At 39.9% G+C, this 57,671-nt stretch carries 49 protein-coding genes and 1 pseudogene (2 of these 50 cut by a window edge); 24 read left to right on the top strand and 26 right to left on the bottom strand.

Annotation, left to right across the window (positions count from 1 at the left end; all coding sequences use genetic code 11):
• The 3 genes from I6E85_RS12230 to I6E85_RS12220 all read right to left on the bottom strand — a co-directional run.
• Positions 1–2,147, bottom strand: the 5' portion of a protein-coding gene (locus I6E85_RS12230) for a TonB-dependent receptor (RefSeq protein ID WP_197236973.1). It extends 781 nt beyond the left edge of the window; only the first 2,147 of its 2,928 coding nucleotides appear in the window; the start codon lies at positions 2,145–2,147; the stop codon falls past the left edge of the window.
• Positions 2,148–2,560: 413 nt separating this feature from the next.
• Positions 2,561–3,259: a metallophosphoesterase gene (locus I6E85_RS12225; protein WP_024591187.1), complete on the bottom strand. Its 699-nt coding sequence runs from the start codon at positions 3,257–3,259 to the stop codon at positions 2,561–2,563.
• Between the two features lie 214 nt (positions 3,260–3,473).
• Positions 3,474–3,722: a YfhL family 4Fe-4S dicluster ferredoxin gene (locus I6E85_RS12220; protein ID WP_024591186.1), complete on the bottom strand. Its 249-nt coding sequence runs from the start codon at positions 3,720–3,722 to the stop codon at positions 3,474–3,476.
• A 217-nt stretch (positions 3,723–3,939) separates the two neighbouring features.
• Here I6E85_RS12220 and I6E85_RS12215 point away from each other — a divergent pair, with 217 nt between their 5' ends.
• On the top strand, positions 3,940–4,833 hold the full coding sequence (locus I6E85_RS12215) for a LysR family transcriptional regulator (protein ID WP_024591185.1): 894 nt from the start codon (positions 3,940–3,942) through the stop codon (positions 4,831–4,833).
• A gap of 44 nt (positions 4,834–4,877) precedes the next feature.
• Here I6E85_RS12215 and I6E85_RS12210 read toward each other — a convergent pair whose 3' ends face one another.
• The gene (locus I6E85_RS12210) at positions 4,878–5,750 is read right to left on the bottom strand and encodes a DMT family transporter (protein WP_024591184.1); all 873 of its coding nucleotides are present in this window, start codon (positions 5,748–5,750) and stop codon (positions 4,878–4,880) included.
• Between the two features lie 625 nt (positions 5,751–6,375).
• On the opposite strand from I6E85_RS12210, the gene I6E85_RS12205 reads away from it, so the two are divergent.
• Positions 6,376–6,756, top strand: coding sequence for a GreA/GreB family elongation factor (locus tag I6E85_RS12205; RefSeq protein WP_101163344.1), 381 nt, complete (start codon positions 6,376–6,378; stop codon positions 6,754–6,756).
• A gap of 231 nt (positions 6,757–6,987) precedes the next feature.
• Here the strand turns inward: I6E85_RS12205 and yegQ are convergent, their stop codons facing one another.
• Positions 6,988–8,373 (bottom strand): tRNA 5-hydroxyuridine modification protein YegQ, encoded by a 1,386-nt coding sequence (yegQ, locus tag I6E85_RS12200; RefSeq protein WP_024591182.1) that lies wholly within the window; start codon positions 8,371–8,373, stop codon positions 6,988–6,990.
• A 279-nt stretch (positions 8,374–8,652) separates the two neighbouring features.
• On the opposite strand from yegQ, the gene ndk reads away from it, so the two are divergent.
• From ndk to der, 9 genes are all read left to right on the top strand, one after another.
• Complete coding sequence (ndk, locus tag I6E85_RS12195; protein ID WP_007377442.1) at positions 8,653–9,084, top strand: nucleoside-diphosphate kinase; 432 nt, start codon at positions 8,653–8,655, stop codon at positions 9,082–9,084.
• Positions 9,085–9,251: 167 nt separating this feature from the next.
• Positions 9,252–10,382 (top strand): bifunctional tRNA (adenosine(37)-C2)-methyltransferase TrmG/ribosomal RNA large subunit methyltransferase RlmN, encoded by a 1,131-nt coding sequence (locus tag I6E85_RS12190; protein ID WP_007583420.1) that lies wholly within the window; start codon positions 9,252–9,254, stop codon positions 10,380–10,382.
• Between the two features lie 126 nt (positions 10,383–10,508).
• Complete coding sequence (gene pilW / locus I6E85_RS12185) at positions 10,509–12,347, top strand: type IV pilus biogenesis/stability protein PilW (RefSeq protein WP_024591181.1); 1,839 nt, start codon at positions 10,509–10,511, stop codon at positions 12,345–12,347.
• Entirely contained in the window at positions 12,344–13,213 is an 870-nt protein-coding gene (locus tag I6E85_RS12180) for a RodZ domain-containing protein (protein ID WP_024591180.1), read from the top strand. The genes pilW and I6E85_RS12180 overlap by 4 nt, the downstream gene beginning before the upstream one ends.
• Before the next feature lie 5 nt (positions 13,214–13,218).
• On the top strand, positions 13,219–14,337 hold the full coding sequence (gene ispG, locus I6E85_RS12175; protein ID WP_010554970.1) for a flavodoxin-dependent (E)-4-hydroxy-3-methylbut-2-enyl-diphosphate synthase: 1,119 nt from the start codon (positions 13,219–13,221) through the stop codon (positions 14,335–14,337).
• 398 nt (positions 14,338–14,735) lie between these two features.
• Positions 14,736–16,016: a histidine--tRNA ligase gene (gene hisS / locus I6E85_RS12170; protein WP_024591179.1), complete on the top strand. Its 1,281-nt coding sequence runs from the start codon at positions 14,736–14,738 to the stop codon at positions 16,014–16,016.
• A gap of 19 nt (positions 16,017–16,035) precedes the next feature.
• The gene (locus I6E85_RS12165; RefSeq protein WP_007583431.1) at positions 16,036–16,656 is read left to right on the top strand and encodes a tetratricopeptide repeat protein; all 621 of its coding nucleotides are present in this window, start codon (positions 16,036–16,038) and stop codon (positions 16,654–16,656) included.
• A 10-nt stretch (positions 16,657–16,666) separates the two neighbouring features.
• Positions 16,667–17,845, top strand: coding sequence for an outer membrane protein assembly factor BamB (bamB, locus tag I6E85_RS12160; protein ID WP_007583433.1), 1,179 nt, complete (start codon positions 16,667–16,669; stop codon positions 17,843–17,845).
• 74 nt (positions 17,846–17,919) lie between these two features.
• Complete coding sequence (gene der / locus I6E85_RS12155) at positions 17,920–19,386, top strand: ribosome biogenesis GTPase Der (RefSeq protein WP_024591178.1); 1,467 nt, start codon at positions 17,920–17,922, stop codon at positions 19,384–19,386.
• A gap of 80 nt (positions 19,387–19,466) precedes the next feature.
• Here der and I6E85_RS12150 read toward each other — a convergent pair whose 3' ends face one another.
• Together I6E85_RS12150 and I6E85_RS12145 are read right to left on the bottom strand one after the other, a co-directional pair.
• On the bottom strand, positions 19,467–19,985 hold the full coding sequence (locus I6E85_RS12150) for a zf-TFIIB domain-containing protein (RefSeq protein ID WP_024591177.1): 519 nt from the start codon (positions 19,983–19,985) through the stop codon (positions 19,467–19,469).
• Positions 19,986–20,026: 41 nt separating this feature from the next.
• Positions 20,027–20,614 carry a DUF4202 domain-containing protein gene (locus tag I6E85_RS12145; protein ID WP_024591176.1) on the bottom strand — a complete coding sequence of 196 codons (588 nt, stop codon included), beginning with the start codon at positions 20,612–20,614 and terminating at the stop codon, positions 20,027–20,029.
• A gap of 228 nt (positions 20,615–20,842) precedes the next feature.
• Here I6E85_RS12145 and I6E85_RS12140 point away from each other — a divergent pair, with 228 nt between their 5' ends.
• Positions 20,843–22,570 (top strand): DUF885 family protein, encoded by a 1,728-nt coding sequence (locus tag I6E85_RS12140; RefSeq protein ID WP_024591175.1) that lies wholly within the window; start codon positions 20,843–20,845, stop codon positions 22,568–22,570.
• A 119-nt stretch (positions 22,571–22,689) separates the two neighbouring features.
• Complete coding sequence (locus I6E85_RS12135) at positions 22,690–23,997, top strand: DASH family cryptochrome (protein WP_024591174.1); 1,308 nt, start codon at positions 22,690–22,692, stop codon at positions 23,995–23,997.
• A 29-nt stretch (positions 23,998–24,026) separates the two neighbouring features.
• On the opposite strand, the gene I6E85_RS12130 is transcribed toward I6E85_RS12135, so the two are convergent.
• A complete protein-coding gene (locus I6E85_RS12130) occupies positions 24,027–25,109 on the bottom strand; it encodes a YeiH family protein (protein ID WP_024592107.1) in 1,083 nt (360 codons plus the stop codon).
• 121 nt (positions 25,110–25,230) lie between these two features.
• Here I6E85_RS12130 and I6E85_RS12125 point away from each other — a divergent pair, with 121 nt between their 5' ends.
• On the top strand, positions 25,231–26,109 hold the full coding sequence (locus I6E85_RS12125; protein ID WP_024591173.1) for a LysR family transcriptional regulator: 879 nt from the start codon (positions 25,231–25,233) through the stop codon (positions 26,107–26,109).
• A gap of 65 nt (positions 26,110–26,174) precedes the next feature.
• On the opposite strand, the gene I6E85_RS12120 is transcribed toward I6E85_RS12125, so the two are convergent.
• The 4 genes from I6E85_RS12120 to I6E85_RS12105 form a co-directional block, all read right to left on the bottom strand.
• A complete protein-coding gene (locus tag I6E85_RS12120) occupies positions 26,175–26,561 on the bottom strand; it encodes a hypothetical protein (protein WP_024591172.1) in 387 nt (128 codons plus the stop codon).
• A 215-nt stretch (positions 26,562–26,776) separates the two neighbouring features.
• Entirely contained in the window at positions 26,777–27,235 is a 459-nt protein-coding gene (locus I6E85_RS12115; RefSeq protein ID WP_024591171.1) for a thioredoxin family protein, read from the bottom strand.
• Between the two features lie 95 nt (positions 27,236–27,330).
• Positions 27,331–29,298 (bottom strand): hypothetical protein, encoded by a 1,968-nt coding sequence (locus I6E85_RS12110; protein WP_024591170.1) that lies wholly within the window; start codon positions 29,296–29,298, stop codon positions 27,331–27,333.
• A gap of 213 nt (positions 29,299–29,511) precedes the next feature.
• Positions 29,512–30,423 (bottom strand): LysR family transcriptional regulator, encoded by a 912-nt coding sequence (locus I6E85_RS12105; RefSeq protein ID WP_024591169.1) that lies wholly within the window; start codon positions 30,421–30,423, stop codon positions 29,512–29,514.
• 173 nt (positions 30,424–30,596) lie between these two features.
• On the opposite strand from I6E85_RS12105, the gene I6E85_RS12100 reads away from it, so the two are divergent.
• Together I6E85_RS12100 and I6E85_RS12095 are read left to right on the top strand one after the other, a co-directional pair.
• Positions 30,597–31,274 carry a glutathione S-transferase family protein gene (locus tag I6E85_RS12100; RefSeq protein WP_024591168.1) on the top strand — a complete coding sequence of 226 codons (678 nt, stop codon included), beginning with the start codon at positions 30,597–30,599 and terminating at the stop codon, positions 31,272–31,274.
• 105 nt (positions 31,275–31,379) lie between these two features.
• Positions 31,380–32,507 carry a zinc-binding dehydrogenase gene (locus tag I6E85_RS12095; RefSeq protein WP_024591167.1) on the top strand — a complete coding sequence of 376 codons (1,128 nt, stop codon included), beginning with the start codon at positions 31,380–31,382 and terminating at the stop codon, positions 32,505–32,507.
• A 209-nt stretch (positions 32,508–32,716) separates the two neighbouring features.
• On the opposite strand, the gene I6E85_RS12090 is transcribed toward I6E85_RS12095, so the two are convergent.
• The 3 genes from I6E85_RS12090 to I6E85_RS12080 are packed head-to-tail and all read right to left on the bottom strand — an operon-like array spanning position 32,717 to position 34,900.
• Positions 32,717–33,583, bottom strand: a complete 867-nt coding sequence (locus I6E85_RS12090; protein WP_024591166.1) for a hypothetical protein — start codon at positions 33,581–33,583, stop codon at positions 32,717–32,719.
• Positions 33,576–34,271 (bottom strand): hypothetical protein, encoded by a 696-nt coding sequence (locus I6E85_RS12085; protein WP_024591165.1) that lies wholly within the window; start codon positions 34,269–34,271, stop codon positions 33,576–33,578. The genes I6E85_RS12090 and I6E85_RS12085 overlap by 8 nt, the downstream gene beginning before the upstream one ends.
• Entirely contained in the window at positions 34,268–34,900 is a 633-nt protein-coding gene (locus tag I6E85_RS12080; RefSeq protein WP_024591164.1) for a hypothetical protein, read from the bottom strand. Before I6E85_RS12080 ends, I6E85_RS12085 begins: the two co-directional genes overlap by 4 nt.
• A 510-nt stretch (positions 34,901–35,410) precedes the next feature.
• Between I6E85_RS12080 and I6E85_RS12075 the strand changes: the two genes are divergently transcribed.
• A complete protein-coding gene (locus I6E85_RS12075; RefSeq protein ID WP_010554987.1) occupies positions 35,411–35,896 on the top strand; it encodes a hypothetical protein in 486 nt (161 codons plus the stop codon).
• 37 nt (positions 35,897–35,933) lie between these two features.
• On the opposite strand, the gene I6E85_RS12070 is transcribed toward I6E85_RS12075, so the two are convergent.
• Positions 35,934–37,139: an anhydro-N-acetylmuramic acid kinase gene (locus I6E85_RS12070; protein ID WP_024591163.1), complete on the bottom strand. Its 1,206-nt coding sequence runs from the start codon at positions 37,137–37,139 to the stop codon at positions 35,934–35,936.
• 149 nt (positions 37,140–37,288) lie between these two features.
• Here I6E85_RS12070 and I6E85_RS12065 point away from each other — a divergent pair, with 149 nt between their 5' ends.
• From I6E85_RS12065 to I6E85_RS12050, 4 genes are all read left to right on the top strand, one after another.
• A complete protein-coding gene (locus tag I6E85_RS12065; RefSeq protein WP_024591162.1) occupies positions 37,289–37,795 on the top strand; it encodes a GNAT family N-acetyltransferase in 507 nt (168 codons plus the stop codon).
• A 179-nt stretch (positions 37,796–37,974) separates the two neighbouring features.
• Entirely contained in the window at positions 37,975–39,003 is a 1,029-nt protein-coding gene (locus tag I6E85_RS12060) for an NADP-dependent oxidoreductase (RefSeq protein WP_010554990.1), read from the top strand.
• Between the two features lie 50 nt (positions 39,004–39,053).
• Positions 39,054–39,671, top strand: a complete 618-nt coding sequence (locus I6E85_RS12055) for a glutathione S-transferase family protein (RefSeq protein ID WP_010554991.1) — start codon at positions 39,054–39,056, stop codon at positions 39,669–39,671.
• A 226-nt stretch (positions 39,672–39,897) separates the two neighbouring features.
• On the top strand, positions 39,898–41,517 hold the full coding sequence (locus I6E85_RS12050; protein ID WP_024591161.1) for a methyl-accepting chemotaxis protein: 1,620 nt from the start codon (positions 39,898–39,900) through the stop codon (positions 41,515–41,517).
• Positions 41,518–41,588: 71 nt separating this feature from the next.
• Here I6E85_RS12050 and I6E85_RS12045 read toward each other — a convergent pair whose 3' ends face one another.
• Positions 41,589–41,897, bottom strand: a complete 309-nt coding sequence (locus I6E85_RS12045; protein ID WP_032827102.1) for a YkgJ family cysteine cluster protein — start codon at positions 41,895–41,897, stop codon at positions 41,589–41,591.
• Positions 41,898–41,942: 45 nt separating this feature from the next.
• Positions 41,943–43,871 (bottom strand): ATP-dependent DNA helicase RecQ, encoded by a 1,929-nt coding sequence (locus tag I6E85_RS12040; protein ID WP_024591159.1) that lies wholly within the window; start codon positions 43,869–43,871, stop codon positions 41,943–41,945.
• Positions 43,872–44,385: 514 nt separating this feature from the next.
• Between I6E85_RS12040 and I6E85_RS12035 the strand changes: the two genes are divergently transcribed.
• The gene (locus I6E85_RS12035; RefSeq protein WP_007583476.1) at positions 44,386–45,690 is read left to right on the top strand and encodes an NAD(P)/FAD-dependent oxidoreductase; all 1,305 of its coding nucleotides are present in this window, start codon (positions 44,386–44,388) and stop codon (positions 45,688–45,690) included.
• 98 nt (positions 45,691–45,788) lie between these two features.
• Positions 45,789–47,288: a DUF2235 domain-containing protein gene (locus I6E85_RS12030; protein ID WP_024591158.1), complete on the top strand. Its 1,500-nt coding sequence runs from the start codon at positions 45,789–45,791 to the stop codon at positions 47,286–47,288.
• Positions 47,289–47,662: 374 nt separating this feature from the next.
• Here the strand turns inward: I6E85_RS12030 and I6E85_RS12025 are convergent, their stop codons facing one another.
• The 7 genes and pseudogenes from I6E85_RS12025 to I6E85_RS11995 all read right to left on the bottom strand — a co-directional run bounded on the left by I6E85_RS12025 (position 47,663) and on the right by I6E85_RS11995 (position 53,300).
• The gene (locus tag I6E85_RS12025) at positions 47,663–48,760 is read right to left on the bottom strand and encodes a Fic family protein (protein WP_197236972.1); all 1,098 of its coding nucleotides are present in this window, start codon (positions 48,758–48,760) and stop codon (positions 47,663–47,665) included.
• A 452-nt stretch (positions 48,761–49,212) separates the two neighbouring features.
• Positions 49,213–50,193 (bottom strand): annotated as a pseudogene (locus tag I6E85_RS12020) (HipA domain-containing protein); the annotation flags it as partial.
• Positions 50,194–50,446: 253 nt separating this feature from the next.
• On the bottom strand, positions 50,447–50,830 hold the full coding sequence (locus I6E85_RS12015; protein ID WP_231621052.1) for a HipA N-terminal domain-containing protein: 384 nt from the start codon (positions 50,828–50,830) through the stop codon (positions 50,447–50,449).
• Positions 50,814–51,140: a helix-turn-helix domain-containing protein gene (locus I6E85_RS12010; protein WP_029753647.1), complete on the bottom strand. Its 327-nt coding sequence runs from the start codon at positions 51,138–51,140 to the stop codon at positions 50,814–50,816. The genes I6E85_RS12015 and I6E85_RS12010 overlap by 17 nt, the downstream gene beginning before the upstream one ends.
• A gap of 272 nt (positions 51,141–51,412) precedes the next feature.
• On the bottom strand, positions 51,413–51,682 hold the full coding sequence (locus I6E85_RS12005; RefSeq protein WP_029769920.1) for a hypothetical protein: 270 nt from the start codon (positions 51,680–51,682) through the stop codon (positions 51,413–51,415).
• Between the two features lie 311 nt (positions 51,683–51,993).
• A complete protein-coding gene (locus I6E85_RS12000) occupies positions 51,994–52,812 on the bottom strand; it encodes a hypothetical protein (protein ID WP_231388447.1) in 819 nt (272 codons plus the stop codon).
• A 2-nt stretch (positions 52,813–52,814) separates the two neighbouring features.
• Positions 52,815–53,300, bottom strand: a complete 486-nt coding sequence (locus I6E85_RS11995; protein WP_024591155.1) for a hypothetical protein — start codon at positions 53,298–53,300, stop codon at positions 52,815–52,817.
• A gap of 677 nt (positions 53,301–53,977) precedes the next feature.
• Between I6E85_RS11995 and I6E85_RS11990 the strand changes: the two genes are divergently transcribed.
• Positions 53,978–57,130, top strand: coding sequence for a DUF3427 domain-containing protein (locus tag I6E85_RS11990; protein WP_024591154.1), 3,153 nt, complete (start codon positions 53,978–53,980; stop codon positions 57,128–57,130).
• A 46-nt stretch (positions 57,131–57,176) separates the two neighbouring features.
• On the opposite strand, the gene I6E85_RS11985 is transcribed toward I6E85_RS11990, so the two are convergent.
• Positions 57,177–57,671, bottom strand: partial view of a hypothetical protein gene (locus I6E85_RS11985; protein WP_024591153.1) — the 3' portion only. 333 nt of this gene lie beyond the right edge of the window; the window shows 495 of its 828 coding nt (coding positions 334–828); the start codon falls outside the window, past its right edge; its stop codon occupies positions 57,177–57,179.

Here is a 57,671-nt window from a genome sequence, read left to right as displayed (position 1 = left end):
CTGTAATCAGGACGAGACATTACTTTTGCTATTGCCGCCCGAATAACTAAATCGTCAGTTGCATCCCACGCTATATTAAAGCTTGGTAGTATTTGAGTGTCTTCGTTTTCTTGAGTGACTAATTGATAGTCTTCTACAAAGCGTGCGTCACCAGTTACTGGCTCGCCTGTTTCGTCATTTGTGTGATCTAATTGGTAGGTATATAAGTCAGTAGATGAAGTAAGTGTTTTTGTTTGCACAACACGCACGCCCAAATTACCTCTTACTTCACTAAACTCAAAATCACCTTGAATATAAAAAGCAGATATTTTCTCTTCAATGTCGTAAACAAAGTTATCTTCAATACGTGTATAAGGTACATAGCTAGCAGTGACCATATCGCGATATTTATCCCAGTCGATACTTGGCATTTGGTTTATACCAAAACCACCAACAATATTACTCTCACTAGTAAATACATTTTGAGCTAATGGCATTCCACCATTCCATTGGTAGCTGTCGAAACGCGTAATACCTTGCTCGCTTGCTTCGCCCGCAGTAATATCAAAATTAGGATCTAAAAAGAAGGTATTGCCAGTTTCACGATGAAGCGTGGAGTTACGATATTTGACACCGGTTCTAATTGTTTTTAAAAAGCCCCAATCAACATAAAAATCCACATCAGCTTGGTAATAATCTTCTTCTAACTCACTGCGTACAAAACTTGAGTTTGAAGAGCCCGCATCACGACCGCCTCCAATTCCACTTTGCAAGTTAGCTAGTGTATTAGGGTCAATATTAAGTGATACATTATTTTGGTTGAGTGACCAGCCTGCCATTTGAGCAGCATTTTGAATAGCAGTGGCGTTTTCGCCCGCGTTTGAACTTTTATATGCAGCTTCCCAGCTTTCTTCCGGCCCCCCTTCTGATTTTGTATTACCCACAACAAAACGCGCTTTAAAATTATCGCCTTCATAAGTTAAATTAAAATCAAAGGTATCGGAGGTGGATTCTTCACGTACATAACTGCCGCGCATCCACGGAAACTGCATATCACTTTCAATACCGCTTGCCATCGCATCGTATTGCATACCTGTAACAATACTTCCCGACTCATCAAGATTTACATCAGTTAAAAAATCAGAATTTAAAGACCACTCAGGTATATCAATCACAGATTCAGTTCTGTCTTGGCCGAGTGTAAAGCCAAAGTAATTAAATCCAAGCTCTAAACGATTTGTTGGTCGCCACTGTGTACTAACTTGAATTCCTTCGCGCTCACGTTTTTCGTTAAGAACTGAACCTCGCACAACTTGTGGAAACCAAACTCCATCGTAACTGTTGCCGTTTGCATCATTAATAGTATCCCAACCATTATTGTTATTAACTGCGTTACCGTTTATATCTGTAGGTTGTCCACCGCCAGTGTAGCGCCATACATTTGCATCAGTTCCGCCCGAAAGTGTCCTGTTTATTCGTTCCTGATACGTATAGCCAACTAATACACCAAAGTTTTCGTTGTCGTTTTTCCATGAATATAAACCCGTAAACTGTGGTTCATACTCTTTTGTAACATCAGCGTAAGTACTCTCTACATTAAATACACCCGAGTTTACATCCATACTCAAAGGTTTTCGGCTATGCATTAATACAGTACCACCAACCCCTCCTTCATCTAAGCGTGCCTCTGGCGATTTATAAACCTCTACACTTTCAATCATCGAAGACGGTAACAAAGCATAATCAAACGAACGGGAAGGTTCACCCGGAGAAGACGCAATAAAATTACCATTAAGCTGTGTAAAAGTTAGCGCCGACGACAAACCACGAATACTGACTGATGAACCTTCTCCGCCGTCACGCTCAATTACCACACCAGGTACACGCTGAAGAGAGTCGGCAACGTTTTTATCAGGGAATTTTCCAATATCTTCAGCGGTAATTGCATCAACCACAGAGCCTGACATACGTTTTACATCTAAGTTTTCGGCCATGCTTGAACGGATACCACGTACTTCTATTACTTCCATATCTTTTGTGTGCTGCGAGTTTTTGTTTTCTTGCGCTGCAAAAGCATACGTAGAACCCAAAGCAGAAAAAATTGATACATAAAGTGACGACTTACAAAACGTTGAAAAAGGGAAAGGGTATATGCTTGCTAATATCATGTGAGAGGCTGTTCCATTTAAATCTGCTCATAAAACTAAAGCGAGAAGTTAGTCCTTTTACGCAAATTATTCACGTAATGGCAAAAATTGCTCCCAATTCTACACAGCCAAACTTAACCGTTTGTTAACCAACAATATTAAATTAAATAAACGTCTCTTTTAACTGTATTTATACCTATTAAATGAAAGTTAAAACCCAGCCCACACATCAAATCCGCTCTCAATTAACAAACTAAGAGCGGCTTTGTGGTATTTAATAGCTTAATGAAATAATTACAGTGCAAAAATCATCATAAAGTGTATACAAAAAAACGAAGGGGATAATTAGATGAGGTAGTCAGCAGTTTATACTTTAAAAAGCAAAACTGCCGGATGATATTTGAAAGAAGCAACAATTGCTAAATAGCGCTTGGTTAATCAAGCGTAGTAATAACCTCTGAAAGCTCGAGTAATGTCGGCTTTCCACCATAATAATTGGTATCTATGTGATAGCTATTACCCACCCAGAAAGGTGCTTTAGTTGAGTTATGTCCATGTATTGAAAAGTCGACTCCATGACTTTTAACTACCTTATTTTGTTTAACCACTTCGCGATCCCACAATAAAGATTGCACAATCACCGATTTATCATCAGGGTAATTTTCCCAATCCCACGATTGTGCAAATGTATGAGACAACCCAACTTTATAACCGCGATATTCAAGTACTATTGAAAGAGGTTTAGTTAGTAACTCATCGCACATAACATTGAGCTTTTCACTCGATACCGACTTGTGCCAATTGCCACCATTGTCAGTCCATAATTTAAAAGCCGCTTTATCATTACTTAATAATGATTCCAACATTAAATGCTCATGATTACCTAATATCATACATGCCCTAATGGCTTGTAAGTGTGTAAATAAGTCATATGTTTTATCCCCGCGATCAACAAAGTCGCCTAGGCAAAACAAAGTATCTCTTTCAGGGTTAAAATTTACGTTATTAAGTGCGTTTTTTAAGGCAGGTAAATCACCATCAAGATCGCCAATTACAAATACTCGGCACTCATCATTAATAAATATTGCTTGTTTTGAAGATACAGCCTGAATAGCGTTAATACCTATATGCAAAATAGACTCCTATAGAATGCAATCTAAAACTTAGATTAATACTTGAGTTTATAAAGCCTTAAGGTAACACAATATAATTGATAATTAATGAAGGTAATAAAATTTGATTGAAACTAAAAATGCATGACGGCGGACTTTAGCTACAAGCTAAATAAGTAATGTAGATAGTTTTTAGCCGATAGTAAAAAGCGGCTTAGCAAAATACCTGAACAAGTTATAAGTTCGTTAGCAGCACAAACTTATCAGCCAGCTCACCTAAACTTTCACGCTTATTAGGATCGGGCTTTATACAGTCAATAGGGCAAACACTTACACAAGTAGGTTTATCATAATGCCCTACACACTCAGTACATTTACTAGCATCTATTTGGTATATTTTAGCGCCCATATAAATAGCCTCATTAGGGCACTCTGGGTCACACATATCGCAGTTAATGCATTTACTATTTATGAGTAGAGCCACTTTTTAGCCTTTCCAATTAAAGTCCTATAAAACAAAAAATGAAAAAATAGAGCATTTACTGCTTTATTTTAAATTATATGATTAACAGCGTTAAATTATGCATTTTATTGACTTTTTCTTTGTTGATCTTTATCAATAAAAACTTCTGGCTTCTCTAATGAAATTTTAAAGCGTCGCTGTTAATATTGTCTACATCCTAAACAATAAAGTAGTTCTGATGGCAGCTAATTATTCTCTCGATGATTTACGTTACTTTTGCACCATAGTAAAACTAGGTAGCTTTAAAAAAGCATCAATAAGCCTTGATATGTCACTATCAACTTTGAGCCGTAGAATACGTTTATTAGAGCAAGCTCTGCAATTAACGTTACTAAATCGAGATGCCCATCGAGTTACACTTACGCATACTGGCGAGTTATATTACGATCGCTATCGTAAACTGTTCGATGAAGTAGAGTGTATAGAGCAAGCACTTTGTGATGAGAAAGACCAACCTAAAGGGAAAATTAGGATCTGTGCACCCATTTACATGGGTAAACATTTTTTAAGTGCTATTTTTTGTGATTTTTTACTGCAGTATCCCGATATTCAACTAGATTTACGCTTTTCAAATAACCTTATTGATATTGAAAAAGAAGGGATTGATATAGCGTTTAGAGTAAGAAATCCTGCCATTGATAATTGGGTTATTAGGGAGCTTAAGCTTACTCATAATGTATTGTGTGCTCATCCTGACTATGATTATCAATCCATCACTCATCCTGAGCAATTAGAAGAGCAACCAAAAATTACGTGCGTTGGGTTGGTACCGTGGCAATTAAAAAATCAGCACACGAACGAGGAATATAGCTTCAACCCAAACACACATGTTCGATTAGAAGTTGATGAAATTCAAATGATGAAACAAGCAGTTGAGTCTGGTGTGGGTATTAGCTACATCCCTGATTATATAGCATTACCACTTATTAAAGCCGGAAAGCTTAAACACATTCTTCCTGATTGGCAAAGCAAAGGGCAGCCATTTTCTATGCTTTATCGCGACAGAAAACAAATCCCTTATCGAGTGCGATTACTTATAGAGCATACACTGCAACACTTCACTAAAATGTAGCAGTGTAGGCTTTTCACAGCAAAGTAATTAAGCTAATTCATCTTTTAAAAACTAAGCCTTAGTACGATTACACCTAAAAATGCCGTTGTTAATCCTATAACTTCTTGGCGTGTAAAAGACTCTTTTAGAATGATGCGTGAATACAACAAAATAATTAAAATATTCATACCTGAAATCGCTGAAACTAGCCCTGTATTACCAATAGCAAAAGCCGATATTATTGCAACCATGCCAGCTACATTTGTTAAACCAATAAGTAACCCGCACGAAAATGTTTTACCGGCAGACCAATACGCTTGAGAAGAGCCTTGCTCTGCTAGCATTTTTTTACGCTTTACTAACCAACTAACGGCAAAAAGAAAGCTACCAAAACCAAACATAGACGTTAAAGTTGCAAACGTATCAGCCTCAAGAAGCGTTGATTGCTTCCCCATTAAATCATTAAATGCAAAAGACAGTGCCGCGAGTAATCCCCATTGCGCGCCTTGTAAATTACTTAATGAGATATCGCTGGAGTAGCGAATAATATAAAGGCCGCCAAAAATAATAAAAAAGCCGATTAATTGAATAACAGTTAAGGTTTCTTGCCATAATAAAAAGGCAAATAAAAGTACAAATAAAGGCGTTAACCCCGACAGGATGCTAATTAAAGACGCTTTCCCAACCGAAAACCCTTTGTGCAAAAACCCATTAGCCGCAAAAGATCCAAAACCTAAAGCGAGCCCAACCGTAATATCAGCCCAGCCGTACCATGTGTGCTCAAACACCACAGTACCTAGCGCACTAATTATAAATCCCACAAAAAAAACACCGAATAATAATAGATTACGATTAATCTTTTTTTGTGACGTCCATTGGTACATTATTCCTCGCGCACCAAAAAAAACAGTGGCGAGTAATGCAAAAATTATCCACATATAAGTGAGACCCTTTATAATTTACTTTGATAAACCCGAATAAAAAGTGGTTATTTAACATTGTTGAATGCAATGACTATTACATAAAGGTTCAACAGTAAAGCACCTAGCCACTACAAGAGCGTTACCCGATACCTAGCTTCTACTCTATAAAATAAGCAGCTTAGGCTTCACATAATAAAATACTAGCCACACAATTACACTTTAATAAACAACAACACCAGTATATTTAATCTATAAATATTATAAACAGGCATAAGTGGCACTATAGATCCCATAAATAGCATTTAACTATTTAGTCGCTTAGCTTCAATCACATAGTGAGCAACTAACACACAGAGATAACAACAATTTAGTGAAAAAAACGAATTTATAAAAACATAAAAAACAGTTTTAAACTGTCATTTTATCGACAATATATTTTTAACCTAAAACTCAATTGACTTTATTTTTAAACTCAATATGATTGATTTAAACAAAGAGGATAATATGTTTACTTTAATCACATACCTGCTAAAAACAAATACCACCTTCGGAATTTAAGCCGAGTGTAACCCTTACACTCGGCAGTTACACTGTACCTTTATATATTTAAATTCGATTTAGTTTTTGTGGGGATTAGTCCGTGCTTTCTTTTCTGTTCGAGCGTAAAAAATCTTTCCTGTCTAAAAATAACTTCACAGACGCAGCGGTACTATTACAACCGCTGAAGCTTGCGTATTTACTACAAGAAGTCGAGTATTCACAGCGGCCTTGGTCAAAATTCAATCCGCATGTACAAATTAATAGCACGGTGGTTATTAAAAATATAACCACCGGTTTTAAGCGCCGCATAACTTTAGTGCCTCCAAGCCAACGAAGGCACTTTATTAGTGACGTATCATTTCACTCTCCTCTTGGGGTCGCTCTTTTAGGGCATAAAATAAATCATATTATTGAATATAAAGAAGCTGGGGAATCCCACCTTTGGGAAATAATAGCCATTAATATTAAGGAGGAAATATAGAGTAAATTATTTCAATTTTTATTTATTAATTTTATATATTTAATTGGAGTTATTTGTAATGAGTAAAGAAAAACCTAAAAAACATGCAAGCAAAACATTAAAACAAAAACGTAAAGAGCGAAGAGATAAGCTAAAGCAACTTGAAAAATAATTAATATTATTTTAAATAAAGTCGCAAACTCGGGGTTTTTATAACCCCGAGTTTTTTGAAAAAACTATATTCAGCTGTAGCTAAACAGCTTGTTTAAATGGATTACGAGTATCTTGTTGTTCCTCAAGATTACGCATTAAAATAGCGTGCGCTAAGTTGATGCCTTCATTTAGCGGTATTTTTACAATGTGACCAGAGCCTTTAGCATCGCTAATAGTTTCCCCCTTTTTGTTTTCCATATATTCAAGCTTAAAAGTAATGTTACCTTGTGGTGTCATAAGCTCTAAGGAGTGACCTGTACAAAATTTATTTTTAACGTCTATTTCAACTAATCCATTTTCGCAGCGCTCAAGTACTTCTCCCACAAATTGCTGCTTAGTTGATACCGAATGACCGTATTCATAATTTTGATAATCTTGATGGGCATGGCGTTTTAAAAAGCCTTCGGTATAACCACGATGTGCTAGATTTTCGAGTGTTTTAAATAAGTTAGTATCAAATGGTTTACCCGAAGCTGCGTCGTCTATTGCTTTGCGATAAACTTGTGCTGTGCGCGCTACATAATAAAATGACTTAGTACGCCCTTCTATTTTTAAACTATGTACACCCATTTTTGTTAACTGCTCTACGTATTGCACAGCGCGTAAATCTTTTGAGTTCATAATATAGGTGCCGTGCTCATCCTCGAATGCAGGCATGTACTCACCAGGGCGGCCTTGTTCCTCTAGCATAAATACATCGTTACTTGGCGCGCCTTCACCCAGTGTAGGAATCACCTGTTTGGGGTCAATTTTATGCACCATTTCGCCGGTTTCGTTCTCAACACCAGGTTTTACATCGTAATCCCAACGACATGCATTAGTACACGTGCCTTGATTTGGATCGCGCTTATTTATGTAACCAGAGAGCAAACAACGCCCCGAATACGCCATACACAGTGCGCCATGTACAAATACTTCAAGTTCGGTGTCTGGGCAGAGTGTGCGTATTTCGGTTATTTCTTCGAGCGACAGCTCCCGCGATAAAATAACGCGTTCAATTCCCTGCTTTGCCCAAAATTGCACGCTTGCGTAGTTAACTGCATTTGCCTGCACTGATAGATGAACCGGCATAGTCGGCCACTTTTCACGAACCAGCATAATTAAACCAGGGTCTGACATAATTAGCGCATCGGGTTTCATCGCAATAACCGGTTCTATATCACGTAAATACGATTTAACTTTGGCATTATGCGGCGCAATATTAGACACCACATAAAACTTTTTATTTTGCGCATGCGCCTCACTAATGCCTACTTTCAGAGTGTCTAGGTCAAACTCATTATTACGCACACGCAAACTATAACGAGGCTGCCCCGCATAAACCGCATCTGCGCCATAAGCAAACGCGTAGCGCATGTTTTTTAAACTGCCTGCGGGGCATAATAATTCAGGAATAAAAGGCATTGAAGAAATAACGGGTGACATGTGCGCTCCATACATCAAACTGGGTTTAAGCCAGTTGCATAAGTAGTTAACCTAAACTCTGAAAAATAAATCTATCCCAAGCAGAATTCAGATTAGTCATTAACAAATAAGTAAACAGAAGCGCGGCAGTATAAATGCGGTCAATAATTTGCGTTTGATCGAGATCACAAAACGGCAACCAAACTGGTTTTTAATAAAATTAGGATTTTTCACTTAAAACGCGTATAATTCGCGCCCGTTAATATTCACACTTTTACTTAAAATTATTGGAGCATAAAGATGGCTTTAGAACGTACTTTTTCAATCGTAAAACCTGATGCAGTTGCTAAAAACCACATTGGCGCTATCTACAACCGTTTCGAATCTGCTGGCCTTAAAATCGTTGCAGCTAAAATGGTTCACCTTTCACAAGAGAAAGCTGAAGGTTTCTACGCTGAACATAGCGAACGTCCTTTCTTCGGTGCTTTAGTATCTTTCATGACATCTGGTCCAGTAATGGTTACAGTTCTTGAAGGCGAAAACGCTGTTCTTAAAAACCGTGAAATCATGGGTGCTACTAACCCTGCTGAAGCACTAGCTGGTACTTTACGTGCAGACTACGCTGATAGCATCGACGAAAATGCTGTTCACGGTTCTGACGCTGTTGAATCTGCTGCTCGCGAAATCGCGTACTTCTTCGCTGACGAAGAGCTTTGTTCACGTACTCGTTAATTCGAATTCGTTAACATATTGAAAAGGGCTTTCGGGCCCTTTTTTAGTCATTACGTAAAGTATTAATCAGAAACTCATGATGTTTTACTTAATGATTAAAGTGAGTGAATTGTGTACAATTCGTCCTCGTAAATTTTATCTCCACCGTCACCGATTGAGGTTGTTTCATGACCGAGCAAAAAAAGATTAACTTATTAGATTTAAACCGAGAAGCAATGCGCGAGCTATTTGCATCGTTCGGTGAAAAGCCGTTTCGTAGTGACCAGGTGATGAAATGGATTTATCATTTTGGCGTAGATAACTTCGACGATATGAGCAACGTAAACAAAAAGCTTAAAGAAAAACTTAAAGCTGAGTGCGAAATTGTAGCGCCAGAAATCACTGTGCGCCAACAAGCAAGCGACGGTACTATTAAGTACGCACTTATTCTGGAAGGCGGCCAAGAAGTAGAAGCCGTTTGGATCCCTGAAAAAGAGCGCGCTACGTTATGTGTATCATCACAAGTGGGTTGTGCTCTTGAGTGTACTTTTTGTTCTACCGCTCAACAAGGCTTTAACCGTAACTTAAAAGTATCTGAAATTATTGGTCAAGTTTGGCGTGTAGCTAAAGATATAGGCCTTGATGGTCATAGCGAAAAGCGCCCAGTAACTAACGTTGTAATGATGGGTATGGGCGAGCCTTTACTTAATCTTAAAAACGTAGTGCCAGCAATGGAACTAATGATGGACGATTGGGGCTTTGGTTTATCTAAGCGCCGCGTAACATTAAGTACTTCAGGCGTTGTACCTGCACTTGATTTACTAAAAGAGAAAATTGACGTAGCACTGGCTATTTCACTTCACGCACCCGATAACGCACTGCGTGACATTTTAGTGCCAGTTAATAAAAAGTACCCTATTGAAGAATTTTTAGCCTCGTGTCGTCGTTATATCGATGGCTCAAAAGCAAATAAAGATGTAACGGTTGAATACGTGATGCTTAACGGTATTAACGACAGCACCGATCAGGCGCATGCATTAGTGCAAACGTTAAAAGGCACACCTTGTAAGGTCAACCTTATTCCGTTTAACCCGTTCCCGGGTAATGAATACACGCGCTCAAGCAATAGCCGTATTGACCGTTTTTCAAAAGTATTACAAGCAGCAGGCGTTACCTGTATTGTGCGTCGTACTCGCGGTGACGATATTGACGCTGCTTGCGGACAGTTAGTAGGTGATGTAGTTGACCGTACTAAACGTTTAGCTAAAAAGAAAATGCGTGACGATAACGCAATTAGCGTTAATATCCACCAAGCATAATCTGTAACCACCCTATGTGAATTAGTCATGTAGGGTGGTTAAGTTGTTTATTTTTAAATAAATGATGCAACAACAAAGGTTTTAGGTAAGATAGGCGCCATGGACTAAAAATAAAGAGATAAGGTAATGCGATCTATACTTGCTATAACACTATCAACACTTGCCTTAAGTGGCTGTGTTAGCGAAAGTAGTTATAACGGCAGTAATAAGCCCGTCGTCGAAAATAAAATTAATAATACTGGCGCAGCACGAACACGAATTGCTTTAGCCTTACAGTATTTAAAAACGGGTAATAACTCTCAAGCCAAATACAATTTAGAACGTGCAGCTGCATTTGCTCCTGACCTGCCTGAAGTACATTACTCTCTTGCTTATTACTATCAACAAGTAGGCGAGAACCCGCTAGCTGATAAAGCATACCAAAAAGCACTCGAAATAAAGCCTGACGACCCTAATACGCTTAATAACTACGGCGTGTTTTTATGTGGCATTGATGAATACGATCGTGCAACTGATCAATTTTTAAAAGCCATTGAAGTACCAAGTTATATTCGCGTTGCCGAAAGTTACGAAAATTTAGCCTTGTGTGCTATTGAATTTGATGATTTCGAAAATGCAGAAAGTTATTTTCAACAGGCACTTAATCACAGCTCTCAGCGTACATCTACGTTAATTAGTTTAGCAGCGCTGTATTACGCAAAAAGTGACTTATACAAAGCCAGTGAACTTTTAAAACGCTACGAAAGCACAGGTCGAGTATCTTCTCGCGCATTAATGCTTAGCTACCTTGTAAAAAACAGAATGGGCAGAATAGAAGAGGCTGAAAAAATTTCCAGCACTATTTTACAAACTTACTCTAGCAGTAACGAAGCCTATGCATTAAAAGAGAAAAGAACACGTTTTAATGAGTTTGAAATACTGCGAGAAAAATACCGCAAAGCGCAGTTAAAAGAACTAAAAAACGACGAAAGCGGCGCGCACGTTAGTTCAAAACCAAAAATAAAAGTAATCAGAAAGAAACGTTCACCACAAGACGGTTTAACAAGCTTGGTAACAAACGACGAGCAAAAAACAGATAAAAAGATCGCAATAGCAAATAACCAAGATGTAAATCCAGTTATAGTAAGAGAAAAGCAAGCTAAGGCGGTACAAAACACGGTCAGTAAGCAAGCCGACGAAGCAACCGTAATAGCAAAACAAGTAACAACCCAAAAAGAAGAAGCTCCTAAAGTCGTCGCACCAAGCAACCCTACCGATACATCGGCTGTTATGCTTGCACTTACTACTGAGCACGACTCTGCAGATTCCGTAGTAGCTGCACCTAAAAAAGCTAAGTCCGTTTACGAACCTCAAAAAGAAGTTATAGCAACAAAACAACCAGCTAAAGCCGATGACGAGGTAACAATAATTTCGTTTGGCGCACCTAAAACAGGCCAGTTTAATTCGCAGCAAACTAGTAACTATAGTAATTCAGTTCCTGCAGTTACCGCTCAAAAAAATAGTAGTGACGTGGTATTCTACGAAGCGACTAAAAATACAACTGTATTTGAAAATAGCAGCTATCAAAATGATGCCGATATTGAATTTAAAAGTTACGAAGCAGTACAAAAAACAGAGATCCCAATGCTTAACCCTAAAGTATCGCCTTTACGCGTGCCATTTCACGTAATTGCTGTTGGCGAAAACCTATTTAGCATTTCGGTGCGATACAATGTTAAACTACAAAAGCTCCTGCAATGGAATGGTCTAAAAGAGTCGGATCGGGTAATGAATGGAAGTAAAATATACCTAAACGATCCAAATATTTATTACGAAATTAAAGCTGGTGATTCCCTTTACGATATAGCTACCCAGCGGCATGTATTAATTGATGAATTAATGCGATGGAATAAATTAAGTCCTGATATAGCACTAAAACCAGGGCACAAACTTTTACTAGTGGATCCAGACTCATACACATTATGAATGAAGAAAATACGCAAACACAGAGCGAACAGCCAACTGTAGGCCAGATATTAAAAAATCACAGAGAACAAGCGAACGTTAGCATAGCGACTATTGCTGCACCGTTAAAGCTGTCTGAACTTCAAATTAAGCGCCTTGAAAATGATGAATTTACATTACTCGGCCCTATTACTTTTGTTAAAGGCTATATAAAAAACTATTGCCGTGAATTAAAAGTAGATAGCGCACCTATATTAGCAATGATGCCAGCCCCACCGGAGCCGGCTAAACCCGCTAATATGCAGAGTTTTTCACGCCGTACAGAAAAAGAAGCAAACGACAGCCGTTTAATGTTTTTTAGCTATTTAATTTTAGCGATTGTTATTGGCTCATCTGCTTTATGGTTTTGGCAAAACGCGACACCTATTGAAGAGCAAACGAGTAACATAAACGTTGCCAACTCAAAAATGAGCGAGCGCCAAGCCGCTCAACCCAGTATTTCAGAGCAACAGCAACAAGCCGAAATTGACGATGAATCATTATTAGAATCACAAAGCACGTCTAGTGAAACATCAACAAGCCCAGAAATAGTTAAAGAAACGGCTCCTATTGCTTCTAACAATGCAAGCCAAGAAGATGCTAGCAGCACAATTGTCATGAACTTTAATGGCGAAAGTTGGGTTGAAATTTACGACGGCGAAGGCGAAAAAATAGCATTCGGCGTTAAAAAAGCAGGCTATATTATGACCGTAAGCGGTACGCCTCCTTTTTCAGTTGTGCTTGGTAAGCATGACGCTGTAGACATTACTTTAAACGGTGAACCTGTAGATGTTTCTGCATTTCCTCAAAACCGTTTAGCCAAATTTACATTACCACTAGCAGAGTAGTCGCTATGTTTTCAGAATCTCCAATTAAACGCAGAAAATCCACCCGAATCAATGTAGGTAACGTCCCTATTGGTGATGGTGCCCCTATTGCAGTGCAATCAATGACCAACACCGACACCATGGATGTTGATGCAACTGTTGCACAAATACAGGCAATACAAGATGCAGGTGCCGACATAGTCCGTGTATCAGTACCAACAATGGATGCAGCCGAAGCGTTTAAAAGTATAAAAGAGCAAGTAACGATTCCGCTAGTTGCAGATATTCACTTTGATTACCGTATAGCCTTAAAAGTAGCAAAATACGGTGTAGATTGCCTGCGTATAAACCCGGGGAATATAGGTAGTGAAGAGCGTATAAGAGCTGTGGTCGATTCTGCACGCGAGCACAACATTCCTATTCGTATTGGTGTAAATGGCGGTTCACTAGAGCGCGACTTACAAGAAAAATACGGCGAACCAACACCAGAAGCCTTATTAGAATCAGCAATGCGCCATGTAGATATCTTGCGCCGCCTTGATTTTGACCAATTTAAAATATCAGTAAAAGCGTCTGACGTATTTTTAGCTGTAGGTGCATATCGCTTACTCGCTAAAGAAATAGACCAACCACTGCATTTAGGTATTACCGAAGCGGGCGGCATGCGCTCAGGCTCTGTTAAATCTGCAGTAGGTTTAGGTATGCTTCTTGCCGAAGGTATTGGCGATACCCTGCGTGTATCACTTGCTGCCGACCCGGTACAAGAAATTAAAGTAGGCTTTGATATCTTAAATTCATTGCGCATTCGTTCGCGTGGAATTAACTTTATTGCCTGCCCTAGCTGCTCACGCCAAGAGTTTGATGTAGTAAGCACCATGAACCAACTTGAAGAGCGCTTAGAGGATATTATCGAACCTATGTCAGTTTCGGTAATTGGTTGCGTTGTAAATGGACCAGGTGAAGCGCTTGTGAGTGATATAGGGCTTGCCGGTGCAAATCGTCGTTCTGGTTTGTATATAAATGGCGAACGCCAAAAAGCGCGCATTGATAACAACAACATTGTTGACCAGCTTGAAGGTTATGTACGCGACTTTATAGAAAAAAAGCAGAACCAAACACCGATTGACATAAAAATAGTCGAATAAATACCGCATAAAGCGCCAAACAGCGGTGTTTGGCGTTTACCTTTATAGCTAGTGGATACCCAAACGACCCCAAGATACAGAATTCAGCGTTTCACAGGCTCTTAATATCAAGGCGTTACTTTGCAAGAATGGCAATCCCTTTTAAAAAGTAACAACGATGAGAGTAAGTGTCTGTGAAACACCCAACGGGTTGGTTTAAAAGCGATTTATACTGCGTTATTGATTTTAACAATAGAACCACTATTACTTTCAATCAATGCCTTGCCTAAATCGCTTTTAATTCCAACTGAAACTCGCATCATGGGGTCATTTGGGTATATAATGACGGGTCAATTTTTAGCATTCTTGTTGTGTAAGCATTTTTCATTACACAAAAAAACAGCATTTAGGATTTATCAGTGGCAAAACAAATTCAGGCAGTTCGCGGTATGAACGATTGTCTGCCGGGCGATACACAAGTTTGGCAGAAAGTAGAAAACATTTTACGCGAGACAGTAGCATCGTTCGGTTATCAAGAAATTCGTTTTCCTATTGTAGAATCAACCGACTTATTTAAACGCTCTATTGGTGAAGTTACCGATATAGTAGAAAAAGAAATGTACACCTTTGCCGATCGCAATGGCGACTTATTAACACTTCGCCCAGAAGGCACCGCAGTATGCGTACGTGCTGGCAACCAAAATGGCTTACTATACAACCAAGAACAACGCCTTTGGTACATGGGTCCAATGTTTCGTCACGAGCGTCCGCAAAAAGGTCGTTACCGTCAGTTTCACCAATTTGGTTTAGAAACATTTGGTATTGCTACAGCAGATATAGACGCAGAAGTTATTTTATTAACAGCGCAACTATGGGAAGCCTTTGGTATTACTGACCACGTTCGTTTAGAGCTAAATTCTTTAGGATCTAACGAAGCGCGTGCAGATTACCGTGATGCTTTAGTAGCCTACCTTGAGCAACACATTGATGTGCTTGATGAAGACTCAAAACGTCGTATGTATTCAAACCCATTACGCGTACTTGATAGCAAAAACCCAGACGTACAAGCAATTTTAACTGATGCACCTAAATTGTCTGAAAATTTAGATGCTGAATCAAAAGAACATTTTGAAAATTTATGTGAACGTTTAGACGCTGCTGGCGTCTCATATACGGTTAATGAAAAGTTAGTACGTGGTTTAGACTACTACAACCGCACTGTATTTGAATGGGTAACCGACAGTTTAGGTGCACAAGGCACTGTATGTGCTGGCGGACGTTACGATGGCTTAGTTGAACAACTTGGCGGCAAAGCAACGCCAGCAGTTGGTTTTGCAATGGGTCTAGAGCGCTTAGTATTATTACTACAAGCACTTGAGTGTGTAGGTGACATTCGTCGTAATGCTGATGTATATTTAGCAGCAATGGGCGACAAAGCAAGCATTCAAGCTCCTGCAATTGCAGCGCAACTACGTAAAGACGTACCGGGTTTACGCGTTATGGTACATGCGGGCGGCGGAAACTTTAAAAAACAATTAAAACGTGCTGATAAAAGCGATGCACTTGTTGCAGTAATTATTGGTGAAGATGAATTAGAAAAAGGCGTTGTGACCATCAAGTATTTGCGCGAGCGTAAAGAACAAGTCACATTAGAATTAGAACAAGCTAAAGCGCTATTAGCTGAGCTTATTAACGGCTAAGCGAACATTAGAGGTAAGAATGGATATTTATTCAACAGAAGAACAACAAGCAGAAGCCATTAAACGCTTTTTCCGTGAAAACGGCATTTCACTTGCGCTAGGTATACTTGTTGGCCTAGGTGGCTTATATGGCTGGAAAGCATATAACCAAAACCAAATTACTACCGCTGAAAAAGCATCAGATTCATATACAGCGCTTGTTGAAAGCGACGATGTATTATCTTCAGCTGATGCGTTTATTAGCGAAAATAAAGACACAAACTACGCAACACTTGCTGCATTCGTTGCTGCAAAAGACGCAGTAGAAGCGAAAAAACTAGACGTAGCAAGCGAAAAGCTAAGCTGGGTTGTGTCTAATACGCCAAATACAGAATTAAAAGCAATTGCGATTACACGTTTAGCACGTGTTCAAATTGCGCAAACTAAATATGACGATGCATTAACGACATTAAATGCACCATTACCTGAAGCGTTCAATGCAAACGTGGCCGAGCTTAAAGGCGACATTTACACTGAGCAAGGTAATAAAGATCAAGCACGTACTGCATACCAAGCAGCAATAGATGCGGGTGGATTAACAAGTAACCCACTATTACAAATTAAGTTAGATGACCTAGCAGTAACTAGCCCAGCGGCATAAGGTTTTAGGCATGAAAAAATTTACAACAGCAGCCCTTGCCCTATGTATGGCAACATTGATGGGTTGTTCATCAAGTGATGATGAAGATGAACTAGTACTTCCTGAAATTGTAAACCAATTTGAAACTGACGTTGTTTGGCAAGAATCTGTAGGTGATGGCGTAGAGCATTATTTTTCTCGTTTAACACCCGCAGTTTACAAAGATACTGTGTATGTTGCTAGCCGCGAAGGCCAAGTAGAAGCGCTTTCACTTGATAATGGCGATACAAAATGGGAAACCGATGTACGCCAAGATTTATCGTTTTGGCCTTGGGCTGACAACGGTAATGCAAAATTATCAGGTGGTATTTTGCAAGCCTATGGTAAAATTTATATTGGTTCTGAACACGGCTTTATTATTGCTCTTGATCGCGAAACTGGTGAAGAAGTTTGGCGTAAAAACGTACCAGGCGAATCTCTGTCTAAACCAACAGCAGGTGATGGCTTAATATTTGTAAATTTAGGCTCTGGTAAATTGTTAGCCCTTCACCCAGATACAGGCGAAGAGCGTTGGAGCTTTGAACAAGAAGTTCCACCACTAACATTACGCGGACAAAGCTCGCCAACCGTTGCTAACGGTGGTGTATTAGTAGGCCTTGAAACAGGCAAGCTAAGCGTATTAATTTCAGACAGTGGTTACTCAGCATGGAGCGCAGAAATTGCGGTTGCTAAAGGCGCATCAGAATTTGAACGCCTAGTTGACGTAGACACTCAACCACTTATTAGCGGTCCATACGCTTACGCTATAGCTTACAACGGAAACTTAGCCGCTGTAGATATTCGCTCTGGCAATGTTGTATGGAAACGCGAGTACAGCAGCTACCGCGAAATTGCGATGGATGCACAAACAATTTATTTAGTAGATAGCGATGGTGTTATTTACGCATTAGATAAAAATTCAGGTATTGAACGTTGGAGCCAACCCGCTCTACGCGGTTGGTACCTAACAGGCCCTGCAGTTGCAGGTAGCCACTTAGCTTTAGGCGACCAAGAAGGTAACCTACATTGGCTAAATAAAGAAACTGGCGAGCTAGTATCTCGTGAAGACTTTGACAGCTCGGGCTTTTTTGTTGAGCCAGTTGTTGCCGACGATAAGCTAATTTTATACACCCGTGATGGTGAAGTTAGTATGGTAAAAATACCAAACTAAGTTACTAATAGTCATATGGTTTTTTTAAGGCTTCGCACTGCGAAGCCTTTTGTTGTTTTTTAAAGAGGTAGTTTATGCTTCCCGTGATCGCTCTAGTTGGGCGACCCAATGTGGGCAAATCCACATTATTTAACCGTTTAACACGTACTCGTGATGCACTCGTAGCCGATTTTCCAGGTTTAACACGAGATAGAAAATATGGCCAAGCTAGTTACGATGGCTATGAATTTATCGTGGTAGACACGGGCGGTATTGATGGCTCAGAAGAAGGCATCGAAATCGAAATGGCAGATCAATCTCTGCTAGCTATTGAAGAAGCTGACATTGTTCTGTTTTTAGTAGATGCTCGTGTAGGTATGACCGTAGCTGACCAAGCAATTGCTAATCACTTGCGTAAACAAGATAAAAAGTGTTTTGTTGTTGCCAATAAAACCGATGGTATTGATGCAGATTCAAACTGTGCTGAATTTTACCAATTATCATTAGGTGAAATTCATCATATTGCTGCATCGCATGGCCGTGGTATTACGTTATTACTTGAGCAAACACTTCAGCCGCTTATTGCTGAATTAGCTGCACAAGACGAAGACGTAACAGGCGATGACGAAGAGCTTATTAATCTTTACGAAGAAGATGAAGACAGCGATACCGATCACCAGGCATTTGCAGACAAACCTGTAAAGCTTGCAATTATTGGTCGCCCTAACGTTGGTAAGTCAACGCTTACAAACCGTATACTGGGTGAAGATCGCGTAATTGTATACGACATGCCAGGTACAACACGTGACTCTATCTACATTCCGATGACTCGAAATGAAAAAGAGTATGTGTTAATTGACACCGCAGGTGTTCGTAAGCGTAAAAAAGTAAGCGACGTAGTTGAAAAGTTCTCTGTAATTAAAACGCTTCAAGCAATCGAAGATTGTAACGTTGTGTTATTGATTGTTGATGCTCGCGATGGTATTTCAGATCAAGATTTAAGCTTATTAGGCTTTGCTCTTAACTCAGGTCGTTCATTGGTAATTGCAGTGAACAAATGGGATGGCTTAGACGATTACGTTAAAGATCGTATTAAATCAGAGCTCGATCGCCGTTTAGGCTTTATTGACTTTGCACGCCTACACTTTATATCTGCACTACACGGTACAGGTGTTGGTCATTTGTTTGAGTCTGTTGACGAAGCGTATGAATCAGCGACTAAACGTATAAGTACTGCAATGCTGCGTCGAATTATGGACATGGCTCAAGCCGATCATCAGCCACCACTTGTTCGTGGTCGTCGTGTTAAGCTTAAATATGCACATGCCGGTGGTTATAACCCACCACGTATTGTTATTCACGGTAACCAAGTTAAAGATTTACCAGATAGCTACAAACGCTACCTAATGAACTACTACCGTAAAGCACTTAAAATTATGGGCACCCCAATCAAAATTGAATTTAGAGAAGGTGATAATCCATTTGCAGGGCGTACTAATAAAGTAACGCTTTCGCAAAAACGTAAAATACGTGCGTTTGCAAAAGAAAACCGTAATAAATAAACTTTTCAAGAGTTAGTTTATTACAATAAAAACGGCGTACTTTTTAGTACGCCGTTTTTGTTTTAATATGTTATTAAGAGTTACAAACCAAGCAAAGCTAAGCGCACTAAGTTCTCCACCGTGGCTTCATGTGCATTTTTATTTTTATTAGTTGGCGTAAACCTAGAAGTAGGTGATTTAATAGTTATAAAGCCATGATTGGTTGCCATTTCATGAGCTAATAGCTTTCGCTCTTTAGGTGTTAAATGGTTTTCGTGTATTTTTGCCAGCTCGCCGCTATCAAGCCATATTCCTGCACAGCCTGGGCATTCATCTATTTCGACGGCCTTTACTGGCGAAAAATACCTGCGCATCATTACAATTTTTTTGCACTTTGGGCAATTAATTCGTAGCGATACATCGTATTCACTCTCGCTATGTTCACTCTCGCTATGTTCACTCAAATGCTTTAGCAACACCTGACCATGCTTTAGCTCTGGCGAGCTAAATTTAAAAATTTGGCTGTTATCAAAAAATACGCCGCCTTGCACTGAAGTGTAAACAGTAATACCGCCAATTAATAACGGCTCAAGAGAGGCATTTGTACGTGGGCAAAACATTCTAAAAATCCTTTTTATTTTAATACCTAGCTTACACTACTTTACTCAAGCGCTTTATGAATAAGCCCAACAAGCGGCGTTGGTAATGTAATATTACCTGTAAGTACAAACTCATGGGCTTCATCTGACATTTTTTGCCATGTGCGGCGAATAATACCAATCCATTTTTCTTCATTGTAATCTGGTTTTGCACTGGCAAACCCAAGCATGTAGTGTTCAATAAACACCAAACTTGCTACATCTTCAACTAATTGGCTATCTGGATTGCGCTTAATATCTTTTTTAGCAACAGCGTTATAAACACGGTTTTGGTCAGTATCGTTAAACCCAGCTTGTTTCATTAATTCAACGGCTAGTGACGCATGAAAAATATAAAGTGCGCTACGCCATTGATGATAACCCTGCTTGTTCATTTCAAAGTCGCTACGTGGCGATTTCCAACGCTGAATATGCTGTGCACGCACTGCAATTTGCATGAGTGCATCGGCATCAGGTTTAAAGCGAGTTAGCATTTCGCTCATACGCTGTGAGTATAAATACTCTTTTGGAAAACTTTCTCCATTGTGCTGCTCAGTATTAGGGTCTTGGTTATTAGCTTCATCAATCAGCGTTATTACTTTATTAAACATGACGGTCTTTTATTGTAATTAGTTTTAATCATTCTAAACGCTGATAAAACAATAAACTAGTGGCCCACTCACTTCAGCGGTGAAATTTGTTCAATCAAAAAGTAAAAGCAAGAGGTACTGGTTGTGAAATTAAGCGCATTAATAAGGTTAACTTGTTATTATCTTAGAAACAAAAATGACACATGTGCGTAAACTAATAAAAATTAACGCGCTAAAAATGAGAATAATATGTTTAAAAAAACAATTTTAGCTATTTGCTTAGCTGTAGCATCACTGCCGAGCGCAGCCGATAGCAATGCAGATTTAAAAACCATTATTGATAACCATTGGCAAAACGCAAAAGCTGAAAAAATATTTTTTCGTACCGACCCAGACGGCTGGAAGCCAAACGGTACTTTGCCAAATTGGAGCGAGCAAGCCATTGCAAAGCGCCAAGCTTATAACAACAACGTACTAAAAAACTTAGCCAGCATTGACCCAAAAACGCTCAACAACGAGCAGCTAATGAACTACCGCTTATTTAAATATGAGCGAGAAACCGAGCAGCAAAGTTACCTTTTTCAAGATAAGTATTTTCCGGTTAATTTTTTAAGTGGCTGGCATACTTATTTTGCCGAAGCCCCCGCTAACATGGCATTTTTAACACCCGATGACTACAACGCATTTTTAGTAAGCCTTGCCGACTACCCTCGCTTTAATCAGCAAAATATTGATTTAATGAAAGAAGGTATAAAAACAGGCTTTACTCATTACTGCAAAACCTTTGAAAATTACAGCCAAAGCATTAGCGCGCATATTGTTAAGCAACCTGAAAACAGTGCCCTTTACGAGCCCTTTACACGTATACCAAAAACGTTTACAGCAGAGCAAAAAGCCACATACCAAAATAAAGCAAAGGCCTTAATCAGCTCAAAAGTAGTCCCTGCTTATCAGCACTTTTACGACTTTTTTGAAAACGATTACATGCCTAACTGTAGAGCCCAGCCGGGTATTGCAAGCGTTAAAGGCGGGCTTGAGTATTACAAATATGCAGTTAATTACTACACCACAACCAATGCCACACCAAAGAAAATTCATGAGCTTGGCTTAAAAGAAGTCGCGCGTATTAAAGCGCAGATGCAAAGCATTATTGATAAAGTAGGTTTTGATGGCACTTATGCTGAGTTTTTAGAATTTTTAGCAACCGATGAGCAATTTTACGCAACAGACGCACAAGACTTACTTGAAAAAACAGCCTTTATTACGCAAAAAATGTATGGCAAATTACCAACCTACTTTAATCATTTACCGCGTAACACCTTTACAATAAAAGGCTCAGCGAGTCGTGGCGCGTTTTATATGCCACCGGCTGATAATCGCTCACCGGGTACTTACTTTTTAGCCTCAACACCTAAGCTACAGCCTTTGTATAATTTAGAAGCACTAAGCCTACACGAAGCAATACCAGGGCACCATTTACAAAACGCTATTGCAATGGAGTTAGATGTACCTCAGTTTAGACGCACACTTAGCCACTCAGCATTTGGCGAAGGTTGGGCACTTTACACCGAACGTTTAGGTAAAGAAGCCGGCTTTTATCAAGACCCATACAGCGACTTTGGTCGTTTAGGTTACGAAATGTGGCGTGCTGTGAGGCTTGTTGTTGATACCGGTATTCATGCATTTGGCTGGAGCCGCCAAAAGGCAATTGACTACTTAGCAGATCACACTGCATTGCCACAAAGCGCGGTGGAGGATCAAATAGATCGTTATATTTCATGGCCTGGCCAAGCGCTTTCGTACAAAATGGGTGAAATAAAAATACGCGAACTGCGTGCAAAAGCCGAAAAAGAGCTAGGTGCTAAGTTTGATATTCGCAGCTTTCACGACACCGTTATAGGCCAAGGCTCGCTGCCTATGGAAGTATTAGAAGACGTAATAAACGATTGGATAGAAAAACAAAAATCGGCTATTTAACATTCAAGGAGGCGGTATTATTTGCCGCCTCTTTTTAAAACCCTCTTAAAAACCTCAAAACTAATCCCTACCCGCTTTTGCTTCGTAAAGTTAATGATTACAAAAACCTGAGTAAACCTATGAGCAAACGCATTTTATATTGGCTACAAAACGATTTACGTCTAACCGACAACCCTATTTTAAGCGAACTTGCTACTGAGCAATGCGCGCTCGATATTGTATTTGTTATAAACCCGCACTGGTTTAAAAATAATAACTATCAACAAAAGCCGTATGGCGTGCATAAACAGCAGTTTTTAATGCAAAGCTTGTATGAACTCCAACAAGCACTTATTGAGCGCGGGCAAACACTGCATGTACTTGAAGGCGAACCTGTATCGCTTTTGAAAGCGCGTATTAATGAGCAAAATATTGATGAAGTTGTATACAGCGAGCAATTTGGCCTGTACGAGCAACGCCAAATAAACTTACTCAAAGCACATTGCCCTAATACTAAATTTGCAGGGTCGCAGCAAGACACGCTCTTTAAACAAAGTGACCTACCGTTTGATTTAAGCGAATTACCTAAACACTTTACCCCGTTTCGTAAAAAGGTAGAGGCCGCCACTAGCCCCATTTCACTTTCAACATTACCAAACGGTTTGCTCCCTCAGCCAATAACCTTGTGCGCTAAAAAACCTTTAGAGCGTATAGCAAATAATGGCGTAATGCATGGCGGGTTTAAAAGTGCGCAAACACATTTAAAGCAATACTTTTCAGGTTTACTACCAAGTACTTATAAAATAACTCGAAACGAGCTTGATGGCTTTAATAACACCACAAAATTTAGTACCTGGCTTGCTTTAGGTTGTGTAAGTGCGCGGCAAGTTTATAAAGCAGTTGAGGCGTACGAACATAGTCAAATAACAAACGAGTCTACTTACTGGATTAAATTTGAATTGCTATGGCGAGAGTATTTTAAATGGCATGCACTTAAGGCAGGTAAAAGCCTGTTTAGCTTTAAAGGCCAAAAGCAAACAAAACCCCTTACTACATTTATGCCAAACCGCTTTGCTGCGTGGTGTAATGGCTCAACACCCTACCCATTAGTAAATGCGATTATGAACGAGCTAAACGCTACGGGTTACATATCAAACCGTGCAAGGCAAATTGCAGCGAGCTGCTTAGTGAACGAACTTGGTCTTGATTGGCGTTATGGCGCAGCCTATTTTGAGCAACAACTTATTGATTACGATGTAGCCGCTAATTGGGGTAATTGGCAATATATAGCAGGTGTAGGCGTAGATCCGCGTGGTGGTAGGCACTTTAATATTGAAAAACAAACGTTACAGTTTGACCCGCACGCTGTTTACACTAATAAATGGCAAGGCAATAAAAATACCAGCACACAGCTCGATAACGTAAACGAAGTTGATTGGCCAATTTAAGCCGCCAATCAACTTTTACCAAGTAACGTTTAAAACAGCTCAGCAATGCCTATATTAATAGCGTAACCACCCAATGTTAAAAACAAAAACAAGCACAGCGCCAGTAACAGTGGCTTAATACCCGCTTGGCGAATTGCCCCAACATGTGTGCGTAAACCCAAAGCCACCATCGCAATGGTGAGTAATATATTATCAAACCAAACAACTGCGCTTGTAGCCACTTGAGGAATAATAGAGAGTGAATGCACACCACTTGCCACAATAAATAACACCGCAAACCAAGGAATACTAATACCTGATTTATTATCCTCATTACTTATAGTATTACCTGCCTTTACTCTTTTTTTACTTTGCCAAAACGATAAAGTGACTAAAAACGGCGCAAGCATCATCACGCGTAGCATTTTTTCTATAACGGCGGTATCTGCAGCATTGGCGCTTACAGCTGTACCCGCTGCTACCACTTGCGCTACTTCATGAATGGTTGAACCTACAAAAATACCATATGCGTGCTCACTCAGCCCCATATACTCAAACATGATTGGGTAGGCAAACATACTCAACGTACCAAATACCACCACCGTTGCTACAGCTACCGATACTTTATGCGCCTGCGCTTTTATTACAGGCTCGGTTGCCATTACAGCTGCTGCGCCACAAATAGAGCTACCTGCACCAATTAATATTACTGTTTGCTCATCAAGTTTAAATACACGTTTACCAAGCTGCATTGCTAATATAAACGTACCGCTGAGCATAACAATGTCGGTTAGCAATCCACTCCAGCCAACGCCTGCTACCTGTGCAAAGGTAATTCTAAACCCAAATAAAATAATACCCGCTTTGAGTAAAATACTTTTAGCGTAATCAACACCCACATCGGTATGAGTCGCAATGCGCGAAAACACACTGTTACCTACAATAATGCCTAGCACAATACCAATAGTTAAGGAGCTAAACTGGGCACTTTGCATTACCGGCAACTTACTCAGCGCAACAGCAACACCCGCTAAAACAATAACTAATAGCATTCCTAGCCACCAACGCGAGTTGGTATACTGCTTAGTATTAATACTAAAAAGCTGTGGCATATCTTTAATTGCACTAAGCATAGTCATCCCTTAATAAAGTCATCGTAATTAATTGACTTCATTTTAAGAAAGCGCAAAATATAACTCCAATACATTAAAATCATGATTCGATAACTTAAGGTTATGTGATTTGAGAGGCACAATGAACTTGCATGCACTTCGGGTGTTTTACACGGTTGCTAAATTAGGCAGTTTTTCAGCAGCAGCTGAGGCGCTTTTTATAAGCCAACCAGCTGTGTCTAAAGCTTTAAAAGAGCTTGAGTATCAGCTAAATATACAACTTATTGAGCGTGCATCTAAGGGTAAGAAACTCACCTTAAGTGAAGGCGGACAAGCACTTTTTGAACATGCTCGTAGTATTTTTGCTATTGAAAAGGCAGCCATTGAAGATATTAAATCACGCACAGGGCTTAAGCGCGGCACACTCGTTATAGGCACCAGTACAACCATTGCCAGCTATTGGCTACCGCCCTATTTAGCCAATTTTTGCGCACAATACCCCCATATAAAAGTAGAAGTACAAGTTGCCAATACCGCGCAAATTGAGCACGCCCTACTTGAATGCACTATCGATTTAGCACTGGTTGAAGGCACACCAACCGAGCCGCATATTATAAGTAAGCACTGGCAAAACGATTTAATGAGTGTAGTTATACCCAGTAACTTTAAGCCCACGAAAGACTTAAAACCATGGTTAAACAAACAGTTTTGGCTACTGCGCGAACCAGGCTCGGGCACTTTAGAGGTCTCGGTTAAATTACTACAGCAACATGGCATTACAGCAAAAAATAATATGCAGCTCGGAAGTAATGAAGCGATAGCAAGGGCGGTAGCACAAGGTATGGGGGTCGCTTTATTGCCAAACGTAGTCACTGAGGATTTAGTACAGCTAGGTAAATTAACACGGCTAGAACAGCCAAATAACGTCGAGTTATCAAGACCATTATACCAATTACACTATAAAGACAGACCCTCTTCACATGCCGCACAAGCATTCGAAAAAAGCCTATTTAGTGAATAATGTTTGATCTGAGCTGTAAGTCGAGTAAAAAAACGGTTGTGTAACATTAATCACTTGTTGTGGTGTTACCTTAATTTATTATATATAAGCCAACTAGTTAAACCCATTGAAAGTACTAATAAATGAAGAACCAATGTTGCACGATTAAATTCACTAAAAAGACTAAGTAAAAAAACTGGAAGTATACTTAAGATTAAAACTACAGGTAATTTAAATAAATTTAACTTTTGGAGTAATAAGCTAATAGGTAATCCGTAAATGAACATTAAAGGATAGAAATAAAATAAACTTCCCATCCCTACTGATACACCAAAACCAACACCTGAAATTAATGAACTAAGAGAAGTATAATTTTCTATACCCGCATAAAAATAACAAAAACCAAGGACTGGTAATACAATTAAAGGACTAAGAATCACAGCAATCAAATTTTTACGTAGATCCTTAGACATATTAAGAAACACCATAACGAGCTTGTAGATTAATTAGTTTTTTATTTGTTTTAATTGATATGCAAACCATAGCTGAATTCCTATTTTGGCTCAGCCAAAGGGGGAAAATTTTGGCCTTACACATTAAAGTATCAGGAGACTACTCATAGCAGCCCAACAGCTAACTTATAAACCTATTTGCTAAATCGTTAAACCCAAATACGAACAAGCTCTATTTACAAACCCTGAGTTAAGTCTTGCGCTAACGTACCCGTTGGCTTTTCAATTACGCGTACTAACTCTTTGCCATTTTGTTTAACAATAAACGTAGGGGTGTATTGCAAGTCGTGAGCTTCTGCAATGCCTGCATCGTCTTGCTTGTTGTAACCTACGGCCACGTATTCAATGCTTGCAAGTTGTACTTTCGACGTAGAAAGTAACTTAATGAGTTTTGGCACTTCGCGCTCACTGTCGTGGCACCACGTTCCAAATAATACAATTAGCTCTTTGCCTTCTAGCTTTTGCATTAGGGCAATGTCTTGTGCTGTTGGCGTAAACGCTTTGTATTGTTCGTTAAACTTGTCGTAGTCGCTTAGCAGTACATCAGTGCTAATTCCGCCCGAAAACGGTGCATCAGCAGCGCAGCTTACAAGCGGCATGCTTAAAGCGCAGAGTAAAATTAATTGTTTAAACATAAGGTTGCTCTTAATTTAGGTATTAATTTAGGTATTAATTTAGGTATTAAACGACTATACCCAATATTGAGCGTGGAGTGAATAACTCTCAGGCGTTACTTTTTATCCATAAAAAAGTTTACTTGCGATAAGTTAGTTAAATATTCTCGCCTTACGTCTTTATTCTCAGCTAGCTTATCTAAGTCACCAATTAAGGTAACTAACTTATTATGAGAATGGCTGCTTGTTTTTTTAAACTCATCTTGTTTTTCGTCGCTCTCAACACGCTCTTTTTTATTCATGTTGTAGCTGTTTTCGTTTTCTTCAAGCCAAATATCGTCAATTAAGCGAATGTCACTTTTGCTAATGGTTTGCTCTTGCATCGCCATTTGTAGCTCGTATTGATTAGTTTGCGGATTAAACTCAAACATTTTTGTATCAACATCAACCTCGTGAGACTGATCAAGACCCACAAGCTCTTTATTTTTAACCGCAGTACCTACGTTATAGCTTTCTTCTTTGTTGTAATAATCAGGGCGACTGTATTGATAATCAAAATGACTACTTACATTTTTACTTTGCGTTACACCGCTAAGATCCCCTAATTGGACTTGTTCAGTTACTTGGCTTAGCTCAATAGTACTTTTAGGCTGATAGTCGCCGTTATCCAGCGCATATGAAAAAGTGGCATCAAAATCAGCGAGCTTAGAAATACTCGCACCCAATGTATTTGGGGCTTTATTACCAAGCCCTTGGTAACGGGCATCGTTTGTAATCATGTTATCAACCAAATCGGCAACCATGGCGCGCCCGTCATTAAAGTGCTGATCTGCAAGTGACTCCAAATTGCTATAACGCTCAGCCGCCGCCGACATACTCGTAAAAGCACCTTTAAACAATGCAAAACCTTGCTGCATTGCCTCATCGCCTTTGCGCCCAAATGCCGACTCTTTATCGTCTTTGGTGCTGTTTACTCGGCTATCTTCTAGGCTTTGATCTAGCGACGCTAAATACTGCTGCATTTGCTGTGTGTCTTTAGCGCCAATGGTTGACATATCGAGTGCAAAATCAATGTCGTTTTGCCCACCTGCGGCTTTAAACACAAGTGCTTGTTGGTTTAATGCTTCATCAATGGAGTAACTTAAATCAAGATTGTTCTCTTTCGAATCAAGATCTTTATTTTGCGTTGTTGAAAACGACACATTAAAACCGGCTAACTGCTCACTATTAAAGCCCGCTAAAAAATCTAAGCTCATGTCTGCTTGATTTGGGACTATAAGAGGGTTGAATGAACTTTCACTCACTTTAAAAAACTCATCGGCCATTTCGCCAACACCCGCCATAACCTGCGTTAAAGCCGCATGTTCAGCCTCAGATAAATTGCCATTTACTTCGTAACTTATGCCAAAGCCATCTATCGCTTCACCTGTTTTTTCATCGTACCCTTGCGATGAGTTAAAGGTAATGTTTATAACATCACCTTCTTTAGTTTTTACCGAGAGCTCAAACAGGTAGTTATCGTCATCCTCGTATTTTGCGCGATTAAGGCTTTCCATGTATGGATTAAGTGAGCGCTCTACACGTTGCTGACTTGAGGCTAAAAACGTTTTTTGCTCATGCCCAAGCTGACCTAAACTCGATAAAATATCGCTGGTATTAGCATAAGCACCCTGAATATTTTTAACCGACGTATTTAATCGCTCAATTAATTGGGTGCTGTTTTCGTTTTTTAATAACCCCTCATGCTGAGAGCTTATTACGGTGCGCAGGGCGAGTTCTTCATCGGAGAGTTTATAGTTAAGCATGCTGGGCGTGCTTGAAATAGTAAATAACGAGGTAAGTTGCTGCTTTAAAACGTCCTCTACCTTTTGATTACTGGCTAGTGCTTCATCAAGAGTTTCATTATTTAACTGGCTTAATAACCCATCGGTTATTTTTGACTCGTTAGTTTGTAAATCATTAATAGCTTGAAGGTCGCTGCTGGTGTGTAGCGAAGGACTCACAGAGCTTTGGTTAGCGTTATTAACTGATTGGGCCAACAAAGTGCTTAAATTAGCCTGACTGCCAAGTGCATTATTAACCATGATTATCCTTAATCGCTAAGCCCTATTAAGTAATTTATCGGACGCAGCATTAAAAGCTTTAGCTTAAGGAGACGTTTTTTACCTATTATTTATACAAACAACCCATTAATAAATTAAATAAGCGTAGGTCGGATAAGCGCAGCGCCATCCGACAATTCACCACTCTAATCATTTGCAACACGCCTAACTCTTAAGCGCTATTCTGCCCGCTCATTACTCTTCATTTGTTTCTTTTATTCTTTGTACTAAAAAGTCGACCGCCGCTTTTACCTTTGGTACTAAATAACGTTGCTTTTGATACAACAAATAAACCGCCATAGTCGCATTTTGGCTTATCGCTAACTCATGCTCAAACTTAAGCTCTTGCAACTGGCCAGACTCAAGGTATGAGTCGAGCGCCCATCGAGTTGACATTAAAATGCCCTCGCCATTACATGCTTTTTTAGCTAGCCACGATCCGTTATTTGAAATAGCGACCGCAGGCCCAGAAACGTCGTGCCATTGATCATCCACTTTGCATAACCAAGGCGTTGGCCCCGCTGGCGTTTTAAAATAAAGGCCACTGTGGCCCTTTAATTCCATAACATTAGTGGGCACACCGTATTTTTGTAAATAGCAGGGTGACGCAACAGGAATAAAGCCGTTATCCATTAGTTTTATTGCCAACACGCGCTCATTTGGCGCATAGCCACCGCGAATCGCAATATCAACATCGTCACGCCCAAGTGTCGACAGCTCATCACTTAAGCTAACATCTAATATAATTTCGGGGTATAGCGCGCTAAATTCATCAAGCAGAGGCAGTAATATTTTGTCACCAAAACTCACCATTGAGCTTATACATAATCGCCCCATTGGTTTTGTTTGATAACTGCGTACAGTTTCGTGGCTTTGCTCTAGCTGATTTAATATTTGCTGAACATCGTTATAGTAAATTTGCCCAACTTCGGTCAATTTAACTATACGGGTCGAGCGCTTTAAAAGCGTAGCCCCCAGGCTTTTTTCTAAATCAGCAACTCGCCGTGACAACGACGAAGGCGGCACACCAAAAGCTTTGGCGGCTTTGGTAAAACTGCCCGTTTCAACCACCTTAATAAAATACCGTATGGCTTTTAGTTGATCCAAGTTGCCTCTCCATTAAATAAAATGCTTTATTGTCTTAAAGACAAAAGTGATTCGCATTTTCCCCTATATATAAGCAAATTAAAACAAGTAATAATGTACTCAACCTAAAGACAGGGACTTAAATTGCATTTTTGGCAATGAGTATCTTCACGTTAATGATGGAAAGCTGACTTATGATTACTTTGCACGGTTTTGCTGCTAGCAACTATTACAACCTAGTTAAACATGTACTTTTACACAAACAACTGCCATTTAAAGAACACCTTGTTTACGGCGGAAGTGAAGAGTTATTAGCAATCAGCCCTGTAGGCAAAGTGCCTGCAATCACAACAGCTAACGGCCTTAATATTTCTGAGTCGAGTGTTATTTGCGACTTTATAGAAGAGTCGTACCCACAAACCCCGCTATATCCTGAAGATGCAGGTGAGCGCGCAGTTGTACGTCAAATTATGAAAATGGCAGAGCTTTATTTTGAACTGCCAAGCAGACGGTTTATCCCTTATGTATTTTCTGGCGCTGAAGTACCTGAAACAACTAAAGCCGAAGTACGCCAAGTATTAACGCGTGGCGTAACCGCTTTGAGTAGCGTGTGTAAGTTTTCACCTTGGATTGCAGGCGAGCAATTTACAATGGCAGACATTTACGTTTATTACGTAAACACCATTGTTAGCGCATTTGGCTCAAGCCAGCTTGATTGGGATGTACTTGCACAAGTACCCGGCATGAAAGAGTGGAACGAATCAATGAGCCAATTAGCCATTGCCCAAAGCATAGAGGCCGATCGCCAATCAAATATGGCTGAATTTATGCAAAAAGTGAAAGCGCAAATTCAAGCAGCAAACGCAAAATAACGCGTAGCTATAAAAGTATCTATTCTAAATTTTAATTACTAAAACAGATCGCCAATACAATAATGTTATTGGCTTAACAAATTTAATTCTTTGCAGGGGACACCTATGACAAATAAAAATATCCAACTTACTTCAACTATCAGCGAAGACAATAAACTAACACTTGCCTTAAAAAACATCGATATGCCAAAGCCAAAAGCCGATGAAGTGGTTATTCGCATTGAAGCTGCACCATTAAACCCATCAGACTTAGGCGTTTTATTCAGCGCAGCTGATATGTCTACTGCAAAGCAATCGGGTACTGATGAAAATCCAGTAATTACTGCCGATGTTCCAGCTCAATTTATGCCATCACTTAAAACCCGTGTAGGTAAAGCAACACCTGTAGGTAATGAAGGCGCAGGCACCGTAGTGGCAGCAGGCTCATCACCAGCCGCACAAGCATTAATGGGTAAAACCGTTGCAGTAATTGGCGGCGGTACGTATCGTCAATTTATATGTGCCAATGTACAAAGTTGCCTAGCGCTAAAAGAAGGGACTACCGCTAAAGAAGGTGCATCATCTTTTGTTAATCCACTTACCGCACTAGCAATGGTAGAAACCATGCGCGCTGAAGGCCATAAAGCTATTATTCATGCTGCTGCAGCTTCTAACCTTGGCCAAATGCTAAACCGTATTTGTATTGCCGATGGCGTTGATTTAATTAATATTGTTCGCAAACCAGAACAAGAAAAATTACTGCGCGATATGGGTGCAAAATATATTGTTAACTCAAGCAGCGACACTTTTCTTGCTGACCTAACAGCTGCAATAATCGAAACCGGTGCAACTATAGCGTTCGACCCTATTGGTGGCGGCCAACTAACAAGTGACATTCTTAACTGTATGGAAGTTGCAGCTGCGCGCGATATGAAAGAGCACACAATTTACGGCTCTGATACATTTAAACAAGTGTACATTTATGGCGCACTAGACCGCGGCCCTATTACATTAAACCGTAACTTTGGCTTTGCTTGGGCTGTAAACGGGTTCTTGTTATTTAATGCCTTAGGTAAATTAGGCACAGATACAGTAATGAAAATGCGCAAACGCGTTGCTGATGAAATCACCACTACATTTGCGAGCAACTACACGCACGAAGTGTCATTAGCTGAGGTATTACATTTACAATCAATCGCGGCTTATTCTAAACAAGCAACAGGCGAAAAGTACTTAATTAAACCTCAAGCTTAATTAAATATTCTTCGTTAAAAATATAAAAGCAGATGCTAATTAGGTATCTGCTTTTTATTTGGTCGTTGTAAAAGCTAGCTCGGAGTATTTACTTTAGCAAATCAATTACATTCGTGGATTTCTATGACTTTTTAGTAAATAGCACTTATTAAATTGGCTAATCGCTAATGTTCATTCTTATTCTCTGTTTTGTAGACATCCCTAATAAATTAAAGACTTCTGCTGTTAATAATCAGTAGGTTTTCATTTATCGGTGTTGCTATTTTTTTTGGTGATGACTTTAATCCAAACGTTAAACTACATTCAAATTTGAGTTCTATCTCTTGTTCTAGAGCTGACCAGGTAATAAGTAATACCGAAGTATCATCAACTAAGTCTCTATCAGCCAAACATACATCAGGTTCATTGATGAAGCTTTGCTGCTGCGCCTCATCTAACTCCATCCAAAAGCCATCTGTTGCTAAAGCAAAAATATTATCAATTGAAAAGTCTAATTCAAACGTTTCAGGTTCAAATTTACGCCTTAAGTTTAAACTCTTAGTTAATATATGGCGTTCAGGAACTGAGCTTATCGAACTTTCAAAATCGTTACCCAATGGGTTCGCCCCAGTATGAACAGGTGATAACCATTGAATACTTTTATTGTTGAATAAACCTAACCGACAATCACCTGCACAGAAGCCATAAATTTTATTGGAGCTACCATTACGGTACAGTGATAAAAAGCTGGCAATACCTATTTTCAATTCTTTTTTAGTTGCGCTGAAAGCCTGTTGGATAATTTGATTACGCTTCTCTGCGTCTTCAAAATAATCCTCTAATTGAGGTTTATCTTGTGCTATTTTTTCTGAAAAAAGCTTAACACTGTTTATAAGTAAGCCTTGGAGGCAAGCATAGAAATGTTCGCTAAACCTTTTAGCTAGGTTTGTTGTAGCGATTGATGAGGTAGATATATCAATTACAAATACCCAAGTACCGAAGTCAGTATTTATTATCGAAAAATAATCTTTGTTTTCTGCTCGTTCGAATCCTTGTTGAGTCCGGTGTATCAGTTTTAGTGAAGAAGGGTCAGCCATACACAATACAGCCTTCGATACGCTCAAAGATCAACTGCTCTCTGTCTAAACTATTCCTAGCAGTTCCCTGAACTGCATACTCAAAATTACCATCTTCCATTAAACTATTAAGCTGTTCGCTAATATAATTTTTCAAGTCTTCTGAGGCTGATAAAATATCATTAACTATTGATGCTCTACCATCGAAAATATTAAGTAAATCTTCAATATCATGACTTGAAAGAGCATCACCCTTCCCTCTTCCTAAATAGGCTTCGAGCTTTGTGGCTACAAAATATTCTGGCGTTATTAATTTAATGGTTAATGCATCATTCAGCACGTAGTCTTCGGCGGTTGCTACTGCGTCTTTATACCATATGTTAGTAAAACCAAGCGCTTTCTCATCAACTGGCATAAAATCAACTTTAAGGTTATCAAGTATCATGCGGCACATAACATCCTCGCCCATGTCAATAGAAAACCCTTTCACTTTAAGTTGTTCCTGCAAATCAGTCCAAGCTGCATACCCCATGATATCAACAATCAAATCAACATCGTCGGTATACCTTATTTGCTCTTTAGTAAACTCATCAGTGACCAATAGCCCTGTGGTGCAACCCCCAACAAATACCATTGATCTTATTAAGTCATCTCCAAGTGCAGTAGCAACTTTTATTAACATCTCTTTTTGAAGGTTGATTGTATTCATTTGGCTACCTTAAATATGCTATTGAGCATTTCTAGTGCTAAATTTCGTTCTCGTGGATGGCCTATTCTTATCGCATCAACTAACGCTAGCATCGCGTACAACTGGGCATCTTGCTGTACTGCTAAAAATACTTTAGGGTGTAATGGCTCAATTAACATGCCTTTAGTATTACCCCTTGGATTTGACCATACAGGCTGAAGCTCTCCAGACGTCATTAACTTACCTCTGAGAACAGGGGCAGCTATCGACGTAGCGATCCCTCTGCCAATCACCCCCTCTTTTGCAGGAAAAACGTATCGAATACCATAGGCAATAAACTCCAACAAAGCCTTAGTATTTGTTTTAGGTACTTGAAGTTTGCGATCTACTTTTGCAAGTCCTACGGAATACATCCGATTAAGGCTAAGACTAATCTGAGATTTACTTATCCCAGTTAAACCTTCTAAGTTTCTTAAGGAAAATCGGCTTTCAATTTGATCCATTTCGGTAAAAGTAGGTTTTAACCCCTTTTCATCCCAATCCTCCCAAGTACCATCCACTTGAATAATGTCCGAATCACCATCTTTCCCATCAAGCCCCACATGCAGCGAAATCAATTTTAGTAATAATAAAACATCTTGACTTTTCATCTACCCTCCAAGTAACGCGTCCCGAGTCCTAGGACTCGGGACAAGTATCTCTTTAGGTATTTAAATAGTCAACAGTAAAAATTGAATAAGTGTATATTTGCTAATTAAAATTTTCGTGCTCGATTCACTTACCTAATCTATCGCTATCGCCTCATTTTATATAAAGCTCTTTCTGAAGAATAATAAGGCAACAAAGGGGTAAACTTTAACTGGTATCGTAATCATTGATCGTTGGGTTATCGCTCATAGCTGCCGTAAATTAACTTGCGGGCTCAACTAAAGCTATTTGTACTTTTAAAAATAAATCATAAAGCATTTATATTATTTCTGGACGTGTGAGATTATCTTACAGAGGTTTGAACACGTAATTCCAGCCCTAGAACAAAAAGATCCTCTTTGATCAAACCACTCAATAATTGTACTAATTAATGCAATTAGTCATAAATCTGTAACCTTGATCCGCGATAATCTCTATCCGATAAATGAATAGACTCAAGAAGACTAAGTAAGATGAGTACACCCTTAGTGCAACTAACATTTGCACTGCAATCATTTGATGATTCTATGTCTGCGGCGATGAGCCACGCTATGGAATATGAAAAGCTATCGCTAAAAGCCAATGCTGCGCATAACATTACGCTGCAGTGTGTGTTGCCTGATGGCGCAAATGAGAGCGATGTTATTTCACTAAGTGCAACGCAGCCCAGTGCACGTGGGGCGCAGTATTTTACTGAAAAAACGCTGAGCAATGCGGACCTTGAATCTGGTACTGTAAACCTAACTTTAAGTAACATTACACAAAGCCAGTGTTTTGTAGTGCAAATGATGCTGCACGGAAAAAATACGACCTTAAAAGAAAGCCAGCAACTCGATGTGTACATTAAAGCATTTGAGCAAGGCTATATTCCTGAGCAAATAAAAACTGAACATACCAAGTCACAGGGCGTTCGTAGCTACTTTGCGAGTATGGGGTCTACGTTTTTATCGCTGTTTTAGTGCTAACTGCACCTAAATTACGCGATGCGACAAGTTATTAATCTGCAAAACTTACTTTACCCATAGTAACTCCAGCGATACCCTGCGCGGTGTTACTTAGGTGTTGCTGCTCTCCTGCTAGGCATTCGTTTGCTAAAATAGCAAATAACACAGCCTCTTTTGCATCGGGATTTATACCTAAATCGTCGGTATTTTTAAAAGCCTTAATACGTGGGCAAAGCGCTGTAAGTTGCGCCATTAGTAATGGATTATGAATACCCCCACCACTTGCATACACCACACAATTTTGTTCGCGCTCTGCACACTCGTTTAATGCATTTGCTATAACGGTTGCAGTAAAGGTATTTAAGGTGGCCATTACATCTTCGTGGCTTAAGTGCTGTGTATTTGTAAGCTGCTGTGCGGCGTTTAAATACGCTAAGTTAAATACCTCTGGCCCTGTGGTTTTAGGCATTGGGAGTTTAAAAAATGCGTTATTACATAATGCATTTAATAATGGTGTATTTACCTTGCCTGCTTTTGCTATTTTTGCGCCATCGTCATAATGCATATCTTTAAAATGTTGCTGTACGTACGCATCCATAATGGTATTACCGGGGCCAATGTCGGAGCTAAATACGCCGTTTGCATCACCATTTTTGGGTAAAAACGTTAAGTTAGCTATGCCGCCCATATTTAGCAAAATCCGACTCTCAACAGCGCTCGAAAAATACAAATAATCGCCATACACAGCAAGTGGTGCACCCTCGCCTCCTGCGGCTATGTGTTTTTGCCTAAAGTCACCAATGGTAGTAATACCCGTAGTAACGGCTATTTGGTCGCTATCGCCAATTTGTAAGGTGCCATTAGTAAAGCTTTTGTGATTATGCTGCGACTGCGGGCAGTGGTAAATGGTTTGCCCGTGGCTTGCTATTACATCAATACTTGCAGGGTTTATATTCCACTTAGCTAAGCACTGGTTAACCATATCGCCATGGAGTTTACCTACCCACGGGTGCAGTAAAGTAACAAGCTCTAAATCGCATTCTCGTTTAGCAAATACCTGCTTTATTTTAGTTTTATAATCGTCGTTGTAATCAACAGTAGTAAAATTTAAAACCTCAATGTGTGTATTTAAGCCCGCGCCCGTTACTTTACACAGTGCAACATCAAGCCCGTCCAACGAGGTACCGCTCATTAAACCAATAATTAAACGGCTAGGTTTTTGGGCGCTGTTATAAAGCGCTTTAATGTGAAGGTGCATAATGGCATCTAAAATAGGTGTAATATTTTGCTTATATTAGAGGACTTTAAAACAAAGTAATAGCCGTAAACCGTTTAATTTAGGTTCTGATTGTTTAATGTTAAAATGATTGTTAAGTTAGTGTGCATACTAAAAATTTATGAAAAAATATGATCACCCTCAGAGAGTTTAAAGCCCAAGACGCGCCTTTTATTATTAACACCTTAAATGATGAACAGGTAACGCGTTATTTATCGTCAAAAATTCCGTTTCCGTATACACAAGCAGATGCTGATTGGTGGATAAACCAAGGCTCAAAAAACGGCGTAATTGATGCAACGGTTAAGGCCATTGTTGTAAATGGGCAATTTGCGGGCTGTATTGGTATAACTCCCGGCGAATTTGAATACAGCCACAGTGGCGAAATTGGTTATTGGCTTAATAAAGCCTATTGGGGGCAAGGTATTATTACTCGCGCTATTGAACTTATATGCGAAGAAGCGTTTGCAAACTCACACTTAAACAGAATTTTTGGCGCTGTGTTTGCTGGTAATACCGGCTCTATGAAAGCACTTATTAAAAGTGGCTTTGAGCAAGAGGCTGTGCTTAAACAGGCCATTTATAAAAATGGTCAATTTTACAACAACCATATATTTAGCAAGCTCAAAGCAGACTAATTACTCTAATTAAATTTGCGCAAAGGTTGAATTATCAACCACCCGCCCAAAACTCCTTTATTAAGGTACGCATTGTACATATTCATACTGCTTAGCCGCGCATTATTGTTTAGCTGATCACGATTTTTAAAGCGTAAACATTCGGTAAGTAGTTTATTTATATTAATAGGAGATCTTTTATGTCTACGACTAGTCGCCAACTTACTCTTGAATCACGCCCTAATGGCGCTCCAACAGATGAAAACTTTAAATTAAAAACGGTAGAGCTTCCTGCATTAAAAGACGGCGAAGTTTTACTACGTACTATTTACCTATCACTAGACCCGTATATGCGTGGTCGTATGAGTGATGCTAAGTCGTACGCTGACCCAGTTAATATTGGCGATGTAATGGTTGGCGCAACAGTGTGCCAAGTAGAAGAGTCTAAAAACGATAAATTTAGGATCGGTGAATGGGTACTTGCCTACACAGGTTGGCAAGACTACGCCATTACCGACGGTGAAGGCTTAATGCAGTTAGGTAAAGAGCCTGCAAACCCTTCATACGCATTAGGTATTATGGGTATGCCTGGCTTTACTGCTTACATGGGTTTACTTGATATTGGCCAGCCTAAAGAAGGCGAAACCGTAGTTGTTGCAGCAGCAACAGGCCCAGTAGGTGCAACGGTTGGGCAAATAGCTAAAATTAAAGGCTGTAAAGTAGTCGGTGTTGCTGGTGGTAGCGAAAAATGTGCACACGCCGTTGAAAAACTAGGGTTTGATGCCTGTATTGATCACAAAGCTGATGACTTTGCAGAGCAGTTAGAAAAAGCCTGTGATAAAGGCATTGATGTTTACTACGAAAATGTGGGCGGTAAAGTATTCGACGCCGTACTACCATTACTAAATACCGCAGCGCGCGTACCATTGTGTGGTTTAGTATCGCAATATAACGCTACTAGCTTGCCAGAAGGCCCAGACCGTTTAGGTATGCTAATGGGTCAATTGCTTACTAAGCGTATTAAAATGCAAGGCTTTATCATTTTTGATGATTACGGCGACCGTTACGACGAGTTTGCACAAGACATGCAAAAATGGCTACAAGACGGAAAAATTCAATACCGTGAGCACATGGTAGAAGGCATCGAAAATACAGTAGACGCGTTCAACGATATGATATGCGGTAAAAACTTTGGTAAAACTGTGGTTAAAATTAATAAGCCACTTTAATTTTATACGGCTTGTAAGGCAAAGCCCTTACAAGCCACAAAAGGACTGACATGATCAAACTACACCATTTAAATAAATCACGTTCTAAACGCGTAATTTGGCTTTTAGAAGAGCTAAATGTTGACTACGAAATTGTGGCTTATCAGCGTAATAAAGACACCTTCCTAGCTCCTGACGAACTAAAGCATATTCATCAACTTGGTAAGTCACCGGTAATTGAAGACGGCGGTTTAATTATTGCTGAATCAGGCGCTATTACAGACTACCTTATTACCAAATACGGTAACGGTAAATTTGCTCCAAAAGTAGATACCGCTGAATATGTTGACTACCAGCAATGGCTGCACTTTGCAGAAAGCTCAGCAATTTTACCGCTTTTACTTAAAATGTTTGTACTAAAAGACGGCGCTAAAACGCAGTTTTTAGAAGGCTATGCTGACGCTGAAACAGCTAAAGTAATTAGCTACTTTAACGACCGCCTTGAAGGTAAACGTTATTTAGTGGGCGATACCCTAACGGGCGCTGACTTTATGATGTCGTTTATTGTTGAAATAGTTAAAAACTCAGGTCAATTAGCGCACTTTAAAAACCTCGTTAAATACGACGAGCAATTACAAAGTCATGAGAAGTTTCATACAGCTAATGAGCTAGAAGCAAAGTACGACTAACTACTTTTATATAATATTTTTATATAACACTAAGGGGCATTTAGCCCCTTTTTTAATGCCTGAAAAACACTCCTCATTAAAGTTACGCTTGTAAACTAAATTAACAAATAATCCCTTATTGCTAATAAAACTTTAATTAATAAGGCATAATGCTGCTATTGTTTTAGAATAATCACTAATAATACAAGCTGCTCTTGCGCGTATTGACTCACACTTGGGATCAACCATGACCATAAACATGCGTTTAACGACCGGCTTTGGCGTAATTTTATCAATGATGCTTATTTTAACCATTATTGGCATTTCGCGCGTTAGCCTCATTAATAATAACATTACCCACATGACCGACGTAAATTCGGTAAAGCAACGTTACGCAATTAACTTTAGAGGCAGCGTACACGACAGAGCAATAGCCGTGCGCGATGTAGTGCTAATTACCGATCAAAGCAGTTTAAGCTCCGTGTTAAAGAGCATAAAAGAGCTAAACGCATTTTACCAAACGTCAAGCCGGTCTATGGCCGAGCTAATGGGTAATATGAATAATGAAGAACGCGCTTTAATTAATAAAATAAATCAAATAGAGCAGCGCACTCAACCTTTCATTCAAGGTGTTATAAACGCTAAAAATGCAGGAAACCTAAACGAAGCTGAGCGCATTTTATTGACCGATGCACGCCCTGCGTTTACCCAGTGGCTAAATGTTATAAACCAATTTATAAACCTGCAAGAGCAAGCAAATCAAACCACCACTATCGATACTCTAGATATTGCCAGTTCATTTAAAATTTGGATGATTTCGCTCACCTCACTTGCCTTTTTAATAGGCATAAGCGTTGCGTATGTTATTAGCCAACTGATCAGAAATTCAGTAGGTGGCGAACCACAAGAAGCCGCTGAAGTAATTGCCCTTATTGCCCAAGGCGACTTAAGAGGTGATGTACAGTCGTGTTGCCCAAATAGCATGATGGCTTCTGTAGGGGTGATGCAATCTAAATTAAAAACCATTGTAGATAGCATTATTAACTCATCTGAAGAGCTTTCTACTCACTCTGCAAGCGTAGCGTCTGGCTCGCAGCAAGCACTTAGTGCCGCTGACGCACAAGTAACTTATACAAACTCGGCAGTAAGCAGCCTAGAAGAAATGAGCCGTAGTATCCATGCTGTAGCCGACTCAGTTAGGCAAACAGAAGATAACTCAAAAATAACCGCGCAATTATCGCAGCAAGGTAGTATTGCAGTGCAAAAAGTAGCGGCCGAAATTGAGCAAATCTCAGTAACCGTAAAAGCCACAGTTACCCAAGTAAACGTGCTGCAAGAACATGTAAAACACATTGGCGATATTTTAAGTGTGATCCGCAGTATTTCTGATCAAACAAACTTGCTTGCACTAAATGCAGCAATAGAAGCTGCAAGAGCAGGCGAAACAGGCCGAGGGTTTGCTGTTGTTGCTGACGAAGTAAGGCAACTTGCCCAGCGTACTGGTGATGCAACTGGCGATATCGAAAAGATGATTTTGCAAGTACAAGAAAACACGCAAGCGTCGGTAACAGCTATGGAAACCACAGTACCACAAGTAGAAAATGGCCTAACACTTACTCACGAAGCAAACGAGCTACTGCATCAAATACAGCAACAAGCTAATGACTCATTAAGTAACGTGCTTGAAATTGTTGAATCAACATCAAACCAAGTAGCCACTGTGGCGCAAATTAGTACCGGCGTAGAAGAAATTGCCAGTATGTCCAAAGAAACCAGCATGTCGCTTAACAGTAACGCACAAGAAGCTGTTGCATTAGCTGACCTTTCAAACACACTTAAAAAGTATATTAGCTACTTTAAAGTTTAATTTTTATAGTAAGCAATAAACAAAGGGGCTTTTAAGCCCCTTTGTTGTTTATGTACATTTATAATAGCGGACTATATACCCGCTAAATCGCGCTCGGTAATACACTCACCCGACGCCATTTCAAACTCGCGGCAAACTAATGGGCGGTTTTCGTAAATGGAGCACATAAGCGTATTGCGGTCGAGTGCTTGGCACCAACCGTCGTCAGCGCGTTTCATTACTTCGCTGCCCCATTTATCGTATTCTATATAGTTGAAAGGCACGCCGGTGTCGGTTACTATGCGCACTTCTAATTGGCAACAACAGGCTTGGCAGTTAGCACACGTAACGGGCTCTGGGGTAGTAGCAATATTTTCAACGGGAATAACAATATGAGGCATAGTGGCTTACTTTTTTGAATAAGCCACTAGGATACAGTAACTAATTTAACGCGCTAGTAGTTTTGCTTTAATATCGCTGTAACGCATTTGCTCGCACAGCGCAAAACCACTCAGTTGGCGCACTTTATTACGCGCAAATAACGGCACACTCATCCCCGCTAAAAAGCGGCATTGGGTTTCAATCCCCACATTATGATTACCCTTGCCTGCCATATGCGCTAAAAACTCATCTACCTTTTGATAAATAAGTTGCTCGTCAATATATGCAGGCTCTATAGAGTACTCAAGCTTAACCGCATGCCCTCTACACACACTACAATGCCCACATTGCTCAGGTGCATTTTGATCGTCAAAATAGCGCGCTAAGTTATAGCTTAAGCAACTTTGTAGCTCAAAAAAGCGTACCAGTGCAGCAATACGTTTAATTTCGGCTTGTTCTTTATCGGTAAAATAGTCGTGAAGTTGCTGGGCAAGTTCAGGGTTATTTATAACCTCTCCATGCACTTTGTATACTTGGGTAATACGTTTGGTTTCGAGCGTTATTAGGTTTTTTTCGGCTAGGTAATCAAGGGCTGCCACTACGCGTTTTCGATCAACCTGCGCGGCTTGCGTAAGGGAGTCAAAATTTAGCGTGCCCCATATTTTTTTAAAATCGGTATGGCTAAATATTTGTGTTAAAAATGCTTGGCGTTGCTCATCAAAATGACCAAGTAGCTCGTTTTTATCAACCAAAAATTTATATTTAAAATCGGCGTAGTAAGCATATTGCGGCGTTATAGCGCCTTGTATTTCAAGCTGTACAAGTAAGGTTTTAAGTGCCAGTTGCCTAATATTACTTTCGCTTGAAAGGCTATATTCTTGCATTTCCCATTGCTGGTGGCTTTGGCGAATATCGTTAATTACATATTCAATACCGCTAAGCTCTGGCGTGTCGCCATATACAAAGTTTTCTACCGTATTTAGGCCGTCTAGGTTAGCAAGCGTGTAACAATTTGATGGATCGCCATCGCGTCCTGCTCGGCCAATTTCTTGGCTGTAGTTTTCTATCGATTTTGGTAAATCGTAATGTATAACAAAGCGAATATCCGATTTATCAACGCCCATACCAAAGGCTATGGTTGCCACTACGACGTTAATTTTACCGCCCATAAAGTCATCTTGAATTTGCCAGCGTAGCGTATCTTCAAGCCCCGCATGATACGCCACCGCGTGCACACCTTGAGCACTTAGCACATTAGCAACTTGCTCAGCGCTTTGCTGTAGCGTTACATACACAATACCTGGGCCACTTTGCGCACGCACTATGTTGGTAAGCTCGGTGTTTTTATCGGCGGTTTTAACGCTCAACACACTTAAATCTAAATTAGCGCGGTAAAAGCCCGTTTGCACAATGCACTCAGGCGCAATAGCAAAGCGCTCTGCCATATCGCGTTTTACTTTTTTAGTGGCCGTTGCTGTAAGTAACAACACTAAAGGAATATTAAGCTCTTCGCGGTAACGCGGCAGTTTAAGGTAGTCGGGTCTAAAGTTATGGCCCCATTCTGATATACAGTGCGCTTCGTCTACCACTAACATCGAAAGCGCCACTTGGCTTATAAACTCTCTAAAACGCTCGTTTTTAAAGCGCTCAACCGACACCATTAATACTTTAATTTTACCGTTTCGCACATCATTCATTACGGTGCTGCTTTGCATTTGATCTTGGCTCGAATCAAGGCTGGCAGCATAAATACCTTTGCTATTTAAAAAGCTAATTTGATCTTTCATCAATGCAAGCAAAGGCGAAACCACTAAGGTTAAATTTGGTAAATGCAACGCAGTTAATTGATAGCACAACGATTTACCCGAGCCGGTCGGAAATATAGCCAACGACGATTGACCATTTAAAAGCTGCTCTATAGTTTGTTGTTGCCCTGTTCTAAATTGGCTAAAACCAAAGTGCTGCTCAAGTGATTGAATTAGTGGCGTGGTCATAAATGTCCTTTTGATGGCTAAACAATAGTCATGCTTATAAAAATGCAGTGTAGATGAAATATTTGCATGTATACCCAAACCATCTCAAGATGAGAGTTTCAGTTGGAGTTAAAAGCGATTTAGGCAAGGCATTGATTGCAAATAATAGTGGTTCTATTGTTAAAATCAATAACGCAGTATAAATCGCTTTTAAACCAACCCATTGGGCGTTTCACAGGCACTTACTCTCATCGTTGTTACTTCTTAAAAGGGGGCTGCCATTCTTGCAAAGTAACGCCTTGATATTAAGCCCCTGTGAAACGCTGAATTCTGCATATTGAGACGGTTTGGGTATAAGTATACAACAAATAACATTATTTATTGCTGACATCGGTTTTATTTAGGCGCAAACTAGGCACCCATAAAATGAGTAGTAACTACTTGTTGCCAAAATAATTTATTGATACCCAAGTCACCTTAAAAAACTAATAAAAAATACAGATCACTTGGGTATATTATTTTTAAGGGCAACGTTATGAGTATTACAATACCTAAAATCGTCGTTATTGGCGGTGGTGCTGGCGGATTAGAACTTGCAACCCAACTGGGGCATAAGCTAGGGAAAAAAAAACAAGCAGATATACTGTTAATAGACAAAAACCGTACCCACATATGGAAGCCGTTACTGCACGAAGTAGCGACAGGCTCTATTGACCCTGATTTAGATGGCGTTGTGTATTCAGCCCATGCCGCAAAACATCATTATCGTTTTCAACTTGGTACTTTTTGCAACATAGACCAAAGCAATAAAACAATTACCCTCTCCCCATTAAACGACGAGTTAGGCCACACTATTTTACCTGGCCGTACAGTTCGTTACGATCACCTTGTTATTGCCATTGGCAGCGTAAGTAACGACTTTAATACCCCTGGTATAAAAGAGCATTGCTACTTTTTAGATTCAAGCCAACAAGCAGAGCGCTTTCAACACTCATTACTAGATAGCTTTACGCGCCTTCACCAAGACGACAACCAACAGCAATCACTTAATATTGCCATTGTAGGCGGCGGTGCTACGGGTGTTGAACTCTCAGCTGAGCTTTACCATGTGTCTGAGCTATTAAAGCTTTATGGTTTAACAAATATGTCGTCTAAGCGTTTACACATTCATTTAATTGAAGCTGGCCCGCGTATTTTACCTGCATTACCTGAGCGTATTGCCGTAAGTGCCAAGCGTGAGCTATTAAAGCTTGGCGTAAACGTGCGCGAACAAACGCAAGTGAAAGAAGGCACTGCGCAAGGCTTTATCACCAAAGATGAAGAACATATTGATGCCGATATAATGGTGTGGGCGGCAGGCGTAAAAGCACCTGATTTTATTAAAGACTTAGGTGTTTTTGAGCTTACTCGTAGCAATCAAATTCAAGTAAATGAGTTTTTACAAAGCACCGTTGACGAAAGCATTTTTGTATTAGGCGATTGCTGCGCATTTACCCAAGCCGACGGCAAGCAAGTACCACCACGCGCACAATCGGCGCATCAAATGGCGTTATGCGTCGAAAAAAATCTCATAGCAACATTAAAGCAGCAACCACTACGCGGCTTTAAATACAGCGACCATGGCTCGTTGGTTAACTTATCGAGCTACAGCACCGTGGGTAACTTAATGGGTAACCTAACCAGCAATACCTTTTTTATTGAAGGTAAAATTGCCCGCTTTATGTATATATCTTTATACCGTATGCACCAACGCGCCATACATGGCAGCGCAAAAACCTTTGCATTATGGATAAGCGAAAAAGTACTGCGTGTAGTGCGCCCAAAAATGAAATTGCACTAATCTATATATACTAAATTAAAGACAGTGAGCGTTATCACTGTCTTTAATTTTTAACATTGTCTGTGTAGAGTATTTAAAACAACTAAGGGAATTGGGTTATGACGGGTAAAACGCTAATTTTTAACTTTGACGGCACAGGAAACGAGCCCCGTGACGCAGAACAATTTAGCTCAGATCATTTTAAAGAAGACTCTAATATTACCAACATTCTAAAACTACATTTGCTGCTTGGCGGTAAATTAGAAGACTCCCCCATTACTCCTTTTGCTAACCAACTCAGTTTTTATTATCAAGGTATTGGCACTAAAGGCAGCCGCCTTAAACGCATTTTAAACCAAACCCTTGCACCTCGTGGTGACGACGTAGCCAGTATTTTAAATCAAGCGTTAAGCGACTTTAAAGCTCACTACCTAATAGGCGATACCATACTGCTAACGGGCTTTAGCCGAGGCGCTGCGCTTGCCAGACGTTTTGCTAAATGTTTAGAACCCTTAATAAGCAACAACGTGTATGTATGTGTGTTTGATACCGTCGCCTCTATTGGTTTATCTAAAGTAAGTAAAGCTACACGCGGCGCAGAACACGTTATTTTTGAAAACCACACCATTGCCAACAACATTACTCACGCGCTGCACTGCGTAGCCCTTGACGAAAAACGCCGCGCCTTTGAACCCACACTCATGAACCATCAAAACAATATTACCGAGCTATGGTTTGCAGGTGCGCATTCAGACATTGGCGGCGGTTACTACCGCGATGGCCTAGCCGATATTAGCTTGCGCTATGCACTTGAGTGGTTAATAGAACAACCACTTGATATATCGTTACTCACTAGCCACGATATAGATTACGAAACCCTACTCCCCGATAGCAACTTAGTAGCACAAGATGACGTAACCGTAACGCCCGATCCGCTCGCATTAAGTCATCAACAAAATTACTTTTGGTTTAACCCGTTTTTTAAATTAGTAGATAGGCAGTGCTATGTATTAATTAATGACGAAGCCAGCAACCTTGAGCCTTTGGTGCACTTCAGCGTAGCCGAACGAATTAATAAGCTAACCAGTTATCGCCCAGAATCGCTTAAAAAACTGCATTACAAAATTAGCTATAACGACAACACCACGCTTAGTTTTATTGGTTTAAGCCAACATATAGAACTGGCTAATCAAAACATGAGTGTGCTGAGCATTAACCAAAGCCAAGATGTAATGGTATTTGCCTCTGAGCAATACAACGCAACCGGCCTCATGCTAGAGCAAGGCGCTACGTACCGCTTTACCCCATACCCAAATCAATACTGGTTTGACGATGGCATAAAGTGCACGCCATTAGGCTGGAACCGCGATAACGTACAACTTGGCGTAAAAGAAATCCCAATGGCTGTGCTTGAACCATTTAGACGATTTCCTCGCGCACAATGGTTTTCACTCATTGGTGCTATTAATAAAAACGACGACCACCTTTTTGAAATAGCCAACGGCGCCGATATTAAAATAGATAAATCAGGCGAGTTTTGTCCATTTGCAAACGACCTAAGCCGCTTTTATGGCGCTAATGCAGGTAAAATAAAAGTGAAAGTAACGCGGCTGGGATAAGAGGTTGCACAGTATTTAAAATTGTAGGCGTGAGTTTATCTCGCGCTTTGGCTTTATAAAAACACCATGCGAGGTATAAAACCTCACCTACAATAATTCAAACACCACAATCAACAAAACCGTAGGTGCGATTTTACATCGCGCTTTGTTCTTTAGTAACGGCTCATAACTCCCAATCAACGCTACAAAGCCCGCCTAAACAACAGTAGGCGCCCAGCTTGCTCGCGCGAAAAGCGAAGCTTTTAAATGGTAGGTGCGATTTTACATCGCGCTTTGGCTTTATAAAAACACCCGCGAGGTATAAAACCTCACCTGTAACAATTTAAAACACCTATTCGCCTCACGTAATGAGTCGAATAATATGAGTAATTGCCTCATTGGGCAATTTTATAACGTGTACTACGCCCACCTGCGGCGGTTTTTGTTAAAAACCCAAGCGTTTGCAAGTCCGATAAATGGCGTGTTGCGGTTGCACGGCTAACCTTAGCCACCTTTTGATACTGACTCGCACTAATACCCTGTTCAAATTGGCCATCAAGTAACTTATTAAGCACTTTTACTTGCTGCTCACCTAGCTTTGTTTGATCTTTACTTGCCCAGTAATTGGTTTTAAAAATTGTTTGCTCAATATTATTAAGCGTATGGTGTATCGCATTATTAAGCGTACGTAAAAACCACTTAATCCACTTTGTAATACAAAGATCTCCACGTTGAGTGGCTTCAAGCACCTCGTAGTAGCTTTTTCTGTCTTCTAAAATAGCCACCGACATAGCGTAAAACCGAATCGACTCAGCATGTTCTTGCGCTAATGCCAGGTCGGTTATAAGGCGTGTAATACGCCCATTACCATCCTCAAGTGGATGTATTGTTACAAACCATAAGTGTGCGATAGCTGCCCGAATAAAAGGGTCTATTTGAGGATTGTTTTGCGTTTTGTTAAACCAGTTAAAAAATAGCGAAAGCTCTTTATTTACTCGCTCTTTAGGAGGCGCCGTAAAATGTAATACCGGTTTATCCAAGCGCCCCGATACCACTTGCATTGGCTCGTCACCACGCAATTGCCCGCCCTCAATTTTAGTAAATAAGCTTTGCTCACCTGCAAACAATAAGCGATGCCAATTAAGCACTCGCTTTAAATTAAGCGGTGAGTCTGTGTTATTTATTGCATCAAGCATAATCTCTGCAAGATTATCGCTTTGCACTGTTGTTGGGTAAGGTTGCTCATTAATATTGAGCTTTTTAGCAAGAGAAGAGCGAACCGAAAATGCATTAAGCTTTTCGCCCTCAATCGCACTGGAGTGAATAATATTTGCTAGTAAGGTGTCAAGGGCCTGCTGCTTTTGTTGAGCACTTTGCGCGCCCATACGCCCTACTAATAAACCTTGATTATATGAAAGATCCCTTAGTAAAGGAGCAAGCGCTGCAGCATCCCACGTAAAGTTTGGCCAGTTTTGCTGTTGCCATATCCACATAGTCTTTAGTCCTAAAGGTAATTAGCTTCAGTCTATGTTATTTATTTGCCTCATGCAATGAGGCGAATGTAAGAGTTAATTGCCTCATTACTTTTAAGCGTTAAACAGAACAATAATTCATTTTTCAATGGTAAAAACAATCCATTTTTAAGCGAGGTATAAAACCTCACCTACATTAATGTAAACACCACTCTTAACAAAAGCGTAGGTGCGATTTTATATCGCGCTTTACCTTTTAAATAGGGCCAAGCTAAACACCTGTAGGCGCCCAGCTTGCTCGCGCGAAAAGCGTAGCTTTTAAATTGTAAGCCGGAATTTATCTCGCGCTTTTAATTTTAATTTGTAAATATCGCGTTGATGCTGACAACCAAAATATGAATTACTTACTCAAAATACGTGTATTTATTTTCTGAAATTTAAATAAATGCATCCATATTTGGTAGTTGTATTATTTACTCACTCAGCTTATTTGCAGCTTTATTAATTATTTTTATGCACAAATCAATGTGTGCTAATTCATCAGTAGACAAGTTATTTTTAACAGCAGAAACTTTAGCCGTATCAATTGCGGCTAATACAGAGTCAACGGTTTGACTCATAAGTAGTTGCATCCGTGGTAGTGAAATAGCAAATTCATCAGCAAAATCAGCTAACATGTAAGCTGTAATCTCATTAGTAAAATTGCCTGCACTTTGCGAATTATGCTCACCCACTGACATAGCATAACACCTTGATATTTTGGGCTGTAGATAGCCCATATCACGGTCAATGCTTCCCTGCTCAATAATAGCCTCTATATTTACCAAGTCGTAAAACGGCGTAAGCTCTAAACCATTTTTACCAACAAAAAAACTAATGTTTTTGCCATGAGCATCGTAATTACGTACTAAAATATTAAATGTCATCCAACGAATAAGCTGAGCCTCATACGCTTGTACATTCGTTGTTTTAACATTAAATAGTTTTGCAAAAGAAACGCCATCTCGAATATAAATACCATCCCCATCATCACCATGCTGACGCTCATATTTATAAGAAGGAGGTAAATTAGTGGCTTGGCAACCATCAATAATATGACGACGTAATACACGGTTTTGATCTTGTGTAACGCGCCTATCAAAGCGATCTATTACAAATACTCTTACATCTGCATAAGTGCGCAACTCAACATGGGGAACATTGAGCCCCGACTCTTTTGCCAAAAGCATGGTAAAAAGTTCATTTACTGCAATGAAAGGAGCGGTACCTGTTTCAAATTTAAAAATTTTATTAGAACATAGCTCCCCTTCACCAAATCCTAATTTACTATCGATTTCGAGTAGGTTTAGTTTGTCTTGAACGCCAGCAACAGAGAGCCGAGTTCGGCCATCCCAATGAGTAATTGACTCGCCAACTTGTACAAAGCGTTTAAGTTTTTGGCTTAGCTCGTCACTAGGGTCTGTTGTTCTTTCAAGGTTAAATTTGCAGCAGCCTGTTTGGTATTTAGGCAAGGCAGAGCCTATGCAGTGTGGTATTCCCCATAAATGGGCGATAACGTAGCATTAATGCCAAACAGGCGCTGCCCAAAGGGTTCTTCCTAGGAGCTATTTACTCTTTGTTGCTCGGTTTTTACTTAGCCCACTAGGTTGCAAATCTCGCGCCGCGATTAAATAGCTCCTAGTTTGGACAAATTTTAATCCGCAAAGATCAACAGACCCTAGTTACTTCACGAAAAGATGTTTGCTTTAAAGTACTGTTACTTGCTCTAAACGACAAAGCGCCTGACGTTTCCTCGCCAATTACTTTAATCAAACCAAACGTATTATTTTTAGAGATAGTAGTACTACTTATAATTTCATCAAGACCTTTGCCTTCGGGTAATAAGTTTTGTAAATAATTACGCACAGCACGCGAGTCAAAATCACCATTGAGCGGTAAGTGTGGTGAAATAGCAAAACCCTTATTAATCCACTCAGGCTCATAGGTAAATGCAATTTCATTTTCAGAGCCTATATCAAGAGTTATCGCACCTATCTTCTGCGTATGCCCAATAAATACATCTAAGCTATTTTTTTTAATACCACTGCTCATCGCTCACCTCATCCTTGTTATTGTGGTGCGACTCGTCATCACTGACAAGGCTAAACGACAACCCCAAGTATTCCATCACTTTGAGTACATTAAAAAACTGCACATTCACATCACCTTTTTCTATTTTTATCAGCGTAGGCTTTGAAATATTAAGTGCTTGCGATACATCAACCAGCGTAAGCTTCATGCCAGTTCGCTTTGAAGTAATCGCTTTAGCGAGCCGCACCGACGAAAACGGCTTTGATAGATCAGGCATTTCAGTGCGTTTAACAACTCTTCCAAGTGTTTTTTTTGCTGGTAATTCACTCATTAAAGGTCAACTATAGTTTACTTATACAATTTATTTTAGGGTAGCCAATCCAAAAGTCAAATATAACTTACTTTTAAGTTTGAACGTATATTTACTACCCATAAGTAAACCTTAACTTACTTATAGGCAGTAAAATAAAACCCAACTCCATAAGTAAAATATAGGTTACTTATGGAAAGTTAATGACATTTTGAGCTTAATAGCCAAGCTAAACACCTGTAGGCGCCCAGCTTGCTCGCGCGAAAAGCGTAGCTTTTAAACTTTTACCTCATTTAAAATATATGCGCTTTTAAAGGCTTTTTTAACCGCTGAGAATATTCACGATTAAGATTAGGAAATTGCTTATACATCATCGTTTTTAATTGCTTTTCAGATAGCTTATTACAGAGGGATTCTTGCTCAGCAAGCATTATATTCTTAAGTAACACTCTCCCTGCTTGAGTATCCATTAAAAAGTAAATTGCAGCCCAACTGCTTGCATACAACTTACTGATGTCACCTTTTTTCCATGAGTCATCCAAACCCACTAACGAATCAATCAAAAATACACTTTTAGTAATATTGTTATTTTTCGTCCATGAACTATTCGACTCAACACTAGGGCGTGTTGACCTTTGTGGATTGAAATTTGTTCAATCTAGGGGCGATTTAATCGCGGCGCGAGGTTTGTAACCTAGTGGGCTAAGTAAAAACCGAGCAACAAAGAGTTAATCGTCCCTAGAAAGAACCCAAAGGGCAGCGCATGTTTGGCATTTATGCTGCGTTATCGCCTATTTATGGGGAATAACCACACTACATAGGCTCTGCCTTGCCTAAAAACCAAACATACAGCTGCAAAATCAATCACGAAAGGTCAACACGCCCTAGCTGTTTGCATATTATTTTTAGTAAGCTCAAAGTATTCAGCAAACCCCTCATTAAACCATCTAGAGGTGTAACCTAAAACTGCTTTATTAATGGCGTGCACTGCCTCATGTACCGCAGTTCGCATTGCACTGTGTGCATTATCATAATGAATAAAAGCAGAATTACTCGCGTGAAAATACATACCCGCAGTGTTTGTAGAGTCACCACCGCGTTGCTTAATTGCTGCCTCATAAGCACGACGCGTAGGCAATACCGTTAAATTAAGCTTTACCTTTTTAAGTGCATGCACGCCAATAATCTGCCCGTATACTTTAAATACAGTATTAAGTTTTATACGTAACTCTTGGTTAAATGACGAAGGTAAATTAGGCGTATTTAAAGTTAGGTCAAAGTAATCTAACGGTTCAATAAAACCAGTATCGTAAGTTGCTACTGCAAAATCCGGTTTTTTATCACTAAAATGCGGCACACCGTCACTGTCTGTCCACGTAAATATATCGCCATTACGTTTATATTTAACCTTACCCAACGACACATCCACGCAGCGCGTATTGTTAGCTTGCAATAAGTGATTATCGGCAGGTACTGATACACTTTGTAAAGTAGCCGTGCTTATATTTTTGAGCTGTTTAGTTGCTAAAGGTTCAGTAGTTACCTGCGACGATAAACTACTATAAATTCGTTTAACCTCGCCTATAGGATCGTGATAATTAAATACCCGCCCAGTAAAATGATTAGCAATGAGCGCCGATGCAATTAGCAGCACAAAAAATACAAACACCACGCGCAATTTTGTTTTAAACATCTTTATGGGCGCCCTTGCCACTGTGCTTCAAACAACTCTTTTTGCTTACCCCTATATTCGCTACACCATACAAAGTCGGCCGAATTCATCCCTTTCTTACGGCAACGTTTGGGCAATTTATAAAATTTTGACCAAGCATCAAGCTTAGCGGCATCTTTATAGCTATCGCTGTGCAAAGACATGTTTGATACTTTTTGATTGAGTAACCAATTGCTATTAGGCGTACGGGTTGGGGTAGAAGAAGTAGCCTGATAAGCACTACCACTCTTTTTAGGCTTACTGCAGTGATTAGCAAGTAAGGTAAATAGCGTTTTATCGCGCGCAGTTAAACGCTCACCTTCTTTATTACTGTAGCCACTTCTAAATTGAGACCGAATAGCTTCGCGCTGCTTTTTAATGCTATCGCATTGAGCTTGTGTGTAAGCCTCACCAGCTTGAGGAAAAGTTGTAAATACGCTAATAAATACCAGTAAAATCCATTTAATCATTATTCATTCCCTGAATTAAAACTTTAAAATAGTGTACCTATAAATGTGAAAAAACACATCAACATTACTAATCCAAAAAGCAAAATTAAAGCTATGGGTTGAGTTCACCTTGTGTCTTGGTTTTTATAAAACACCTGCAAAGTATAAAACCTCACCTACAATAATTAAACCACCACACTCAACAAAACCGTAGGTAGGATTTTACATCGCGCTTTCTCTTTAGTAACTAGCTCATTCCCCCAATCAACAAGCAAAGCTCACCTAAACACCTGTAGGCGCTCAGCTTGCTCGCGCGAAAAGCGTAGCTTTTAAAATAATTTACAAATATCGCGTTGGCGATGGCAACCAAAGAAAGACAAGCGCCGGTCTCTCTTTGGAATCACACGGCACCCCTCAAGTTCACTTACCCTTAAACAAATAATTAATATGAACGTAAACGCGATGAACGCACATCCATGTGCAAGCATCGCTTTCCTCGAATCCATGAATTACTCATTAATTATGTGTTTGCAGGTGAAGTTGAAGGGGATAATTTCTTAGCATCATCATTTGATTACTCTCTCGGCTAATACTTAACTCACACGTTTGTACTTAATTACTAGTAACTTAGTCGATTAATACTTGTAGCTGTACCGCATTTAAGTAAACTAACTACTCGCAAACAGGGAGTGGTTTTAATGCAGCAAATTGGTATTTACGAGCAGTTAATTACGCAAGTAATTAAGCAAAACTTAAATCGTGATCAATTTTATGTGGGTGAGCGCCAGCTTGAAACGGCCGAAGCCGCAACATGGCTTTCACGCTTTTTAAGTAAGCTTGTTGAGCATGCAATAAATGCCATTCCCAACTCGAACGAGCGCCTACAAGAACAGATTAGCCTAGCTAACAGCCTTGTACTTTGGCTTAAAGATCATATTCGCGATGACGAGCTAATTAACGAAAATCTTATCGACAGCCAAGGCCGAATACTTACCGCGCTATTTAATACCCAAAACCCTATTGCGGCCAACCTCAAAGATTACTCAAGCGATATATTCCCACTCACAGGCCTTACGCAAAGCGAGTTATTTAGCGGTGCTAATGCAGGTATATCGCTCGAAACCGAGCTAAAGCGCGAGATTAAATCGTCCGACACTATTTACTGGCTTGTCTCATTTATAAAATGGACGGGGCTGCGCATTTTTAAAAATGAGCTTGAAGCGTTTACTAAAAGCGGTAATAAACTCAAAGTTATTACTACTTCGTACATGGGCGCAACGGATGCTAAAGCCGTTGAGTTTTTAGCAAACCTACCAAATACCGAAGTAAAGCTAAGTTATAACAATCAGCAAGAACGCCTACATGCTAAATCCTACTTATTTATGCGCAATACGGGTTTTCATACAGGATATATTGGCTCGTCTAACTTATCGCATTCGGCGCTTACCAGCGGCCTTGAATGGAACTTAAAAATTACCGCACAAGAAATCCCGCATATAATAGCTAAAACCAAAAGTACGTTTGAAACCTACTGGGAATCAAAAGACTTCGAGCTATTTACAGGCGCTGTTGAGTGTAAAGAAAAGCTCATTAATTCACTTAACGAGCAACGCGGTGTTGGGCAATCAAGCAGCCAGTTTTATTTTGATATAACACCAAAAACGCATCAGCTCGCTATTTTAGAAAAACTAAGTGCTGAGCGCAGCGTACATAAGCGTTTTAAAAACTTAGTAGTTGCCGCAACCGGCACAGGTAAAACAATAATATCGGCGTTCGACTTTAAAACTGTTTACGATAAAAACCCAAACGCACACTTTTTGTTTGTAGCCCACCGCGAAGAAATACTAAAACAAGCGCAAAGCGCTTACCGTGGCGTGCTTAAAAATAACGACTTTGGCGAGCTGTGGGTAGGTAACTACAAACCACAACGCTATAACCAATTATTTGCATCCATCCAAACGCTTAATAGCCAAATTGAATCGCTTAATTTAACGCATGATTACTACGACTACATAGTAATAGACGAAGTACACCACGTAAGCGCTGCTAGTTATCGCGCAATATTAAACCACTTTACGCCCGCAATATTACTTGGCTTAACCGCTACACCAGAGCGACAAGATGGTGCAAATATACTCGATGATTTTTGCGGGGTAATAGCCGCTGAAATTCGCTTACCAGAGGCAATAAATCAACGCCATTTATGCCCATTTCAATACTTTGGATTGGATGACGACACCGACCTAAGCCAAATGACATGGCGTGGTGGCCGTTACGATATAAGTGAGCTAAGTAACCTTTATACAGGGGAGAACAGCCGCGCTAACAAAATTATATCGAGCCTTGCTGATATCGTAACCAATGTTCAAACCATTAAAGCACTCGCGTTTTGCGTAAGCCAAAAACACGCTGAATTTATGGCTAAAAAGTTTAACTTAGCAGATATAAACGCCGATGTACTCACCAGCAAAAACACCAATGAGCGTGCAGCCAAACAACAAGCACTGCGCCAAGGCGAAATACAAATACTTTGCGTGGTTGATATTTTCAACGAAGGTGTCGATATTCCAGAAGTCGATACTTTACTGTTTTTACGCCCAACTGAAAGCCTAACGCTGTTTTTGCAGCAACTAGGCCGTGGTTTGCGTTTACCCGACAACAGCCAAAAGCAATGCTGTACCGTGCTTGACTTTGTAGGTAATGCTCGCCCAGAATACGACTTTGCCAGTAAATTTCGCGCACTCATTGGTAAAAGCAACCAACCGATAAAAACCGAGATTGAAAACAACTTCCCGCATTTACCGCTGGGTTGCCGTATTGAGCTACAAAAGCATACTCAACAAACAATATTAAAAAATATTCAGCAAGCTATAAACTCTAAACGCCGTTTACAGCAACTTATAAATAGCTATTCGCAACACACTAATGACGCGCTTACGCTAAGCAATTTTTTACGTATAAACCCGCAAGTTACTCTTGAAGATATTTACAAACCAAAAGACAAAAAGATCGGCGGCTGGCATTGGCTAAAAGGCGATGAAATTCCAGTAGAACAAACCGATATTTATGCCGCGTATTACCGCGCAATCAACACCCAATTACTCGGCTGCGACTCGCTCAGTTACTTGTGCTTTTTACGTGATTTATGTAATAACAACTTTAGCTTTATGCCAACAGCACAAAACCAACAGTACGCGCTTATGGCGCATTACAATTTTTGGGATGGCACTGGTAAAAGCTTGGGATTTAAAACGCTTGAACAAAGCTTACAAGCACTTAAACACAAAGAGCTACAGCACGAACTTGCTCAAGTAATTACGCTATTAATAAACCGCATACACCAGCAAGAAAGCGATTTAGCATGCCTATCTAATCACGCAATAAAATTACACAGCCGCTACACACGCCAACAAATACTCGCAGCATTTAGGGCGCACTCGTTTAATAAAAAATCGACCGCTCGCGAAGGCGTTTTAGAATTAAAAAATCAAAACCTAGAGCTGTTATTTGTAACGCTGAATAAATGCGAAAAAACCTACTCGCCCACAACGCTGTATCACGACTACGCAATCAGCCCTACTTTGTTCCATTGGCAAACGCAAAACAGCGCCCGCCCAGAACACGGCCGTGGCCTTAGTTATATTCAGCACCAAAAAACAGGCAAAACCATCCTGTTATTTGTGCGCGAACAAGGCAAAGATGAAAACGGCAGAACTATGGGATTTGTAAACTACGGCGAGGTTAAATACCAACACCACAACGGTAGCCAGCCAATGAATATAACGTGGGAGTTAACCAACCCCATGCCAAGTGAAATGTGGCATGAGGCTGGGAAGTTAGCGGTTGGATGATAAATAAAGCAGACAAAAAATGACTGCTATATTTTAAGTGTGAACATCACTCAATATCGGTTAAAAGTTTTGGGGTACCAAATTGCTTTAGCGAGCCACCCGCCTGCTCAATAACTTTCAACCAAAACAATTTAAGTGAATTAAGGTCTGCTTGAGAAGAATATGCTCGCCCACCGTTTGCGTAGCCGCCACCTATAACAAATACATCTACTTGAGCTAGCGCAGTTGGAGAAACAACTGCTGAATACTTTGCAAATTCATCATCCGCATTAATGGCTCTAATACTGCCTGAAGCATAAAAACTAGAAATATCAGAATTTTCCAACATATCAGATACAAGAATCATTATTCTACGTTGAGTATTATTTTTAATATAAATAGCTGAAGATACATCCAGTATTGATCCCACAAGCTCAGTTTTAGGATAACTTTGATCGCTATCGTGGAATGAAGCTTTCAGTTTTTCATGAACCAGATCAATAGCTTTATTGCTTTGCATCTCCATACATTTATCAAATTTCCCTAATTTTATACGGTTCAT

It is taken from the genome of Pseudoalteromonas sp. NZS71 (assembly GCF_015864715.1).
Classification (GTDB): Bacteria; Pseudomonadota; Gammaproteobacteria; order Enterobacterales; family Alteromonadaceae; genus Pseudoalteromonas; species Pseudoalteromonas arctica.
Note: the sequence above shows the minus strand (reverse complement) of the source record. Positions and strands in the feature narration are given on the sequence as shown.

Coding starts and splice junctions, on each gene's coding strand:
- bamB (WP_007583433.1), top strand. CDS start 16,667: ATGAAAAAATTTACAACAGCAGCCCTTGCCCTATGTATGGCAACATTG.
- I6E85_RS12035 (WP_007583476.1), top strand. CDS start 44,386: ATGAGTATTACAATACCTAAAATCGTCGTTATTGGCGGTGGTGCTGGC.
- I6E85_RS12130 (WP_024592107.1), bottom strand. CDS start 25,109: ATGCTTAGTGCAATTAAAGATATGCCACAGCTTTTTAGTATTAATACT.
- I6E85_RS12070 (WP_024591163.1), bottom strand. CDS start 37,139: ATGCACCTTCACATTAAAGCGCTTTATAACAGCGCCCAAAAACCTAGC.
- der (WP_024591178.1), top strand. CDS start 17,920: ATGCTTCCCGTGATCGCTCTAGTTGGGCGACCCAATGTGGGCAAATCC.
- yegQ (WP_024591182.1), bottom strand. CDS start 8,373: ATGTCACCCGTTATTTCTTCAATGCCTTTTATTCCTGAATTATTATGC.
- I6E85_RS12145 (WP_024591176.1), bottom strand. CDS start 20,614: ATGTTTAATAAAGTAATAACGCTGATTGATGAAGCTAATAACCAAGAC.
- I6E85_RS12210 (WP_024591184.1), bottom strand. CDS start 5,750: ATGTGGATAATTTTTGCATTACTCGCCACTGTTTTTTTTGGTGCGCGA.
- I6E85_RS12110 (WP_024591170.1), bottom strand. CDS start 29,298: ATGGTTAATAATGCACTTGGCAGTCAGGCTAATTTAAGCACTTTGTTG.
- I6E85_RS12015 (WP_231621052.1), bottom strand. CDS start 50,830: ATGAGCAGTGGTATTAAAAAAAATAGCTTAGATGTATTTATTGGGCAT.
- I6E85_RS12010 (WP_029753647.1), bottom strand. CDS start 51,140: ATGAGTGAATTACCAGCAAAAAAAACACTTGGAAGAGTTGTTAAACGC.
- I6E85_RS12150 (WP_024591177.1), bottom strand. CDS start 19,985: ATGTTTTGCCCACGTACAAATGCCTCTCTTGAGCCGTTATTAATTGGC.
- ndk (WP_007377442.1), top strand. CDS start 8,653: ATGGCTTTAGAACGTACTTTTTCAATCGTAAAACCTGATGCAGTTGCT.
- I6E85_RS12180 (WP_024591180.1), top strand. CDS start 12,344: ATGAATGAAGAAAATACGCAAACACAGAGCGAACAGCCAACTGTAGGC.
- I6E85_RS12100 (WP_024591168.1), top strand. CDS start 30,597: ATGATTACTTTGCACGGTTTTGCTGCTAGCAACTATTACAACCTAGTT.
- I6E85_RS12080 (WP_024591164.1), bottom strand. CDS start 34,900: ATGAAAAGTCAAGATGTTTTATTATTACTAAAATTGATTTCGCTGCAT.
- I6E85_RS12115 (WP_024591171.1), bottom strand. CDS start 27,235: ATGTTTAAACAATTAATTTTACTCTGCGCTTTAAGCATGCCGCTTGTA.
- I6E85_RS12045 (WP_032827102.1), bottom strand. CDS start 41,897: ATGCCTCATATTGTTATTCCCGTTGAAAATATTGCTACTACCCCAGAG.
- I6E85_RS12065 (WP_024591162.1), top strand. CDS start 37,289: ATGATCACCCTCAGAGAGTTTAAAGCCCAAGACGCGCCTTTTATTATT.
- ispG (WP_010554970.1), top strand. CDS start 13,219: ATGTTTTCAGAATCTCCAATTAAACGCAGAAAATCCACCCGAATCAAT.
- I6E85_RS12120 (WP_024591172.1), bottom strand. CDS start 26,561: ATGTCTAAGGATCTACGTAAAAATTTGATTGCTGTGATTCTTAGTCCT.
- I6E85_RS12140 (WP_024591175.1), top strand. CDS start 20,843: ATGTTTAAAAAAACAATTTTAGCTATTTGCTTAGCTGTAGCATCACTG.
- I6E85_RS12095 (WP_024591167.1), top strand. CDS start 31,380: ATGACAAATAAAAATATCCAACTTACTTCAACTATCAGCGAAGACAAT.
- pilW (WP_024591181.1), top strand. CDS start 10,509: ATGCGATCTATACTTGCTATAACACTATCAACACTTGCCTTAAGTGGC.
- I6E85_RS12165 (WP_007583431.1), top strand. CDS start 16,036: ATGGATATTTATTCAACAGAAGAACAACAAGCAGAAGCCATTAAACGC.
- I6E85_RS12040 (WP_024591159.1), bottom strand. CDS start 43,871: ATGACCACGCCACTAATTCAATCACTTGAGCAGCACTTTGGTTTTAGC.
- I6E85_RS12075 (WP_010554987.1), top strand. CDS start 35,411: ATGAGTACACCCTTAGTGCAACTAACATTTGCACTGCAATCATTTGAT.
- I6E85_RS12190 (WP_007583420.1), top strand. CDS start 9,252: ATGACCGAGCAAAAAAAGATTAACTTATTAGATTTAAACCGAGAAGCA.
- I6E85_RS12060 (WP_010554990.1), top strand. CDS start 37,975: ATGTCTACGACTAGTCGCCAACTTACTCTTGAATCACGCCCTAATGGC.
- I6E85_RS11990 (WP_024591154.1), top strand. CDS start 53,978: ATGCAGCAAATTGGTATTTACGAGCAGTTAATTACGCAAGTAATTAAG.
- I6E85_RS12050 (WP_024591161.1), top strand. CDS start 39,898: ATGACCATAAACATGCGTTTAACGACCGGCTTTGGCGTAATTTTATCA.
- I6E85_RS12085 (WP_024591165.1), bottom strand. CDS start 34,271: ATGAATACAATCAACCTTCAAAAAGAGATGTTAATAAAAGTTGCTACT.
- I6E85_RS12215 (WP_024591185.1), top strand. CDS start 3,940: ATGGCAGCTAATTATTCTCTCGATGATTTACGTTACTTTTGCACCATA.
- I6E85_RS12090 (WP_024591166.1), bottom strand. CDS start 33,583: ATGGCTGACCCTTCTTCACTAAAACTGATACACCGGACTCAACAAGGA.
- I6E85_RS12055 (WP_010554991.1), top strand. CDS start 39,054: ATGATCAAACTACACCATTTAAATAAATCACGTTCTAAACGCGTAATT.
- I6E85_RS12030 (WP_024591158.1), top strand. CDS start 45,789: ATGACGGGTAAAACGCTAATTTTTAACTTTGACGGCACAGGAAACGAG.
- I6E85_RS12000 (WP_231388447.1), bottom strand. CDS start 52,812: ATGTTTAAAACAAAATTGCGCGTGGTGTTTGTATTTTTTGTGCTGCTA.
- I6E85_RS12135 (WP_024591174.1), top strand. CDS start 22,690: ATGAGCAAACGCATTTTATATTGGCTACAAAACGATTTACGTCTAACC.
- I6E85_RS11995 (WP_024591155.1), bottom strand. CDS start 53,300: ATGATTAAATGGATTTTACTGGTATTTATTAGCGTATTTACAACTTTT.
- I6E85_RS12125 (WP_024591173.1), top strand. CDS start 25,231: ATGAACTTGCATGCACTTCGGGTGTTTTACACGGTTGCTAAATTAGGC.
- I6E85_RS12025 (WP_197236972.1), bottom strand. CDS start 48,760: ATGTGGATATGGCAACAGCAAAACTGGCCAAACTTTACGTGGGATGCT.